Origin of the sequence: Hamadaea sp. NPDC051192 (assembly GCF_040682475.1) — a bacterium.
GTDB lineage: Bacteria > Actinomycetota > Actinomycetes > Mycobacteriales > Micromonosporaceae > Hamadaea > Hamadaea flava.
This window is the reverse complement of record NZ_JBFBAZ010000002.1, coordinates 1-56,711: the sequence shown is the minus strand read 5'-3', so window position 1 is coordinate 56,711 and position 56,711 is coordinate 1. Positions and strand designations below refer to the sequence as shown.

The window sequence follows — 56,711 nt, the reverse complement described above, 5'->3', positions numbered from 1 at the left end:
GAACGCCAGCCGGTCAGCGGGCTGGCCGGGTTGACCAGCCGGACCGCGGGCGGCGGCGGGTTCACCGCGCACACGCTGCCCACGCCGCCGGTACGGGACTAGGTACGGGAAGCGCGATGAAGGTCACGTTCCACCACCGGTCGCTAGCGTGCCCGCCATGGGCTACGCAATCGGCAAGTGGGACCTCCTGGCTTCGATGATTGTGAATCCAGAGAGATGAAGACGCCTCTCCGGCGACCGGGGCTGACCGTCGCACTCGTCATGGCACTCGCCACGACGGTGCTCACGGCGGTCGGCCCCGCCCCCGCCCAAGCGGCCGACACGATCACCTGCGCACCGCAGGCGACGGTCTTGGCCGCCGACACCGGCGGCAAACTGTGGCGGTATCCGCTCACCAATCCGGGCAACGTCAGCTCGAGCTGGTCCGCCCGCAGCCAGATCGGCAACGGCTGGCAGACCTACGGCCGCGTCCTCGGCGGACCCGGCGGACGGGTCTACGGAATCAAGTCCACCGGGCTGTTCCGCTACCGGTGGACCGGCAGCGCCTGGGAGGTCGTCAACGGCAGTCCAGCGGTGAACATCAGCACCAGCTTCACGCAGTACACCACCGCGAGCTTCCGCGACAAGATCACCGTCGATGAGCGCGGCGACTTCTTCGCCGTCGACGGCAACGGCAAGCTGCGCACCTACCGCTACAACGAGGCCGCCAGCACCTGGACCTTCGCCGGCCGGCTGCTGGACAGCGACTGGGGTAAATACAACCTCATCGTCGCCGCCGGAGCCGGGGTGCTCTACGCCCGCAACGCCACCACGGGCAGCTTCTACCGGTTCCGGTACGAGGCCGACAGCCAACGCTGGATCGAGTACAACGTCCTCGTCGGCACCGGCTGGCAGGTCTTCACCAAGGGCATCTTCTCCGTCGGCGGGGACACCCTGTTCGGCATCAAGGCCGACGGAACGCTGTCGCAGTACCGGTTCCGCGAAGACACCCACGCCTGGGTCATCTCCGGTCATCCGGCCGGCAGCGGCTGGCAGGGGTTCGCCAACGTCCTCGCGGTGACCGACACCTGCCGGCTGGCCGTCTCCCACGTGCCGGACCGGCCCGCCGTGTCCGTGACGCGCAACGCGCCGACCACGATCACGCAGGCCGCCTCGACCTCCATCGAGCTGGCCTACACCGACAACATCGGCCATCTGATGCACGGGCGGATGAGCCCGGACAACTTCAGCTCGCTGCAGCTCACCCCGATCTCCGGCAACGAGGGATTCAGCGGGCGACCGGCCCTGTCCGAGACCACCGCGAACCTCGTCCGCGTCACCGCCCGCAACCTCAACAGCGACATCTGGACGCTGACCCAGTCCGGCGCGGGCAGTCCAGGCTGGAGCGCCTGGACCGACCTCGGCGGCCGGATGGCGACCGCACCAGCGGTGGTGCGCCTGTCCAACCAGCGTGAAGTGCTCTTCGCCGTCGACGCCGCCGGCGCTCTATGGGCTCGCTGGCAGGACCCGGTGCAGGCCGATCTGCTCGCCTGGCGCAGACTCGGCGGCACCGCACTCGCGGGCACCCCGGTGGTCGTCCCGCTGGCCGACGCCGCCGCGATGGTCTTCGTCACCGACACCACCGGCGCACTCCAGGCCGCCCGCTACTCGGCCGGGACGCTGCAACCGTGGACCGACCTCGGCGGTGGCACCACCGAGCCGCCGTCGGTCGTCACACTGCCCGGCTACCACCTGCGGCTGTTCTCCCGCGACGCCACCGGCCAGGTGGTGACGACGGCGGCCGACTCCACCGGCGCCTTCAGCGGCGAATGGACTCCGGTCGGCGGCACGGCGACGACCCCGGCCGGAGCGCCGAGCGCGCTGCTGAGCCCGGTCACCGGACGGATCGGCGTGTTCGTCCGCGGCACCGACGGCTACATCCACTACGCGCCCGAGACGGCACAGGGCTCCGGCGTCTGGGGCGACTGGATTCCCGCGCAGGAGATGTTCGAGACGTACGCCACCGACCCGACCGCGTTCGGATTCCGCAACGCCAACGGCGCCAACGCGGCGTACGTGGTGCGTACCGCCGCGCAGACGGTGCGGCTCTACACGGTCCAGGAACCGCTGAACCTCACCGCGTTCGGCAAGCAGTACCCGTCCGCGAGCGCCGAACAGCCGTAGCTGCTGCGACAACGCGTTCTTCGGCCTCCGACATCCAGGTCAGGGGCCGAAGAACGCGGCGTACATGGGGGAGCCGAAACCGGTCAGGCGCTTCAGTTCCGCGTACGCCTCAGCCGCCAGCTGCTGCGCCCGCGGATCGTCACCGGAAGCGACCGCCATCGCATGCGTGGCGACCGCCCGCAGATACCGGTCGCCGATCCGCCCGGCCAGGTCGCGGGCGGCGGTGGCATCGTCGAACGCGTCGGCCCGACCGACACTCAGCCGGACCGCGCAGCGGGCCAGCGTCGCCTCACACTGCGTCGGCAGATCCCCGGTCGTCGCGGTCAGCTCGATCGTCTCGGCCAGCGTCCGCTGGGCCGCGACCGCGTCGCCGAGCCGGAACTCCAGCTGACCCAGCATCGCCAGTGCGGCGCCCTCCACCCCGGTCGCGTTGATTCGCCGGGCGATCTCCAGCGCCTCCCGGACCCCGGCCAGCGCCTGCCGCTGGCGGCCCGCGTCGAACCGCGCGTCGGCCATGTTGCTCAGGCTGGCCGCCACATGCAGCGGTGTGCCGTGCGTACGCCGCAGCCGCAGCGCCTGGTCATGGCACCGCACCGCCTGCCGCGGATCACCCCGCAGATAGAACAGGTTCCCCAACGCGTCCAGGCAGCCCGACCGCCGAAGCTGATCGCCGAGCCGCCCGGCCAGCTGCGCACCCGACCGCAGGTCGGCCTCGGCGCCAACGGCGTCCCCACCCGCCTGCCGCAGCTTGGCCCGGTAGTACAGGGTCACCGCGTGCTCGGTGGTCAGGTCCAGCGCCGCCGTCATGGCCAGGCTGCGTTCGATGAGCCGGTGCGCCTCGGCCGGCGCGCCGCCGCGCCAGAACAACGCATAGCTCAGCCACGCCAGGCGTACCGCCGGGCGGGTGGCCACGCCGCCGATCTCGCTGGCCCGGGTCACCGCAGCCGCGATGTTCGGCTGCTCGGCGTCCAGCCAGGCGGGCACCTCGGCGGCGTTGCCCGGCAACGGCGACCACGGCGGCGACCAGGGCCCGTCCGGCGCCGGCCGGGCCGGTTCCGGCAGCGAGTCCGCCGGTGTCCAACCACCGTTGAGCAGCGCCGTCGCGTGCTCCACCGCGAACGCGTACGACTCGATCAGCCGCACCAGCGCCGCCGCCCGCTCCGGCGCGCTCTCCCGTGCCCGCGCGTCCTCCCCAGCGAGGATCCGCAACAAGTCGTGCAGCTCGTAGCGGCCCGGCAGCCGCGGCTCCAGCAGCCGCTGATCGGCCAGCGTCTCCAGCACCTCATGCGCCTGCCGGGGCGCGACGCCGAGCAGCGCCGCGGTCGCCCCGACCGTCACCACCGCCAGCGGCACCTCGCCGACCAGGCGGAACGCGCGTGCGCACAACTGCTCATGCGGACCGCCCTCCGACAGCGGCTCATACCCCAGCCGCAAGGTCCGCCGGACGCCGACGTCGTCATAGGACAACTCGTCCAGCCGCCGGGCCGGGTCGTCGAGCCGCTCCACGAACGCCTGCAACGGCCACCCCGGCCGGCTCGCCAGCCGGGCCGCCGCGATCCGCAAGGCCAGCGGCAGATTTCCGCACAGCTCGGCCACCCGCCGAGCCCCGCCGGGATCGGCAGCGATCCGCTGCCCAGCCCCGGCCTGCCCCAGCAACTCGACCGCGTCGCGCTCGGCAAGTACCTCCACCGCCAGATGCCGGCCACGGGGGAGCGTGGCCAGGTGACGCCGGCTCGTGATCACCGCCGCCGCCGGACCAGCCGGCAACAGATCCGCCACCTGCGCGGCGCTGTCGGCGTTGTCCAGCACCAGCAGCAGCCGGCGGTGCGCGGTGTGCCGGCGGAACGCGGCGGCCGCCTCGGCCTCCTCGCTGGGCACAGCAGCAGCTGGTACGCCGAGCGCCCGCAGCAGCCGGGCGATCGCGTCGACCGGGCGTACGGGGATCGCACCCGTCTTGGCCCCCCGCAGGTCGAGGTAGAGCACGCCGTCGGGGAAGCGAGCCGCCAGCTGATGGGCGACGTGCACCGCCAGCGCCGACTTGCCCACCCCGCCCGGCCCGTGCAGCGCGACGACCGATCCGGCGTCGCCGTGCAGATCCCGCAGAATCGCCGCCGTCTCCGCCGCCCGCCCCACGAACGGCTCCACGGCCGGGGGCAGGTCGTGCACGGCCGGTCGGCTGGACACCGTCGTGACCGGATCACGATGGTGCAGGATGTCGTCGTGCAGCCGCTGCAACCGCGGCCCCGGATCCAGCCCGGTCTGCTCGACCAGAACCCGCCGCGCCGTCCGGTAGGCGTCCAGCGCACCGGGCACGTCGCCCAGCCGATACAGCCCGAACATCAGCTGCTCCCAGGCCCGCTGCCGCAGCGGGTCGTCGTCGAGCAGCGCACGCGACAGGCGTACCGCCTCGGCGATGGCACCGTCGCGCAGCGTCGCCTCGGCCAGATCCTCCGCCACGAGCATCCGCCGTTCCCGCAGCAAGCCGATCCGGCGCGTCAGCAGCGGTGACGGCGGCACGTCGGCCAGCGGCTCGCCGCGCCACAAGCCCGCGGCCTCGCTCAGCTCCGCCCGAGCCCGGGTCGTGTCGCCAGCCGACAGGGACGCCCGGCCGCGTTCGGCGGCGGCGTCGAACCGCTCCACATCCCGTTCGTCCGGCCGCACCCGCACCAGATATCCGCCGTTGCGGGCGGCGATGCGCGGCGGCGTACCCGGTTCCTCCAGTAGCCGCCGCAGTCGCAGCACATAGGTACGCACATTGGCGGCGGCTGACGCGGGCGGATCCGCGTCCCACAACGCCGTGATCAGGTCAGCGGCGGCCAACGCCTCGTTGGGCCACAGCAACAGCGCGGACAGGACCGTGCGCTGCTTGGCGGACGGCAGCGGCACCGGTTGTCCGGCGATGTTCTCCACCGTCAACGGACCGAGCAGGTTGAACCGCATCGAACCCAAAGCCTTTCGCCTGTGCCTTGTAGCATCAGCGGGTGCCGAGAGCGACCTGGGGAAGCTCGCCGGAGCCGTTGGCCGTGCTACTGCGGCGGTTACGCGAACAGCTCAACCTCACCCAGCAGCAGCTGGCCACAGCCGCTGTGGTCAGTGTGGCCGCGATCCGGGATCTGGAACAGGGCCGTACGCATACTCCGCGTACAAAGACGGTCCAAGTGCTGGCAGAGTACTTCCGCCAGGCCGGGGTCGACGGCGACGCCTTGCTGGACCGGGCCGCGCCGGCCATCCCCGCTGCACGCCGATCGACCGCCGAACCGGTGGACTCCGGACCGCTGACGGTCGCGGTGCTCGGCCCGCTGCGGATCGCCCGGGGTTCCGGCGAGGTGAAGCTCGGCTCGGACAAGCTGCGCTGCCTGCTGGCCCGGCTGGCGCTGGCCGCCGGGACGACGGTCGGCCGGGAAGAACTGATGGACCTGCTGTGGGGCCCGACCCGCCCGCCGTCGGCCACCAACCTACTGCACGGCTACCTCGGCCGGCTGCGGCGACTGTGGACCGGCGACGACGGGGCACCGGTCCTCGCCGCCGCCGGCCGCGGATACCGGCTCGATCTGACCGCCGACACCCTGGACCTGCTGCGGTTTCGCCAGCTCGCCGAGGCCGGTGCGGCGACCGCCGCCGCCGATCCCGCCCAGGCGCTCGGGCAGCTGCTCGCCGCCGCCCGGCTGTGGCGCGGCGAGACCGATGTCGAGCAGCTGCGCGACAGTCCGCTGATCGCCGCCCTGACCGAGCAGTACGCCACCGTGTTGTGTCAGGCCGCCGCGCTCGGCCGGCGCCTCGGCGAGACCGACCAGGTGTTGCCGCTGCTGCGCGACCTCGCCGATCGGCTGGAACTGCACGAACCGCTGTACGCCGAACTCGTCGCGACGGCGGCGGCCGCCGGACGGCAGGCCGAGGCGCTGGCGGCGTACGACCGCATCCGGCGGGCACTGTCCACACAGCTCGGCGTCGACCCCGGCGTCCACCTGCGACAGGCGCACGAGGACGCGCTTCGGCCCCGGGCCGCGACGGTCGCCGACGCGGACCAGCCCAGCCCGCCGATCCGGCAAGTCCCCGCCGGGCCGACCGACCTGGTGGGCCGCCACGCCGAGCTGGACCGCATCGACACGGTGCTCGCGCCGACCGGCGACCCGACGGTGCGGCTGGTCCTGATCAGCGGCCCGGCCGGGGTCGGCAAGACCGCCCTGGCGCTGACGGCGGCGCAGCGGCTCAGCTCGCGCTATCCCGACGGGCAGCTCTATGCCGACCTGCGCAGCGGCAGCAGCGAGCCGGTCGCGCCGATGGACGTGCTCGGCCGGTTCCTGCGCGCGCTCGGCGTACCGGCCCGGCGGGTGGGCGCGGACGAGGCTGAGGCGTCGGCCCTGCTGCGCAGTGTGCTCGCCGATCGCCGGATGCTGCTGGTCCTGGACAACGTCCGCGACGCGGCCGCGGTACGCACCCTGGCACCCGGCCCGGGCGGCTGCGATGTGCTCGTCACGAGCCGCCAACGGCTGCCCGACCTGCCCGCGACCACGGTCGTCGACCTGTCGACGCTGTCGGTCGCCGACTCCATCCAGCTCATGAACGCGACCGTGGGTGCGGGCCGGATGTCGGCCGACCCGGCCTCGGCCGACGAACTGGCCGTCGCCTGTGGACAGTGGCCGTTGGCGTTGCGCATCGCCGCCGGCCGGCTGGCCAGCCGGCCCGCCTGGACCGCTGCGGAGCTGGCCCGGCGGCTGCGCGACGCGAACCAGCGGCTGACCCAGCTGAGCGCCGGAGACTCCAGCGTGCTGGCCAGCTTCCAGCTCAGCTACCAGGATCTGAGCGAACCGGCCCGGCAGGCGTTCCGGCTGTGCGCGCTGCACCCCGGTGACGACTTCGGCACCGCCGCGGCCGCCGAACTGCTCGGCGTGGACCCCGACACCGCCGACGACGTGCTCGGCGAACTCCTCGACGCGAACATGCTCCTGCAGTACACCGCCGAACGCTTCCGCTTCCACGACCTGCTCGGCCTCTACGCCGCCCGGCTGCTCGGCGACGAGGACCCGCAGATCGTCGACGCCGCCCGCGACCGCCTGCACCGGTGGTCGCTGCGGATGGCCACCGCCGCCGTCGACCTCATCTACCCCTCCGCGATCCGGCTCGTCACCGACCGCGACGAAGGCTCCTTCCCCGATCAGGACGCCGCCGTACGCTGGATCGACGCCGACGCCGGGTCGCTGGTCGCGCTCGTCGAGCGTACGGCGGGGACCGAATGGCATCGGCTCAGCTGGCTGCTCGCCGAACAACTGCGCGGCTACTTCCTGGTACGCCGGCACGTCGACCGGTGGCTGCGTACCGCCGAAGCCGGGCTGCGGGCCGCCACGGCCGCCGGTGATCCGACCGGGCAGGCCGTCATGCTGCTGAGCCGAGGCCAGGCGCGCTGGGTGTTGGGCTGGCACGCCCAAGCGCTGGAGGACTTCCGCCGGGGAGAGCAGTTCGCGCATTCCGCCGACTGGCCGCCCGCCTCGCCCTACCTGTGGCACAACATCGGCGTGATCCACGCCGAACAGAGCCGGTTCGACGAGGCGGAGACCGCCTATCGGGAGGCGCTGCGCCGCTGCGGGGAGGATCCGCAGCTGGCCCCGGTGCGGGCGCTGGCCCTCAACGGGCTCGGCGCCATGTACGCCGACCAGGGCCGGCTCGCCGAAGCCGCCGACTGCCTGGAGGGCGCGGTGCGGATCAACGAGGCCGCCGGGCGTACGGAGTCGGTCCTGTCCACCCGGGGAAACCTGGGGATGGTGCTGCGCCAGCTGGGCCGCGAGCAGGAGGCCGAGGAACACCTGCTGGCCGCGCTCGACGGCTACCGGAAACGCGCCAACCCGCACGGCGAACTGTCCAGCCTGGACGAAATCAGTCAGCTGCACGCCCAGCGCGGCGAGGCCGAGGCCGCCGTGGCCACCGCCCAGCGCGGCTACGAACTGGCCGTGCTCGTGCGTGACCAGCGCGCCCAAGTGGCCCTGCTGTGCACCCTCGGCGAGGCCCACGGCGTCGGCGGCGCGACGACCGAGGCGCTGCGCTGCCTCGACGAGGTCCTCACGCTGGCCACCGAACACGGCTACCCCTATTTCGCCGCACGAGCACAGGTCGCCCTGGCCGGCGTACACCTTGGTGCTGGAGCGCGGGACGCGGCCGCGAGGTGCGCGCGAAGCGGCCGGGACCTCGCGGCCGCGCACGATTTCCGGGTGGTGGAGGCGACCGCGCTTGCCGCGCTGGCCCGTTGCCTGGCCGGCGGTCCCACCGGCGAGGCCGCAGCCGTGGCGGCCGTCGAGGCGTTCCGGGCCACCGGAGCCGACGAGCTGGCCGACCGGCTCCGTGACCAGCTGGCGGTGGGCGACACCGACTCGCGGTGACGCCCACCGGCTGATCAGATCCCGCAGGACGACGCGGACCAGAGCTTGACCGGGTCGTTCGCGACGTGTGCGTGGTCGCTGTGGTCGGGATATCCCGGTCCGAGGATCTCCCGGAAGCCGTGGTACCGAGCCTCCTGCGCGAGCTTGCAGAACGACGGCGTCCCCGTCAGGTCGGCCGCGTCGCCGAACAGGTGACGGCTGTTCGACGCCCCGCCGACCGCGTTGTTGCACGAGTAGCTGCGGAACCCGCTGCTGATGGTGATCGGCACACTGCCGAGCGCCTTGCGCAGCGCCTGCAACTTCCACATCGTGACCAGCGCGTTGAACTTGGCCTGCGTGGCCGAGACCGCCCCGCCGGCCCACGTCGAGTTGCACTTGTTCAACTCGGCGTAGCTGAAGTTGATCGGGGTGCAGTCGTTGTCCTGCAACGCGTAGATCTTGGCGTAGGTGTTGTCCCCGGCGACGCCGTCGGCGGCCAGACCGTACGCCTTCTGGAACCGGATGACCGCGGCCTCGGTGGCCGGGCCGAACTCCCCGTCGAGCGCGAGCGTCGCGTTGTAGCCGGGGTAGCCGGAGACGCGGATCTGCAACTGCCGAACGTCCTCGCCGCTGGTGCCTTCCTTCAGCACCCGCGACCAGGTGTAGCAGCCGTCGGCGTGCGCGGGGGCCCCGGCGGCGAAGACCGCGGTGATCGAGGCCGTGAGCGTCATGAAGGTTGCGAGGGCGAGACTGATGATCCTTCTGCGCATAGATACTCCACGGTGGTGAGTAGCTGCTGTGCCCGACCAGCGCACCTTGCGGGAGACCGCGCGAAAGCGTCAAGGACGTTCAGGCTCTTCGATGAACACCGCGCGTGTACGCCGCGTGTACGGGCGTTGTACCTGACCAGCCCGAAGATTCGTTAGCGTTCACGCGCACCGGGCAGCACCGCCGGGTGCCCGTGAAGCGGCGTCCGACAGGAGCACGAATCCATGGGGCGTATCGAGGACATGCTCGCGCGGATCGGCGACCAGATCGACTGGGTCGACGCCGAACTGCTCAGGGACGGACTGTCCCCCCGGCTGGACGGGCTCACCGCCGCCCACGTACGCCATCTCGCCGAGCTGGAGCAGGACCTGCCGCCGCTGGTGGTGCAGCGCGCCACGATGCGCGTCGTGGACGGCGCCCACCGGCTCGCCGCCGCCCGCAGCCGTGGCCTGACCCGGCTGCCGATCGTCTACTTCGACGGCGCCGACGACGAGGCGTTCGTCATCGCCGTACGCCTCAACGTCGTGCACGGCAAGGCGCTGCGGCCGAGAGACCGATCCGCCGCCGTACGCCGCATCCTCGACACCCACCCCGAATGGTCGGACCGGTGGATCGCCTCCGTCTGCGGCGTAGCACCCCGCACCGTGGCGGCGCTGCGCCGGACCTCGTCCGACGACGGTCACCGCCTGGCCACCCGGGTCGGCCGCGACGGCCGGCGTCATCCGCTGTCGGCCCAGGAGGGTCGCCAGTCGGCCGCGGAGATCATGCGCGAGGAACCCGGGATCAGCCTGCGGCAGGTCGCGCGGCGGGCCGGCGTCTCCATCGGAACCGCCCTCGACGTACGCCGGCGCCTGCTGGCCCAGGACCCTGCCCTCACCCGAGACCCCGCCCTCACCCGAGACTCTGCGGAACCCGGCGGCCGGCCCGGTGGGGCCACCCTGCGGGCGGTCCAGCGCTGGGGCAGCCCCGACGACGGCCAGCGCAGCGGACCGACCGTACGCGACCAGCTGGAATGGCTGTCGCGCGAACCGTCGCTGCGCTACACCGACCGTGGTCGTGCGCTGCTTCGCCTCGTGACGATGACGCTGGCCTTCCTCGACCCGGGCAGCCCGCTGGCGGGCGCCGTCGCCGGCCACTGCCGCCCGTCGCTGCAATCCGTCGCCCGATCCTGCGCCCGCAGCTGGCTGGATTTGGCCGACCAGCTCGACGCCGCCGAGGAACTCGACGCCGCTGCGGCCGCGGCTCCCGCGCAAGCGGCCTGAGCGGCCGGGCAGCCGACCGCCGGACAGTCCGCCGGTCGCATGCGCGAACTGTCGCAGGCGGCCTGAGCGGCCGGGCAGCTCTGCGATCACGCGGCCGAGCTGTCGTAGACGGCCTGGTACGTCCGGTCCACCGGGGCGTTCTGCAAGGTGAACGGGGTCCAGCTCGAACCGCGATCGTGAATCCGGACGCAGTAGAGCCCGGTCCGCTTGTGAATGAAGTCGCTGTGCTCCAAGCCCGGCTCACCGCCCGTGCACTCCGCCGCGTTGTACTGCAGCCGGTGGTCGGCGTCCACGTTGACCCCGGAGCTCTCCAGCGTGATGTCGTCCTCGAACGAGGACGTCACAGTCCAGTCGGTGCCCATCGCCGACACCGGCAGCACCGGCCGCCCGCCGCTGCCGGTGCCCAGGACCTCCAGCTCGCCGAAGAAGCCACTACCCGGGTACATCTGGCGGCACTGCAGATAGAGCAGGGCGCAGAACCCGGCGTCACGGGCGCCGTCATGCGGAGACGCCAGCGTGACGACATCCTCCACGTACAGGTAGGGCGGCCAGCCCGGGGTTCCGCGCTGGACGTTCAGCAACGCCGAGCGGATCACCAGGCCGCCCATCGAATGGGCCACCACATCCACCTTGCGGCCCTTGCTGGAGTAGTTGTCGTAGATGACGTCGGCGAGCTGATGCGCCACCGTGTGGATCGACGTGTTGCGGTTCCCGTCGTTCGGGAACGAGCACCGGGTGTCGCCGCCGTAGTACCCGAAGGTCATCAGCTCACCGGTCCAGCCGTTCGCGCGCAGGTGCGCGCCGACCGAGGACCACTGGCTGGTGCAGTCGTAGCCGCCGGAAGCGGCGAAGCCGTGCACGAAGATGATCGGGTTGTCCTTGGTGTCGCCGCGGGGCGGTCCGGCTTGTGCGGGCTCAGCGGCCAGGACCAGGCCGACAGTGGCGCTGAGCGTCAGGGACGCCAAGAGGGCGGCGATGCGTCGCATCCGCGTACCTTTCCGAAAGAAGACTGTCGATCCGGATCGCTCGACGATGCGACTGCCGGCGACTGCCGTCAAGGCGCGTGTTCAACCCACGCCGGGTCGAGGGCGCGTCCCTCGGGCGCTGGGTCGTCATCAGGTGAACGTTGTCCTACGCCGCCGCTAGCATTCCTCGCGTGCTGCTGGATCAGATTCGCAATGACTCCGACCTCGCGTACGCGTTGAGCTACGCGGCCGACTTCGACGTGTCGCGGACCTACGAGTTCGTGGAAGCCGTGCACCTGTCCTCCGGCGCCGCCCTGGAACGCGTCGCCGGCGACGCCGCAGGTGGTGCGTTCTTCCTGGTCGGCGAGGGTGGCGAAGACCGCCCCGTGCTGTACGCCGACTCCGAGGGCTCGGCCGGGCTCGTCGGCTGGAACCTGCGCTCGGTCGTCGAGGCGGTCGTTCTGCTGCCCTACTGGCACGACCTGCTCGGCAGTGGTGCGGCCAGCCTGGCAGAGCTGCGCCAGACGGCCGCCTCGTTGGTGGGGGAGTACGCCGAGATCACCGAGGACGATCCGGATCAGCAGGTCCAGCAGCGGATCGCGATCGAGAAGCTGGGCCTGCCCTGGAGCGAGGATCCGCTGGCCGCCCTGTCCGCGGCGATGGCCGCGACCAGCCCCGACTTCGTCCTGTTCAACAGCGAGGAGGGGAATCCCTACGAGCTGCTCTCCTGATCGTCCCGCCGCTTCCCGCCGGTTTTCATGATCAGGGTCACTTTCACGTTGCCATAGCGACAGGAAAGTGACCCTGATCAGGCAGCCTCGATGATCAACGGAGCGTCCACTTCCCGAGAGGCGTCCACCATGTCCACGGCAGCCCCCGGCCTGCACCACGACCTGCCCTTCGACCCGACCTACGGGCACACCCTCGACACCCTGCTCGCCATCGGCCCACCCCCCGACGAGCCCGCCGACTTCGACGACTTCTGGGCCGCCCGCTACCGGCGGGCCCTCGCCGTCGACGTCGCGCCGGAACTCGGGCCCGCGAGCCGCGTCGGCGGGCACCTGATCCAGCCGATCCACTACACCTCGACCGATGGCGTACGCGTCGGCGGCTGGCTGACCACGCCGGCCGACGACCCGATCGTCCGGGGAGCCGTCTACCTGCATGGATACGGTGGACGCACCGAACCCCAACCGGACCTGCTACCGCCAGGCACCGCGGCGATCTGGCCCTGCGCAAGAGGACTGGGCACCGAAAGCCGGCTGCCCGGCGTCGCCGACAACGGGGCCGGGCATGTGCTGCACGGCATCGGCACCGCCGAGACCTACATCCACGGCGGCTGCGTGGCCGACGTCTGGTGCGCCGCCACGGCGCTGACGCGGGTGCATCCGGCGGCGGCGCAGCGGCTGGCCTACCTCGGCGACAGCTTCGGCGGCGGCATCGGAGCCATGGCCGTCGCCTTCGACGACCGCTTCGACGCCGTGGTGCTCGGCGTGCCCAGCTTCGGCCACCACCCGCTGCGGCTGACCCTGCCCTGCACCGGCAGCGGAGACGCCGTACGCCGGCATCACGACCAGCATCCCGAGGTCATCGAGGTTCTGCGTTATTTCGACGCCGCCACTGCCGCCAAACGCGTACGCCATCGGTCGCACGTGGCGGCCGCGCTGTTCGATCCGCACGTCCCACCGCCGGGACAGTTCGCCGTCTACAACGCGCTAGCCGGTCCGAAGACCCTGCACGTGCTCACCGCCGGGCATTTCGACCACCCCGGCGTCGTGACGGAGCGGTCCGCCCTCGACGCCGCCCGCAAGGACTTCCTCCAATCGTGAACCGCGCCCCACTCACCCGTGGGCAAGCCCTGGACTGATGCCTTCATCGCGGTTCGCCGAACCACACGGTGAGCGCCGCACGCAACGCGAGGGCGGCCGTGTCGGCGGGTTCGTCGATGGTCGCGGCCCAGGCGATCTGAGCATCCGGGCGGATCAGGAGTGCGTCGGCGGGCCGGTTGCCGGCGTCGGCGGTACGCAGGTCGATCCGATGCCGCCAATCGTGAGCGATCTCGCGCAGTTCTGGCCGGCCGGCCAGATCGAGCAGGACCGGGCGGGCGGTGTGCATGAGTTCCGCCACGCTCGTCGTGCCGTCGCCTGTCTGCAGGGTGAGGTCGGGCGCGAATGTGCCGGTCAAGGGATCCTGGTCGCTGCCGGGCATCGGGTAGCGGATGTCGGTGCCGGCGATCATGGCCGCCACGCGGCGCCGGGCCGGCTCGTCGGCGAGCAGATCCTGGATGACCTCCCGGAGCGCTTCCGCGGCCGGGTCGTATCCGCGGCGGAGTGCCACCTGGGCGCGGGTGTGCCGCAGCGTACGCACACCGGCGAGATGCCGTTCGCGGTGATATGTGTCCAGCAGACCGGCCGGTGCCCAGCCCTGGATGTCGGCAGCCAGTTTCCAGGCGAGGTTGACGGTGTCGAGCAGGCCGGCGTTGAGCGCCACGCCGGTGGCCGGGAAGACGTGGGCGGCGTCGCCGGCCAGCAGGATCCGCCCGGCGCGATACGTCTCGGCCTGCCGGGCCTGGAACACGAAGCGTGACAACCGGCGCGGCTCGGTCAGCGGCAGCTCCCCACCGAGTATTCGGCCGACACTCTCCCTCAGCTCGCCGAGCGTCATAGGTGTGTCGTCGGTCGGGTCGAGTTCGTCTTCGACGGTCGACAGGATCATGATCTCCGGGGTGAGCCAGCCGAACGCGACCACACCACGGTCCGTACGCGTGTAGCCCGCGCTGATCCGGCCCAACTCGGCAGTCTCGATGTCACCGTTGTCGTGCCGGGTCACCGAGGCGGGGATGGCGACTTGGCCGAGCCGATTCACGTCAGGGTAGGTGATCCCGGGGAACGCGATGCCAGCCAGGTCGCGGACGCTGCTGTAGGCGCCGTCGCAGCCGACGAGATACGACGCCCGCAGCTGGGACTGCCCGTCCGGACCGCGTACGTCGACGACGACCCCGCTGTCGTCCTGGCCGACCCCGACGACTTCACAGCCCCGGCGGATGTCGGCTCCGAGTTCGCGGGCGCGGTCGTAGAGCAGACGCTCCAGTCGCGGCTGGGGCACCTGCAGGGCCTGCAACGGCGGATCGTCCAGTCCGGTGAGGTCGAGATGGACGCCGCCGAACGGGTAGCGGGGAGCCGGATGCGGATCGGTGCTGGCCGCCTCGAAGCGCTCCAGCAGACCCCGATAGCGCAGCAGCTGGAGGATCTGGCCGCTCAGCCCGTTGGCCTTCGGGACATCCCGGGGGTGTCGATGCCGTTCCAGGACCAGCGGCCGTACGCCCGCCAGGCGCAGTTCGGCCGCCAGCATCAGGCCGGTCGGGCCGGCGCCCACGACGATGACATCGGCATCCACTTCGTTGCTCCGTTCACGCGGGGTGGCTTGTCGCAGGCCAGCCTGCCGTGCGGAGCAACGGAAGATCAACAGCTGTCTTCGCACCGCCGCATAACACCGCGCTTATGGATCGGCGGCCGGATCACGTCAGGCGGCCAGGCCGCCGTCGATCATTCCGGCGGTGTTCCGGTCCAGGTCGGCGTACGCCCTGGAGCCTGCCGCGAGCAGCCCGCCGATGTGCTCCGTGCGGCCGGCGGAGGTGCCGAGATCGGTCGATGCGATCGTGACGCTGTCGGCGAGCGCCTGGGCCAGCTCGGCGGCTTCCACCAGGGCGCCGAAGATCGCCGATGGCGGCGCGGACTCGGTGTCGGTGTGGACCTGGCGGATGTCAGCCGAAGACAGGCCGAGTTCCTGGGCCGCGCCCAAGAGCAGGTCCGGCTGGACCGACACCGCGTTCGGGCGGCTGTCTGCCGTCATGGGTCACCTCGGTTTCACGGGTTTGGGTGCGGCCGGAGGGGGATTCTTCTTGCCCAGATAGCACTTGCGGACCTCTTCGGCGTACGCGATCGCGCGCTTGCTCTGGGAGAACGGGTTGCCGGCGTTGTTGGCCTTCGCGACTTGGACGACGACCTTCTCCTCGTCGGCCGGGTTGCGAGTGCGGGCCGCCGCGACGATCGGCCGGAGATAGGCGTCCGCCAGCAGCCGATGGTCGCCGTAGACCGCGACCTTGTTGATCCGTTCACCGATCGATCCGTTCCCCAGATCCAGGGCGTTGACGCCCTTGCGCTGCCACGCGGCCTTGTCCTCACCGCCGAGTACGCCGAGCGTCTTGACCGAGTCGGCGTTGACGGTGATGGGCCGTCCCGCGTCGCGGAGCTGCTTTTCGAGCGCTGCCGCCGGCTGGTCCAGCGGCAGCGCCTGCCGTTCCAGCGCTGCGGCCTGTACCTCGAGGTCCGGGTTACCGGTCTTCTTCATCTGCTGCCGTAGCCGCAAAGCCTCGGCTCGCAGGTTGTACTGCCGCACGCGTACCCCGCCGAGCAGCATGTTCTTCAGGTCGGCGTCGTCGAGACCGGTGGTGGCCTGCGGGTATTCCTTCACCAGTTTCGCGGGGTTGGCCTGCAGGTCATTGGCACGGGCGATCGCGCTGTCGAGCTTCTGGAGGTCGGCCTGCTGACGGTCGATGGACTTCTGAGTCCCGGCCGTGGGCTTGTTGTCCCGCTCGGCGATCTTCAGCTGTTCGCGCAGCGCGTCCAGCTGCCGGCTCACTTTGGTCCGCTGGGCGTCGGCTGTCCTCGCGGCGTGGGCCGCCGCGTGCGCCTTGGCGATCACGGCCATCCGTGCCTTGGCTTTGAGTAGTTCATCCCTGGTCAGGTTCGACTGCGCCGTCGCCAGCACGCCGGTCTTGTCGCTGAGCAGCGTGTCGACGGCGTTGATCATGATGGTCTGGTTGGTCGATGCCATGCTCGCCGAGATGCCGGCGGTGGTCTTCGCCGCCGATTCCCGCGGGCCGCCCTTGCCCAGTTCCCGCTCCACGATGCAGCCGTACAGCCACTTGTACATCGTTTCGTAGTCCGTCATCGCCGGGACGGGCTGAGCCGTGGTGCTCTGCCGCAACATGGCCGCCACCGCTGACAGCTCCTTCGCATACCCGTCCCGGTCGCGCAGCGCAGTGTTGTAGCAGGCGGCTCCGAGGTCATGAGCCTCTGCCACCAGCGCGTTCGCAGCGGCCGGCGCGGCAGCCCGGCTCGCTGCCAGTAATTGGTCAGCGGCCGCGGCGAACTGTTGCGCGGTCTGGGCCACCCCGGACTGAGCACGCGCCTGGGCCTGCGCGACCTGGGCGAGGCCGTCGGCCTGCCGGATCAGCGTCTGCCGCGAGTGGTCCAGCCGGCCGGCCAGGCTCCGGCTCGATCCCTGGTACGCGTCGCTCGCCGGGCCGGACCAGGTGGTCGACAGCCGTGCGGATACGACGGAGACGTCCGACGAGACCTGGTTCAGCCGGGCGGCGCCACCGCGATACCTCGCCTCGGCCTGCCAGATCGCGGCGGGCTCGCCGGCGACCTCGTCGGCCACGTGACTGATCGCCTGCGCGTACGTGCGCAGAACCTGATAGACCTGGCTGCTCGCGTCCACCGCCGGCACCTCGCTCTCGCCTCTCCTTGCCTGGACGGTAGGCGGGATCCGGCGGCCCGGAATCGGCACAAGTACCCATGCGTACCGGCTCAGACCGCAGAGTCACCGAGGCAGTCGGCCCACACGCTGTGCAGGGAGGTCGCGCAACGCTCTGCGGGCGTCGTCGGCTTCGGGCCGGTCGAGGTCGTCGAGGATCAGGACGGCCTCCGCGAACGACCCGGCCGCGCCGTCGACATCGCCGAGCGTCCGCTGGTTGTCCCCGAGGCGGATGAGCGCCTGCCCTTCGAGGTACCGGTCGCCGCTCTCCCGGTGCATCGCCAGCGCCCGACGGCAGCAGTCGATGGCCTGCTCGGTGTCGCCTGTCAGGTCGTGGATCACGCTGAGACTGTCCCAGGTCCCCGATTCGCCGTACCGGTCGCCGGTCTTCTGTTGCAGCGTCAGCGCCTCCTCGCAGCTCGCGAGGCCGGCCTGCGGGTCGCCGAGGTGGGCTTGGCACCAGCCGAGCGCGTTCAACGCCAACGCCTCACCGTTGGTGTCGCCGACCTCGCGGAACACCGGCAGCGAGCGGGTTGCCTGGACGCGCGCGGCTTCGAAGTCGCCGCGCATCTCGTAGATCTGGCCCAGCGAGAGCTGCGTGTGCGCTTCGCCGGCTCGGTCGCCCAGCTCGATGAACAGGGCCAGCGCCTGACACAGGTGCTCGAAGGCGTCGTCCAGGCGGTCCAGCTCGCGGTGAGCCCGCGCGAGGCCGCGATGCGCCCAGGCCAGTTCCCGCCGGTCACCGAGCCGTTCCACCGCGCGCAACGCGACCAGCCGGGTCTCGGCCTGCTCGCCGCGTCGGCCGCTGCGGGGCAGGAAACCGCCCAGTGCCCACGCCAACAGCACCGCGTGCCGGTCCAGCCCCGCCGCCACGGCTGCGGTCAGGGTCGCCTTCAGCACCTGGCGCTCGGTCGCCAGCCAGGCCAGCGCGGCTTCGCCCGGACTCTCCGGTGTCACTCCCGCCGCCAGGTCTGCTTCCATCATCGGCGGGTGGGCCCGATGTGGATTCAACTGGTACGCCGCTGTCAGCGCACTGTGCAGGTAATGGTCGAACATCCGCCGCGTCGCCGACTCCCGCTCGGTCGCCGCTTCCGCCTCGACCAGTTCCATCGCGTACGCCCGGAGCAGGTCGTGGAAGGCGTACCGGCCGGGGGTGTGCTCGGTGAGCAGGTGCAGCCGGGCGACCTCGGCCAGCGAAGCCCGCGCCTGCGCCACCGGGACCGCGGTGATGCTCGCGGCCGCCGCGATCGACACGTCTGGACCGGGATGCAGGCCCAGCAGCCGGAACATGCGGGCCGCCGCACTGGACAGCGTCCGGTAGGAGCAGGCGAACACCGCCCGTAGGTCGGTCACCAGGTCGCCGCCGGCCAACGCGTCCAGCCGGCGCGGTGACTGCGCCAGTTCGGCGGCGAGCGCGGCCACCGGGAAGCTCGGGCGAGCCGCCGCCCGAGCCGCGACGATGCCGAGCGCGAGGGGTAGCCGCCCGCACCGGTCGATGATCTCCGTGACGGCTTCCGGCTCGGCCTCCGCCCGAGCCCGGCCGAGCCGCCGGGCCAGCAGCCGGTACGCCTCGTCCGGCGCGAGCACGTCCAACGTGAGCAGCTGCGCGCCGTCGTACGCGATCAGCCCGGTCAGCTCGTTGCGGCTGGTGACCACGACGGCGCAGCCGGGCGTACCGGGCAGCAGGGGGCGGACCTGGTCGGCGTCGCGGGCGTTGTCCAGCACCACCAGCATCCGGCGACCGGCCAACCGGCTGCGGTACAACGCCGCCTGCGCCTGGGGATCGGCCGGAATCCGGGCCGCCGACACTCCCAACGCCGACAGGAAACCGCTCAGCACGTCGCCGGGGGTGATCGGCGGGTTCGCCGGATCGAAGCCACGCAGGTCCGCGTACAACTGCCCGTCGCCGAAGCGATCGGCGGCCTGATGCGCCCAGTGCAACGCCAGCGCGGTCTTGCCGACCCCGGCCGGACCCGCGATGGCCAGCACGATCGGGTCTGGTCCCGGGTCGGTGGCGAGGTCGGTCATGCGGGCGAGCGCGTCGGCGCGGCCGGTGAACGATCCCGCCCCGGCGGGCAGTTGCCGGGGTGTGGGCGCGGCCGGGCGGACCGGCTCGTCGGGCGGCAGCTCACCGGCGAGGATCCGGCGATGCACCGCCTGAACCTCCGGACCGGGTTGTACGCCCAGCTCGTCGGTCAGTGCCCGATACAGCCGCTGGTACGCCGCCAGCGCGTCGGCCTGCCGCCCGCTGCGGTACAGGGCGGTCATCAGATGCGCCCAGAGCCCTTCGCGGACCGGATGCCGGGTGGTCAGCTCGGTCAGTTCGGCGATCAACTCGGCGGCCGGCCGGGTGGCCAGGTCCAGTTCGAGCCGCCGTTCGACGGCCGTCCAGCGGCGCTCGGCCAGTCGCGTCGCCTCGACCTGGAGCTGCCAGGTCGACGGCAGATCCTGGAAGGGCTCGCCCCGCCACAGCGCCAGCGCTCGGCGCAGCCGGTCCTGCTCGGCGTCGGCGTCCGCCGCCACCTCGTCCAGCAGGCCCGTGAACTCCAGAGCGTCGACGTCGCCCGGCGCGATCGCCAGGACGTACCCCCACGGCTCGGTCCGGATCGCGTCCGGTCCCAGCAGCTTACGCAGCCGCGTGAGGTAGACCGTGAGCGCCCGGCGCGGATGGCTGGGCAGCTGCTCACCCCAGACCGCGTCGGCCAGCTGATCCGGTGGCACCGGTCGGCCGGCCGACAGGGCCAGCACCGCCAGCGTGGTCCGCAGCCGGCCTGCCGACACGACGATCGGCTGCCCCTCCGCCGAGACGGTCAGCGGCCCCAGCACCCCGATCCGCAACCCGCCCGTCACATGTCCACTTTGCCGTATCAGCGCAACCGCGTTTACGGCACGGTCCGGCTCAGGACGGAATGTGGATCGTGGTGATCCACGCCGGTGGCTCGCCGGTCCCGCCGCCGATGATCCCGGCGATCACCCGGGTGCGTACCAGCTGCTCCTGCGGCCACGGCGTGAAGCCGTCGGTGAGCACGATGACGAACGCGGGCGGATCAGGCACCGCCACCGCGGCGTCGATGCCGATGCGCATGTCGGTGCCGCCGCCACCGGCGAGCACCACCTCGCCGACGGTGCTGACCCGGCGGGCGACGTGCACCGCGGCGTCGCACGACAGCACCGTGACCCGGTTGCCGCCGATCCCGACCGCCCGCAGTACGCCGCCGACCTCGGCCAGCGCCGTCGCGAGCGCGTCCTCGTCCATGGAGCCGGAGGTGTCGACGACCACGGCGACGCGGGGGACCGGCTGCCGCAGCCGGGGCAGCACCACCCCGCGCAGCGCCGCCGATCGCCGGGACGGCCGCTGATAGGTGTAGTCGACCGCGCCCGCCGCCCACGCCGCCGCTTCCCGGATCGCCCCGGTCAACGCCCGCCGCCAGTCGACCACCGGCTCCAGTACGCCGTCCGCCCAGCGCAGCCAGCCGTCGGGCACCGAGCCACGGCCACGGGCGGCCTGCCGGATCGCGGCGGCCGTCGACCTGCGCAACGCCTGAGACTCGACCTCGCTGACCGATCCGGAGTCGCCGCCGCCGGGCAGATCCCATGGCCGGGCCACCCCGTGTGCGGCCGAACCGCAGTCGTGCGAATGGATGTGGGCGGGCAGCAGGGGCAGGTACTGCTCGAACAGCAGCCCGGTCGGCAAGCCCAGCCCGGCCGGGTCTACCCGGTCCTCCGGCAGCGGCAGCCCGTCCGACAGCAGGTCGTCGTTGATCTCGGCGTCCTGCGCCACGTTGACCCGATGATGATCGCGCCGCTGCCCTGGTGGCAGCAGACTCGCCCGGCCGTGATGGTCGCGCAGCAGGTGCGCCACCTCGTGCAGCCAGACCGCGGCGAGCTGCGCCACCGGCAGCCGGTCGACGAACTCCGCCGACACGTAACACCGCCAGTGCTTGTCGACGGCCATCGTCGGCACCGACGGCGACTCGACCACGGTGAGGCTGTATAGGGCGCTGGCCAGGTACGGCCGGTCGGTGGCCGCCCGGAACCGGGCCGCCAGCAGCTTCGTGCGGTCCAGCTTGCGGTCCGGCTCGGTCATCAGGCCAGGCGGCCCGACAGGCGCAGCACGTCCACGAACGCGTCCACGGTGGCGGGCACCGGCCAGTCGGTGTCTCGGATGGCGGCCAGGTCCATCGCCGCGCGGGCGGCCACGTCGGGCACGCCGGCCTTGACCGCCTGCGCCAGCACCACCCAGGCCGCTTCCCAACGCGTACGCGTGGTGTTGCCCTGCACGGCCGAGACGACGGCGGTCAGGCAGGCCAGTTGCCGGTCGCCGCGATCGGGCAGCACGAAGGCGTCCGGGTTGGCCAGGACACGTTCCGGGTCGGGAAGGTCCAGTTCGGACAGATACGTGGTGAACTCCAGCCCGGGACCGTCGCCGATCGCGCCGCAGATCGCCATCGCCAGCGCGTCGGCCGAGGCGTTCGCGCAGTGGTGCACGGCCAACAGCCGCAGCACCATCTCCCAGGTACGCGGCGACGGCCACGCGCCGCCGCGGCTCTCCGCGTCGGTCGGCAGGTGGTGCGCCAGACCGGGGCGGGCGGTCAGGAAACCGGCGACCGTGCCCCGAGCTTTGGCGATCGCGGTGCTGGAGCGGGCCGTGTCGACCGTCGGAACCTCGACGGCCGGCCAGGTCCCGGCCAGTCCCCGGGCGACGACGGCGGCGTCATGCGTCCACTGGAGATGGACGAACCGGTTGGCCAGCGGCGGGCTCAGATGCCAGCCGTCGGCGGCGCTGGCCGGCGGGTTGGCCGCGGCGACGATGCGTGTCGCGGCCGGCAGTTCCAGGCTGCCCACGTGCCGTTCCAGCACCACCCGCAGCAGCGCGGCCTGCACCGCCGGCGGCGCCGACGACAGCTCGTCGAAGAACACCAGGCCGCCGCCCCGGTGGGCGACGCGTACGGCCCAGTCCGGGGGCGCCATCGGCACACCGGTGGTCGCCGGGTCGTCGCCGACGATCGGCAGCCCGGCGAAGTCGCTCGGCTCGTGGACGCTGGCGATGACGGTTTCCAGCGGCGTACCCAGGCTGTCCGCCAACTGCCGCAGCGTCGCCGACTTGCCGATGCCCGGCTCGCCCCACAGCAGCACGGGCAGATTCGCCGTCACCGCCAGGGCGAGCGCCTCCACCTTCGGGTCGCGCACCGGCTCGGTACGCCACGCGCGGACCGCGTCGAGCAGCGCGTCGGCCGCGTCCAGCACCCCGCTCACCGGTACACGCTCGCGATCGCGCGTACATCCTCGGGAATCTCGATCGTGTCGCGACCTGGCAGCTCCGCGGCGACCTTGCGCCGCATGCGGCGGGGGACACCACCGCGCAGGCCGAGGTACGCGAGAGTCGGATGGTTCTCCGCCGCCGCGACCAGCAGGCGGGCCCCGCGCCCGCCGACCCCGGTACGCCGCAGGTCGAGCCGCCGCAGCTGCGCAGTGGGCAGCGCGTCCGCCAGCGCCGCCGCACCCGGGTCGCCGACCTCGTTCGGCACCGCCAGCAAGGCGCGTTCCGACGGTGGACGGCCCAGATCGAGCACCCGCCAGGCAGTCAGATGCTCGGCGAGCGCGGTCGTGCCGGCCGGGGTGAGCCCGTTGGCGCCCAGCCCGATCGTCATCGGCCGGCCGTCGGCCGCTTCCGCCAGCGTCTGTGCCCCGGCGTCGCCGAGGTGGTTGCAGGCCAGGTACAGCTCGTGAATCCGGGCGTCGCGGACGAGTGTGGCCAGCAGCGGTGCGGCGTCGGCCGTCAGCCCGTTGCCGCCCAGGAACAGCCGATCGAGCTTGACCGGCCGCTGCACGAGCGTCGCCGTCAGATGCCGGAGCCCGTCGACGCTCAGCCCCACGTTGACCAGGTCCAGCGTACGCAGCGTCGTGTTGACCGCCAGCGCCGAGCAGATCCGGGCCACGCCCTCGTCACCGATCGGATTGCGCTTGAGCCACAGCGCCCGCACGGTGTCGTCGGTGGCCAGCCGGTCGGCCAGCGGCGCGACCGCGTCGGCGTCGATCCGGTTGCAGCCCAGGTACAACGTGCGCAGATGATGGCCGGGCCGCAGGGCGTCGGCGACCGCCTGAGCGCCCTGCGCACCGAGATTGTTGGTCCCCAGCAGCAGATGGCGCACCGCCCCCGACTCTGCGGCGGCCTTGGCCAGCGGGGCGGTCAGGACCGGGCCGACACCCTGCTTGCACAGGTCGAGGCGGCCGTCGGGCTGAATCGTGCCGCGCGGGAACACCTCGGCCTCGGTCGCGCCCGCCGCCTGGCCGAGCCGGTCGAGCAGCGCGACGAAGTCGTCCGGATCGGCCAGCTGCCGAGTCGGGTCGGTGATGACCGGGCAGCGCACCGGTGTCGGTGTGCCATCGGCTTGCATGCACGAACCCCTTCGCTGCCGGGAGGCTCCGATTCGGCGCGAGCCCTGGTCGGGGAGGCGGAGCCGGCCGGATTTGCACCGGCGTCTTCACCCTGAGCAAGGGCGCGCGACGACTTCTGCGCTACAGCCCCGCCTCGCGCGAGAGTGTAGATCACCGGTCCGACGCTATGGATGCGAGCGCCGCAAAAGCCGATGGACCATGGATTGCTTCGGCGGCTCAGCGTCTTGGCGCAGCAGCTTGGCGTACCGGTCGTGGAGTTTGGGCGTCCGAGCCTTCGGGAGCAAGCCCTCGTCGTCGGCGATCGACGGGTTCGCCCCCGCGCCTAGCAACGCCTCGACCACGTCCGGACGGGCTGCGGCGTACGCCCAATGCAGTGGCGTCCGGCCGCGCTTGTCCCGCCGATCCGGCGACAACCCGGCGCTGAGCAGCTCCGGCAGCAGGTCCCCGCCGAGCCAGGCCGCGTAGTGCAGGAACCCGGCGCCCTCGCCGTCGACTGCGGTCCGATCGAAGCCCGCCGCCAGGGCCGCGGCGACCTCGTCTCCGTGCCCCCGGGCAGCGACCTCGAAGAGGTCCGCCCGTTGCCACCGCAACCGTTTCGGCAGCCCCCCCGTCCCGGTACGCCACGCGTGGACGACGCTCGCGCAGCGCACCATCGGCCCCGAGAGCCCGCCGAGAGCCAGCTCCCGATCGATCTCGGCGGACGAATGTCCACTAGAGACGAGCCGGCCGTCCGTCAGCCGCAGCTCGTGCCAGGCCGATCCACACCGGACCGGCGTCGGCTCCCACGACCACGCGTACGCCGAACGCCGCTGAACACGGTCCGGATAGAGCGCGTCGTGGAGCAGCGGATGCAGGTCGTCGGGGGACAGCGCACCCTCGGCGAGTCCGTCGGACTCCAGCTGCGCCTCGCTGTACCGGCTGACGTGCGCGGCACGTCGTTGCTCGACCGCATCGGCTCGCCAGCACCACACCGGCAGTTCGCGATACCACCGCAGCCAGCTCGGCCGGATGACCGCCAGACGCAGCGCCGGTCCTGGCGGCTCGGGGAACAACACCAGTGCCGGCAGGTCCGACGTGCCGGCCCGGTCCGCCTGCGTCCAGGAGAGGGTCGTCAGCTGATCCGACAGCACGACGGGGCCGTTTCCCGGCGTCCAGGCCCGGTACGGCGAAAGGTACTGCCGCAGCAAGTCGGGAGCCGCTGCGTGAAGCTGGTCGGCGATCGCCGCCGCCTCAGCCGGCGGGTAGGTGCGCATGACGTCGTCGAGGTCGACGTCCACCGTCACGCCGGCGGCCGCGTACGCCGCCCGCCAGCCACCGGACCGGCGATGCGCCGCGCATTCGTCGCTCATCGACCACGGCACCCGGCGTACGCGCGCCAGCGGCGACGGCGGCCGATCCCGATGTGCCATGGGTGCATCTCCCGATCGCTGCGCCGACGAGGGGCGGAGCCGGCCGGATTCGCACCGGCGTCCTCTCCTCCTGATAAGAAAAGCGCGACGACTTCTGCGCTACGACTCCGCCCGCGCAGGAGTGTAGATCAACCGCGGTTCTGCTTGGGGAGCATGTCGCGGACCCAGCCGCTGCCCCGCCACGTCGCGGTGTAGGAATCCGCGCCGTGCACGGTCTCGATCGCCGGGTCCGCCCCCCGATCGAGCAGCGCCTGGATCAGCTCCCGGCGCGCGCCGCCCATGATCGCCAGGTAGAGCGGCGTACGCCCGGTCCGGTCCTGCACGTCGACCGGCAGCCCGGCCGCGTCGAGCAGCGGCAGCAGCCGCTCGTGGTCGACCATCATCGCCATGTGCATCAGCGACCAGCCGGCCGGGTCGCGCATCAGCGGATCGATCGCCCCGGTACGCAGCCCGTCGACGAGCCAGTCCGTGTCGCCGACCAGCGCCCGTTCGCGTACCTCGCGAGCCTGCCGGGCCAGCGCCTTCGGCAGCCTGCCCTCGCCGTGCAGCCAGGTTTGGCGTACCGCGAAGCACCCCGCGGACGCCCCGCCGAGTGACCGCAGCACCGACTCGCGCTGCACCTCCTCGTCGGAGTGGTCGTGCAACCGCAGCGCTCCACTCTCGATAGACAACGTGTGCCACACACCTCGGCAGCGCACCCGGACCGGCTCCGGCCCGTCGAGCGTGGCCGTCATGACGTTCGCCGGGGCGGTGAGGCCCGGCAGGGCCTGGCGTACCAGCGGATGCAGTTCGTCCGGCGTCAGCAGGCCCGCTTCCAGCAGCGCCAGGTCGGCCGGAACCGGCTGCACGACGACGCTCGGCACCTCGTAGAGGTCGTAGAACTCGGCCGCCGTGCCCGAGACGCCGTCGCCGGAGACGGTGAACATCAGCGGCGAGGAGTGCAGCGCGCCGACCTTCTCCACGCCGAACGCTCGGGCGACCTCGCGTACCTCGCGGGCCACCCCGACCGGGCAGGTCGGCAGCGCCGTACGCGGCTGCAGGCCTTCGTCGGACTCCAGCTCGATCCCGCATCGCCGCCACGCCTCGACGAAATCGCCGACCGCGAGCAGCCGATAGATCTCGGCGGTGGCCGGGTCGCCGACCCCCCACGCTTCGGCCAGCTCACCGGTGCGCCGCACATCCCAGGTGTGCCGGGGCATCACGACCCAGCGCTCGTACTCCAGATCCTCGAACGACCCGACGGACAACCGCAGCCGCTGCGGGCCGAACGGCGCGAGCGGTGTCTGCAGGCGCAGATGCGGCCCCCGCGCCGCGTTCTGCTCTGGCGGCAGGATCAGCGTCTGCCGCGCCAGCACGGTCGTCATCCCGGCCCGATGCCGGGGCAGGTGCCACCACAGCAGGTCCGGCGCCAGGTGATGCAGATCGGCCTCGAATGCGGCCGCCGCCTCCGCGCCGAACTTCTGGCGTACCGCGTCCACGTCGATGTCGACGTCCACCCGGGCTGCCTCGGCGGCGGCCCGCCAGTCTCCGGCCTCCCGGGCCGCGGTCGCCGCCGCGACGAGGTCCGGCGACACCGTGAGCGACCGGATGCGGCGCCACTGCGGCAGATCGTCACGCAGGGACGCGATCACGGCGAGCCCACCTTTCCGGCTTGAGGCGGCAGACCGGCCGGATTCGAACCGGCGTCCTCCAATTTCGCGAAGTGGCGCGACGACCTCTGCGCTACGGCCTGCCGGGCGGGAGCATACCCGAAGCCTTGTGGGGAAGGAGAATCGAGCCCGCTCAGCCGATGCGCGGAAGGCGCTGGGTGAACAGATTGTCGTAGCCGCCGTCCTCGTCGTCTTCATCGTCCTCATCGGACGGACGCCGGAACACCATCCACAGCAGCACCCCGCCGACCGCCACGAGCAGGCCCGCTCCGCCGAGGATCACCACCGGCAGCAGGTTCGAACCGCCGTCGTCGCTGGTCGAGGCGTCGACTGCGGCGATCGCCGGGTCCGTCACGGTCGGCCCGGGTGAGGGCTCCTCCGTCGCCGGCACCTCATCCGTCGCCTCCGGCTCGGCGCTGGGCGAAGAGCTGCGCTTGACCGGCTTCGGCGAGGAGGTCGGCGACGCCGCCGACGGCGTGGCCGACGGGGATGGCGATGGTGACGAGCCGGCGGTCCGTTTGACCGTGATCGACGCGATGTTGTTGGCCGGCTTCGGATCGACGTACCCGCTCGCGGTAAGCGTCAACCGGAAACTGCCGGTGGCGGACTTCACGTCCGGGACGACGAGGCGGAACGGAAGCTCCTGGGAGCCCGACTGCACCCGGTTGAGGGTGCACCGGATGGTGGTGGTGCCGAAGTGTTTGCACGCCGGCGAGCTGAAGGACCAGCTCAGCTCGACGCCGAGCGGCGGGGTGATGTCCAGGCGGGCGCCCTGGGTCGACGAGATGTCGGCCGACGCCTCGTAGCCGATCGGCAGCAGCACGGACTGCCCAGCCGTTCCGGATGCCGTGGCAGCGATCGCGCGCAGATCCACATCGGCCGCGTACGCCGGTGTCACGCCGGCCCACAAGCCGAGCAGCGCACCCGCGCCCACCGCCGCGACGGCCCGACGAATATTCACCAGAGTATTCACCAGAGCCTCCCGTCCGAGCGACGACGGACGCTACCACGTATCGGCCCCCTTCGCTCCCCGGTGAAGCGGACTTCATGATCAGGGTCAATTCCCTGTTGCCATGGCGACGTGAAAATGACCCTGATCAAGCACACCCCGGCACCAGCAGGCAGAGGTTTCGAGTTGATCAACTAGCGGGTCGCGGGGGAGAGTAGCGGGGTACGCGTAGATCTTGGGAGGTTCCATGCCCGTCGGCTACATGTTCACCGTGTTCTGCGTCGCGGTGGGCACGCTCTTCGCGCTCGCCCCGGTACGCCGCCCGCAGCCGATCTCCACGGTGAGCTACTTCCTCGGCCTCGCCGTGAACGAGCTGCCGTTCTTCGCCGGCATCTACTGGCTGGGCATCTCGACGGCGCTGGCGTTCGCCGAGGGCGACATCGACTCGCCGATCGCCTGGGCGACGGTCGCGTTGGCCGCCACCGCCGCGCTCGGGCTGACCGTCGTCGCGTACCAGGGCTGGCGCGACCGTAGTGCGATCCAGCGCGCGGTGGTCGACGGGCTGGGCGCCGACTGGCGTACGACGATCGACGCCGACCTGGCCGCCGGTCTGCAGCACCGCCTCCCGTGGGCCCGCATCCTGTTCTTGCCCTTCTTCCGCCGCCGGCCGGACGTGCGCCGGGTGGCCAACCTCTCCTACGGCGACGCGGGCCGCCGCAACCTGCTCGACGTCTACCACCACCGCTCGACGCCGGCCGGCGCGCCGATCCTGATCCACATGCACGGCGGCCACTACGACAGCGGTCACAAGAACAGTCAGTCGCTGCCGCTGCTCTACCGGCTCGCCGGCCACGGGTGGGTGTGCATCAGCGCGAACTACCGGCTTCGTCCCCAGTACCAGCACCCGGATCACCTGATCGACGTCAAGAAGGTCATCGCCTGGGCCCGCGAGCACGCCCACGAGTACGGGGCGGATCCGTCGACGGTGTTCGTCGCGGGCAGCTCGGCCGGCGGGCACATGGCGGCGCTGGCCGCGCTCACCCAGAACGATCCCGCCTACCAGCCCGGCTTCGAGGACGCCGACACCTCCGTCAGCGCCGCCGTCGTGCTCAACGGCTGGTACCGCACCTATTTCGACGATTCGCCGGAGTCCGCGCCGGCGTACCACATCACCGCCGACGCGCCGCCGTTCTTCGTGGCGCACGGCGGCAAGGACACCCTGGTGCCGCTGAGCCACGCCCGCGAACTCACCGACCACCTGCGCCGGGTGTCGACCGCACCCGTCGTGTACGCCGAGATGAACGGCGCCCACCACGCGTTCGACCTGTACCACTCGCTGCGGTTCGAAGCCGTCGTCGACGCGATCGAGGCGTTCGCCGCCCGGGTCCGCTCACGGGAGCGGGCCGGCCAGCGCCAAGCCCGCTGAGACGGCGTACCTGGGCGGCGTGCGCTCAGGCCGATCAGGAGTCGGCCGGCTCCCAGAGCAGGAGCTGCCGATGGTGGCTGAAACCGTTACGCAGGTAGAAGTCGACCGCGCGGCGGCCGGAGTGGACGGTCACGTGCAGCAGCCCCCGCGTTCGGGCCTCGGTCAGGATCGCGGACATCAGCGCAGCGCCGATGCCGCGGTTGCGGTGTTCCTCGCGAACCATGACCGACTGGATGTCGCCGTACCACCGCTCCGGCGATCCGTTGCCGGGTATCCGTTCGGCGATGAGCAGCCAGGCGGCGCCGACCACGGTCCCGTCGATCTCGGCGACGAACGGCAGGTGCGTCTCCGCATGGGCGGCCACCCAGTCGGCGAACGTCCCGATTCCATCCCCGTCGATGCTGCGCAGTTCAGCGAGCACCGCTACATCCGCCACGCCGGCTCGCCGCACCATCACCCGGCGGAGTCTAGTTGCATCGGCTCGGTGCTCAGTCGCCGCGCAACTCCAGAACGATCTCGGCCGACCTCGCCAGGTCATGGTCGATCCACGACAGATAGGCGAGCGCCGCCTGGTCCACCCGGGCCTTGTCCGGGCACAGCAGCGTGAACAGCCAGATGTGGGCCGATCGATGCCGCTCCGACAACGCCGCCCAGTCGGTGGCGCACGCGTCCGCCAAGGCGTTCACGCTGTACGCCAAGGCCAGCGCCTCGTCGCCGGCGAAGTCCAGCTGGACCCACCGCTCGAAGTTAGCCTGCACCAGGCTGAGGTCCTCGGCCGTCGCCTGGCCCTTCAAGGCACGATCGACGATGGCGAATTGGGACTCCGGCATCCGGACATTGTCATGGTCGATTGGGCCGCACATCAATGTCGGAGATGCGACTGAAGCTCGCGTTCGTGGTCGCTGAGCTGCGCACCGTCCTCAGTGAGGAATCCGATGAGGAACGGCAGAGTCCGCTCCAGCGGGCCGGGATCATCGGCCGACGCCAGCTCGCCGAGATAGTCGCCGTGATTGCCGGGCACGATGAGTAGCCGCGCGTGGGGGATGAGCGAGGCGAGCAGCGCGGCGTGCGCCGGCCGGACCACGTCCCGATCGGCCGCCACGACCAGCGTCGGCGCGGTGATCGAGGCGACCACGCTGATCGGGACGTCGGTGAACCCGGTCAGCATCAGCTCCCGATCCAGGTGGAACATGCGCTCGGCGTGCCCGGGATCGCCGCTGACGGCGAGATCTGCCGCGCGATAGGGCTCGGGCAGGTCGGCGTAGGTCGCGTTGGCCAGGCCCTCCCAGAAGCCGTCGATCATCCCGTCCCGCCGGAACGGCGCCGACGCCACGACCAGTCGCCGCACCAGTTTCGGATGCCGGGCCGCCAACTGGACGGCGACCTGGCCGCCGTTGCTGAACCCGAGCACGTCGACGGGCCCGGCGGCCAGCTCGGTCAGCAGCTCGGCGAGGCCCTCCGCCGATCCCTCGAACGACGCCGGTCCCACCCCCGACCCGGTACGCCCGTGCCCCTGCAACTCGACGGCCAGCAGACGCCGGGACGGCGCCAGCGCTGGGATGAGGCGGCCCCAGTTGGACTCGATCGTCGACCCGCCGCCGTGGATGAGCAGCAGCGGCGGCTCCGAACCGGAGGACTCCCCGTGCCACTCGTAATAGAGCGGAAGGCTGGACGAGGAATACCCTCGCTCGTCACCCATCTTCGGAGCATAACCGCTCGCCTCGCGGCCGTATGATGACGAAACCCCGACGATGATCATGGAGTGTGCCCGATGAAGCGACTGGCCGTGTTCATCGGCGTCTTCTTCGTGTCGATGTTCGTCATCGTGTTCCTCGGCGGGGAGAACGTCGACAAGTACGAGATCGTCGTGGGCGGCCTGCTCATCGCAGCGCTCGCCTCGACCTTCGTGCGTACCTCGCGGCTGTGAGGCGGGTCCCGCAGCAGCAGAACCGTGGAACTTCCCCGCGGCCGCGGCCGTCCGGAGGAACCCGACCGGCTTGCCCACGCGCGTAATCCTTGCGCCCCGGCACATTCGGCGAAGGATGGGCGTCGATGGTGGACATGGTGAACATGGCAGACGACGCGGGCGACCCGGAGGCGACCGAGGCGTACCACCTGCCTGACGAGCGGTGGGACTGCGCGGCCTGCGGCACGGCCTGGCCGTGCGAGGTCACCCGTACCGACCTCGTCCGCGACCTCGGCGGGACGCCCGCCGCGATCGACAAGGTCATGCGCGGTTACCTGCTGGACGCGCTGACCGTCCGCCCCGACCTGCCCTCCCGCGATCTCGCCGACCGCCACCTGGGCTGGATCGGGGCCGCGGACTCGTCGTAGGCTCTCGCGCCATGGATCTCGTCGGCACCGTCGCGGTGGCCGCCGGCACGTTCGCCGGCACCAACGTCGACGACCTCGTCGTGCTGACGGTGCTGTTCCTGTCCACCCGCGCCGCTGGCCGACCCCGGCCGTGGCAGATCTGGACCGGCCAGTATCTCGGCGTCGGGGCGCTGGTCGCGATCTCGGCCGTGGCCGCGCTCGGGCTCACCGTCGTCCCCGACCGCTGGATCGGCCTGGCCGGGCTCGTGCCGTTCGCGATGGGCGTACGCGGCCTGGTCCAGGCGATCCGTGGCGGTGGCGAGGATGGTCCCGTGATCGCGGGCAGTCTGACCGCGATCGTCGGCGTGACCGTCGCCAACGGCGCCGACAACATCTCCGTCTACACGCCGCTGTTCCGCACGATCGGGCTCGCGGCCAGCCTTGTGACGGTGGCGGTGTTCGCAGCCGGGATCGCACTCTGGTGCGTGGCCGCCCGGTGGCTCGGCTCGCATCGGCGGATCATCGCGGTGGTGGAGCGCTGGGGCCACTGGCTCGTGCCGGTGGTGTTCATGGCGATCGGCGCCGTGATCGTGATCGAGTCCGGCCTCCTCAGCTGACGCGTCAGCCGGACGACGCCGGCCGAGGGCTCAGCCGGACGACGCCGGCCGAGGAGTCAGCGGGATGCCGACTTGAGCAGAGCCGCCGCCTCACCCGTACGCTGCATGCGCTGCCAGCGCAGCCGGTTACCGAGCAGCGCCGTCACGGTGGACTGCACCACCACGAGGTACATCAGCTGCCGGTACACGATCTGCTGGAACGCGATGCTCCACAGCGGCCCATACCGTTCCCGGTCCAGGCGTAGGGCGTACCAGGCGGTGAAGACCTGGATGGCCAGCAGGCCGCACCAGGCCGCCAGCATCTGGACCCACGGCAGGAAGATGAACCCGTAGATCGCGAAGATGTCGACGGCGGGTGCCGCGAGCGGCAGCGCGATCTGGAAGACGAGCAGGTAGGGCAGCCCGCGGCGGCCGAGTCGCCCGCCACCGCCGCCCTCCGCGAGGGCGTGGCGGTGCTTCCACATCGCCTGCATCGTGCCGTAGCACCAGCGGTATCGCTGCCGCCACAGCTGGCGCAGCGACGAGGGGGCTTCGGTCCACGCGATCGCGTGCTCCGCGTAGACGACCTTCCAGCCGGCCCGCAGCACGGCCATGGTCAGGTCGGTGTCCTCCGCGAGGGTGTCGGGGGAGACGATCCCGGCGCTGGTGGCGACGTCCTGCAGGACTTCGCGGCGGAACGCGCCGATCGCGCCGGGGATGGTCGGCATGCATCCGGCCAGGTCGAACAGGCGGCGGTCGAGGTTGAAGCCGATCACGTACTCCAGGTGCTGCCACCGGCCGAGCAGGCGCTTGCGGTTGGCGACCTTGGTGTTGCCCGCGATCGCGCCGACCTGGGGGTCGACGAAGTCCTGCACGAGGTTGTAGACGGTGTCGCGCTGGAAGACTGTGTCGCCGTCGACGAGGATCAGCAGGTCGGCGCGGGCGGCCCGGATGCCGGTGGTGAGCGCGGCGGGCTTGCCCGCGTTCGCCTGACGCAGCACGCGTACGCCCCGCAGCCGCAGCCCCTCGACGATGTCGGCGGTGTGGTCGGTGGAACCGTCGTCGACCACGATGACCTCGAGGTACGGGTAGTCGCTGGCGACGAGCGAGCGCACGGTCGCGGCGATGTTCGCGGCCTCGTTGTACGCCGGGACGATGATCGACACCGGATCGAGCACCTCGAACGGCCGTTCCCGCCAGCGCCGCCGGGCGACCTTGACGTGCCGCCGGGCGGCGACGATCTGGACGAGCAACCGGACGACGGCCAGTACCAGCGCCACGGCCATAAGCACGCCCATGGCCTCGGTCGCGAAGCCGGCCGCGGCCTGCACCGTACGCAGCACGTCACCCCGGACCTGCACCGCTCGCGGGGCCGGTGCCGCGGCCGGCAGCCCCAGCGCCTCGGAGACGGTGGCGAACTTGTAGCCCTTGGCCTGCAACGCCGGGATGAGCTTGGCCAGTGCTTGCACGGTCTGGCTGCGGTCGCCGCCGCTGTCGTGCATCAGCACGATCGCCCCGGCCGTGCCCTTCGGCTGGGCGGCCCGCACGATCGCGTCCACGCCTGGCCGCTGCCAGTCCTCGGTGTCGAGATCGTTGAGGACCGTCAACGCGTCAGCGGGCAGGACGGCGACCTCGTACACGTGCAGCGCGTCGGCGGTCGACGAGAACGGCGGCCGGAACAGCGTCACCTCGCGCCCGGTCGCGCCCGCGATCGCGTTGCGGGTCATCCCCAGCTCCAGGTCGCGCCGCCAGCCCGGGACGCGCGCGATCTCCACGTGCGTGAAGGTGTGCGAACCGACCTCGTGGCCTTCCGCCGTCATGCGGCGTACCAGGTCGGGGTATTCGTTCACGCGTGAGCCGATCGGGAAGAACGTCCCATGCGCCTGATACTTCGCCAGCACGTCGAGGACCTTCGGCGTCCACTCCGGGTCCGGACCGTCGTCGAAGGTCAACGCGATCGTCTTGGCCGGCATCCGCCGCGACTCCACCTGGCCGGCGTTCGCCCGGATCACCGGCCCGCCGGTCAGCACCTGCTCCGGGGCGGCCGCCGCCCCGGCGATCGGCCGCGGCACCTCGGCCCCGCCGGCGATGCCGTGGGCGTACCCGTTGAACGCCAGCGCCGCCAACAGCAGCACGAGCGACAACAGCAGCAGGATCCAATGCGCCCGGGCCTCGCGGGCAGGCGCGCGACGATTGCCGCTCATGGCTTGCGCGACCGGCTCGGCTTCGCCGTGGGCCGGTGCGTGTTGGTCTGCCCCGGTGGGAGCGAGGTCGCCGACGTCCCCGGGCTCGCGCTCGGCGACGTGCTCACCGACGGATCGCTGGTCCGGGTGGTCACGGTCGTGCTCCGGCTCGGCGACACACTCGGCTCGGCCACCGCCGACGGCTTGGGCTCCGCGGCGCCGCCATGCCCCGGCCACCCCGGCAGTTGCGCCGGTCCGCCGCCGATCAGACTCGCGCCCAGCCCGATCAAACCCAGCAACAGGGATACGCCGAGAGCAGCGCCCAGGACGGTGATCAGCCGACGGCGGCGACCCGACCGATCGACGAAGACGGGCCGGGTGCTGCGGTCGGGGTGCTCCAGGCCGGGCTCGCCGGACGGGCGCAGACTGTGCGAGGGCATCGGCTGCGAGGCTACCCAGGGCTATAAGCGCTGGTCGAGTCGAGTCACCCCTGTCACCATCCGTGACATGGCATCGGCCGAACGGTCATCGGCCGCTCGGTGTCGCGGTGCCCGGCCAGGATGAGCCTGCCGGGCCGGGCACCTCTGTGCGATCGGGGAAAGGTGCGGTCAGAGGATGGTCACGCCGTACTTGTTGGCCGCCTCGCGTACCGGCTGGAAGAAGGTAGTGCCACCGGACGTGCAGTCGCCGCTGCCGCCGGAGGTCAGGCCGAGCGCCTTGTTGCCGTCGTACAGCGGGCCGCCCGAGTCGCCGCCCTCGGCGCAGACGGTGGTCTGGATCAGGCCGCCGACCTTGCCGCCGGGGTGGCCGGAGTATCGGACCGAGACGTTGAGCGCGGTGACCTTGCCCGAGTGCACGCCGGTGGTGGAGCCGTCGCGGGTGACCGTCTCGCCGACGACCGCGTCCGCCAGGGTGTAGCCGCCTGAATGCGACAGCGAGGTGTTGTCGTAACGGACCAGGGCGTAGTCGTCACCGGGGAAGCTGTATCCGACGTTGCCGCCGATCAGCGTGGTGTGCGCCGAGTTGGTGTACCAGGTGCTGGCCAGGGACGCGCAGTGCCCGGCGGTGAGGAAGTAGTAGGTGCTGCCGCTGACGACGTTGAACCCGAGCGAGCAGCGGTAGCTGCCGCCGTAGATCGCGTCGCCGGCCGACAGCAGCGGGCTGAAGACGCCCGAGGTGCGCTCGATCTTCAGCGCTCCGGCGGTGACGCCGGCCGCGCGCTTGAGAGTGGCCAGTTCGGCGGCGTCGACGGACTTGTCGGCGGTGACGACGACTCGGCCGGATGTCGCATCGACATACCAGGAGATTCCGTCGACGCCCGAGGCGTCGACTGCGGCGTACGCCGCAGCGAGCTGGGCCGGGCTGTAATGCGGCGCTGCCGAGGCAGCCGACGGCACCGCGACCACGCCGAGCGTGAGCGCGCCGACGATCGCGGCCAGCCGGCGAGCGGCCTGGTCGAGCTGAACTCTCATGATTCCTCCCCACGAGGCGATCGGATCTGTAGACCCGCTCCGGTCAGTATTTAGATCAATCGATCGCTGCTCAAGAGAGGGGGTTCGTCCGAAAGGCCGCTTCTGTACGCGGGTGGAGACGGCCGCGGCGTGTCAGCCCCGCCGTCGCTGCGTCAGCCGGGCAGGTTCGCGCGCCAGGCCCGCGCGAGCAGGTCGGACCAGCGGCGTCAGCCGGGTAGGTTCGCGTGGCAGGCGCGGGCGAGCAGGTCGGACCAGTGGCGTCAGCCGGGTAGGTTCGCGTGGCAGGCGCGGGCGAGCGGGTCGGACCAGGCGGTGCCGGTGAGCGGCAGCACCACGGCAGTCAGGTGGCGACGCCCGTCCGACGGGATGACGACAAGTTCGGCCGTCATGCTCACAGGCGCCGTCGAGTCCACACACGAGACGGTGGCGCGCACCGGGAACCACGCCGTCGCGTGCGGAATGATCCGCTGGCTGCCCTGCAGGACCAGGGCGGCGTCCTCCCCGACTCCGGTGATGTGAACCGGCAGCGGACCACCGTTCATGACGGCGACCGTGCCCTCGATCACCACCCCGCCCGACTCGCCGTACGCCGAATTGATGCCGGCCACCGTGGCGAACACCGAGACCAAAGCCGACTGCGTACGCACCCACTGCCGGGCGGCCCACAGCCCCATCCCGGCCATGCCTGCCAGCACACCCCCGAGAACGAGGACGACGACCAGCCCCATCGGCAGCCGGCGCGACCGGAACCGCGCCCACCGCCCTGGAGCCACCGGCTGACGAGCCCGGTCAAGATCGATGGCGATGGAGGCGTCCGGGGTCGGATCGAGCACGCGCACAATGTAGCCGCCGCCGTCGATCGACAATGGCCACGGCCGCCGCTGCGCGGCGACCTGCGACTCCGGCCGTCCTGGGAGATGATCGCCGGCAAGGCATCATTCTTCGGGAAAGGATCGATCATGACGGACGACAAGCAGCCGTCAGCGGCGCAGAAGCTGCTGGGCGACTTCGCGCCCGCGCTCGCGCACTTCACCGATCAACTCTTCGACGACGTGTGGGGCCGCCCCGACCTCGCGCCCCGCGACCGCAGCCTGATCACCGTCGCCGCGCTCGTAGCCGGTGGCAACACCGAGCAGTTGACCTTCCACCTCAGCTTCGCCAAGCAGAACGGCCTGACCGAGGCCGAACTCGTCGAGGCGATCACCCATCTCGCCTTCTACGCCGGCTGGCCGAGAGCGATGTCGGCCATGGCCGTCGCCAAGCGGGTCTTCGCCGACGCGAGCTGAGCCCGGCTCAGATGAGCCGGCCCTGGAAGAACACGAAGGTCAGCAGGCTGCCGACGCCGGCCAGGCCCACCAGCATCAGCAGGCGCAACCGCTCCGGGATCGTCGTGAGCAGCACAACGGCTGGAGCCGCCAACGCATACGACCGGTACGCGGACACCCGGGGACCGGCCACGAGCGGCACCAGGACCAGACCGACCATGAGCCCGATCAGCAGGATGAGTTCGGCGTCGAAACCGCGCGCCATCCCTCGGCGTACGGCGACCACCAGAGCGGGGCCGATGAAGATCAGCATCGCCAGCAGGCTCCAGGCCAGGGCGCCGGCCTCGCCGCCTGCCACGATCTGCGCCGCCGTGGTGAACGGATTGTGCACTCCGTTGCCATAGTTCCGCTGGATCAGCTGGTACGCGTCCCAGTGGCCGGTCTGCGCGAAGAAGATCCAACCGACCACGACCAGGCCCAGCCCGCCGGCCACCGCCACGCCGAGCCCTTTCGCCGCCCGGATCCACCATGGATCCGGGCGTCCACCGAGCACGATCGCCACCGGGACCACCAGGCACATCACCGCAGCGCTCGGATACGCGGCCACCCCGACGCCGACGCTGAGGGCAGCCCACGCCCACGATCCGTTGCGGACGGCGAGGACGGCGCCCGCTACACAGAGCAGCGCCAGCGAGATCGGGAACACCAACTGGTAGTAGACGCTCCCCGGCAGGAGCACCACCATGAGCAGACTCTGCGCGGCCGGCTCGGTGAACCGTGCCCCGAGCAGGCGCCAGACGACCGACAGCGCGGCTCCGAGCGCGACTTGGGAGAGCAGTACGCCCGAGGCGGCGTACCCCAAACCGGTGACGTGGATGAGCTTGATCAGCATCGGGTAGAGCGGGAACCACCCGGCGTTGCCGCACCAGGCGTCCGCCGGCGGAGCTGGGAAGTCGATGGGGCCGTCGCCGCAGGGATACAGCTCATAGCCGCGGCGTGCGATGTCGACATACCGCAGGGCGTCCCACTTGAGCCCGGACGAGAGCCGGAACGGATCAGCTCCGGCCGCCGCCGCGAGCAGCCACATCCAGAGCTGACAGCCGACGGCGACCGCCACGGGCGGCAGCCACCGCTGCCAGGCACCGCTCCGATCGAGCTTGCCGGCGTCCTGCACTTGCGCCTCGGACATGCGCGTCAGCCTGCCGGGCGGCCCGGTCCTCGCGCAGCGGACCGTTCGGGCGGAGCGAACTGTCCGGCGGGCCGGTGCGCGGGCGCGGGCGGATTGGCACGGTGCAGGGGTGGCGACTGGACCCCGATGGCACTGGGCTTTGCTGCCGATCGCGTTCCTGCCGTTGGCGATCTTCCGGGCCGGGCTGCTCGCCGAGTCGGACACGTTCTGGCAGATCCGGGTCGGCCTGGACACCCTGACGACCGGGCACATCCCGCAGTCCGACACCTATTCGTGGCCCCTGGCCGGTACGCCGTGGCAGCCGAACTCGTGGGCGTTCGACGTGCTGCTGGCGCTGGCCTATCGCGGCGGCGGACTGCCGGCCGTGGCGTTCGCCGGAGCCTTGGTCATCCCGCTCATCGCACTCACCGTCGGAATGGCCGCGCGACGGCTGGGCGCCCAGCCGAAGATCACCCTGCTCGTCCTGGTGTACGCCGTCATCCCGCTGACGGCGTTCCTGTCCGTCCGCCCGCAGATCGTCGACTACGCGGTCGTGCCGCTGCTGATTCTGCTGGTCGACGTGCTGATGCGGGGGAGTGCGACCAAAGCGCGCTGGTGGGCTGTCGCCGGCCTGGGACTCACCCAAGCGGCCTGGGTGAACCTTCATCTGGCCGCTCCGCTCGGGGTGGCCGTCGTCGCCGCGGCCGGAATCGGCCACCTGATCCAGGAGCGGTCCGTCGCCACGGTTCGGGCGTTGGCGGCCGGGTTCCTGATCACCGCAGTGTGTTCCCTGGCCAGCCCGTACGGGTGGCACGTCGTGCAGATCGCCGGCGCCGTCCGGGCTTCGTCGGCGTACGTCGTGGAATGGGCGCCGTTCGATCCGACCGTGGCCACCTCCGACCTGCTGCTGCTCCTGGCCCTCGGCGCGGCGTACGCGGCCTGGCGGTTGCGTGCGTACGCGTACCTGCTCGTCCTGGTGCTACTCATCCCGGCCGGCCTGTACGCCCTGCGGATGCTGCCGATCGCCGTCGTCGCCGGGCTGCCGGTCCTGGCCCGCATCGCCGACGCGTCGCCGCGAAGGGCGGCGTACCTGCGATCGCGGTCACCGCTGGTGTGGCTGGCGGTGTCCGGCCTGCTCGCGGCGGAAGTCGTCCTGGCGGCCGTCAAACTGCCGACCCTGGGCACCCCGGATTACCCCGTCGCCGCGATTCAGGCGATACCGTCCGGCTGTCGCCTGTTCAACGGCTACCAACTCGGCGGGCCGGTGATCCTGCTCCGCCCGGACGTGCCGGTCAGCCAGGACTCCCGCAGCGACCTCTACGGCCGCACGCTGCTCGCCGCCGCCAACGACACCGAGTTCGGCCCGGACGGCCTGCGCCGGTTGGACGCCGACGGCATCACCTGCGTCCTCGTCACCCCGAGTACGCCGCTCGGCCGGAGCCTGCGTGCCGCCGACGGCTGGACCACTTTCGGCGGCGACGACAGAGGCATGCTCTTCATCCGCAGCGGATCAGCGTAGATCGGCATCCTTACGAGCCCATCCCTTCGCACGAGGGGCCAGCTGCGTCGCTAGTGTGGCAAATCGGGCGAATTTCGCGTCTCCGGCAGAATTGACCGACCGGCGTCTGGCCTGGAACTCTTGCTGCATGAGCCAGAAGTCCACGACGCCGATCCGCTTCGAGGCCAGCCTCGAAACCGTCGTCACCACGACCATCGTGCGCATGCCGGGCGAAGCGAGCCAGCTGCTGCCATCGCGAGGGCAGGTCGCGGTGAACGGATTCCTCAACGGCCACGCCTTCCAGTCGGTGATCGAACCGGACGGGCGGCGGGGCCACTGGATCAAGGTCGACGACGACCTCCGGCGCGCCGCAGGCCTCTCGGTGGGCGACGCGGTCGACATCACCGTCGAGCCGGCTCAGGAGTGGCCGGAACCAGAAGTACCGGCCGACTTCGCCGACGCGCTGGCGTCCGCGCCGCAGCGGATCCAGGTCATCTGGGAGGACATCACGCCGATGGCCCGCTGGGAATGGGTGCGCTGGATCAACGCCACGGCGAACCCGTCGACCCGGCAGACCCGGGTGGAGGCGAGCCTGTCGAAGATGGACGACGGCAAGCGGCGGCCCTGCTGCTTCGACCTCAGCTCGTGCACGGATACGACCGTGTCCCGAAGCGGCAAACTCCGCGACACCGGCCGCTGACGACGGCGGACCTCCACACCCGCGACGAGAGCTGAACTTTCGCCCTTGTGGTGTTGTCAGAGACCGGTGACAACACCAGGAGGGCGAAAGACGGTGCGTCATGGCCGGTGGATCACCCAGGTCGTCAACGAAACGTCAAGAAGCCGGCGGCGGGCGTCAAGAACGCGTAAGGGCCTCTATGCGCCTGCCACCCTCGGTTGTTGACTCGATGGGAGGGGCCGAAAAGCGGCCGCTGACAAGCCATCGGAGCGAGTCGTGAACACCACCCGGGCGGGGGTGTACCCGCCACTTCTCAGCGAGGCGGACCCAGGCCTTCCGCAGGGATTCCTCGTCGGACTCGGGGCGCTCGTCGTCATCGTCGCGGCCTTCGTCGCCTCAGCAATCCCACCGGCGGACGCCATGCTCCGGTACGCCGTCCTGGTGCTGGCGGTGTTCGGCTTCGCCGCGGCCACCGCCGTGTGGACGGCACCGATCGTGACCGCCGTCATCGGGTTCCTCGTGTTCGACGGGTTCCTGGTGAACCAGCTGGGCCAGCTGACCTGGCACGGCAGTTCCGACGGAATCCGGCTCGTCGCGTTGGCCGCAGCGGTGATCTTCGGCCGCCTGGCGGGCGATGTCTTCCGGATGCCCAGACAAACCCAGGCCCGACGGCCGGTGGCGTCATCGTCGGTCCGGCACAGATAAGGCGCCGCGGCGGGCCGACGGGGCCAAGCGACGTTCACTTGAGCACCCGTCCGGATCAGGCCGCGAACGCGCCGACCACCCAGGTGACGGCGATGATCAGGGCGGCGGCCAGTTCGATCAGCATGGACAGGCCGACGGCTTTGACCGCGTGCCAGGTCGCGGACCAGGCTGGTTTGAACTGCCGTTGGCGGAGCAGTTCGGCGAGCAGGATGCCGACCACGAAGCCGAGCGGCAGGCCGACGACGGGGACGACGAAGAAGCCGACGATGCCCAGCAGGCCGCCCGCGATCAGCGACCAGTTCGGCACCCCGCTCTGCTTGAGGCGGCGGCCGGGCCAGGCGTACTTGGCGGCGGTGCCGGCCAGCGCGACGAAGGTCGCGATGAACAGCACCAGCCAGCGGCCCCAGCCCGCGTCGGAGAACAACGCCCAGACCAGCACCGCGCCCCAGCTCAGGATCAGGCCGGGAATCACGGGGACGACCACGCCGACCGTCCCGGCCAGGATCGCCAGCGCGCAGACGACGACGAGGGTGCTCTGCGTGTCGGTCAGGTCCACGCCGTCCAGGTTCTCACGCGGACGCCAGCTCGGCATCCGCGTGAGACCGTGGGTCAGCGCCGTACCCGCTCCGGGATCGCCATGCAGGACGGCAAGGTCCGGACTACTGCGGGCACGACCGTGGTGGTACGCCCATCGGGATCGGCCCAGGTGGCGTACCCGAAGGCGAGGGTGTCGGCCGCCGGGATCTTCTCCGGGCGGACGGTGATGACGACGTCGCCATCGGCCACTCGGTAGGCGACCGGAGCTCGCTCCAGATCCTCCGGCGTGGCCGTGGTGAGGAACGGGAACGCCGGATCCATGTCGAGCGCCTCCGTGCAGCGGTCTGCCGTGACCATCCGCATCACGACGGTATTCGCACCGGCCCGAGCCAGTTCTTTGTTGAGCCGGGCGGTGTCCTTCAAGCGTTCGGCGCGAAATGAGAAATGCACCGAGCCATCGGCTCGTTTGTCCACCGTGTACGCCGCCGCCGGGGTGGCGATGAAGAACCCGCCGACGGCCGCGGCGACTGCCGCACCGGTGACGGCGGCGATGAGGCGACGACGGTTGCGCTTCGGCAGTGGATCGGCTGGGGTGTCGAGGACCCGTTCGAGCAGGGCGAGCGCCTGCGAGCCGCGCGGGTCGGGGTCGGTGTGCGTACGGGCGGGATCGGCGGCACGCAGCCGGTCCAGGGGATCGGTCATGTTGTGGTGCTCCTTCCGGGAACGATGGTCGGCCGGGTGCGCCGGATCGGCGAAGCGTCCTGTTCCTCGCTGGCGAGCAGCCGCTGAGCGAACCGTTTCCGGGCTCGATGCAGCCGCACCTTCAGCGCGGTACGCGTACAGCGCAGGACGAGCGCCGCCTCGGCCACGTCCAGCCCGTCCCACTCGACGAGCCGCAGGACTTCCTGGTCGGCGGGGGACAGCTCGGCGAGGACGGCGCGTACGCGCAGCTGCTCGTCGACCTGTCCGGAAGGGTCCGCCACCTCGACGTCGCCACCGGCAGCCGCCTTGGCGGCCAGCCTTTCCCGGCGCGTACGCCCCCGCAGCTCGTTGGCGATGACCTGCCTCGCCGTCGAGTAGAGCCAGGCTCGGGTGTGCTCGGGCGGCAGTTCGGCGAACCGGCGCCAGGCGATCAGGAACGTGTGGGCGACGATGTCGCCCGCCGCGTCGGCGCCTACCCGACGGGCCGCGAAACGCGTCAACTCCGCATAGTGGGCGTCGAATAGTCCTTCGAAGCGCCTTCGAGCGGCCGCGTCATTGAGTTCCATACCTGGAGATGTCCGCCTGAGGCGCTGTGGTTACCGGGTGGGCGAGCATATCGGCCGGGGAGACCCCCACATGCCGGACGAAGTGCCGGTTCAGGTGCGCCTGGTCGAAGAAGCCGGCCTCGATCGCCACCTCCGCCGGGCGACGGCCGTCCAGCAGCAGCGTCCGGGCCAACGCGATCCGCCGCCCCATCAGGTACGCGTGCGGCGGCAGGCCGAACGCGCGCGTGAAACTGCGTACCAAATGGGTGGGATGCGCGAAAAGTGACTCCGACGCCTCCTGGAGCGTCACCCCGGCCTGGACCCGGTCGTCGATCAGATCGCGCAGGTCGGCCGCGAGCCGGGGCGGCGCGGAGCCGGCCCGGGGCGGTGCGCCCAGATGGGTGAGCAGGCGTTCGGCGACGAACGCGAGCCGGCTCTCGGCCTCCAGCGTCTCGGGCCCGGACACCGCGTGGTGCAACTGGTCCAGCCGGGTACGCAGCAGCGGATCGCGGAACTCCGGCTGCCCGACGGCCGCGCCGATCAGCGCGTCGCCGAGCACCGCACGATCGAGGTAGAGCACGCGCTTGCGGAACCCGCCCTCGGTCGCGGACTGCCCGTCGTGCGGCACGTCCGGCGGCAGCAGCGTCACCGTCGAACCGACCGCGCCGTGCTCGCTGCGATCCAGGTCGTAGCGGATCGCGCCGTCGTCGACGATCAGCAGCGTCCAGGTCTCATGGGTGTGCATCGGGTACGCGTGCCGGTCGAACCGGGCGTGGAACACCTCCGCGATGCCCGGCACCGGTGGACGCCATGCCGACACGGCCTGCATGCCAAGAACGTACAAGACCCGGCGGGTGCGGACGGACAGCCTTGAGTCATGAAGTTCGACACGAAGATCGCGGTCCTGCTGCGGGACGACCTGGCCACCTGGCAACGGCTGAACGTGACGGCATTCCTCGTCAGCGGCGTCGCCGCGCAGGAGCCCGAACTGATCGGCAAGCCGTACGCCGACGCCGACGGGACGGCGTACCTGCCGATGTTCCGTCAGCCGGTGATGGTCTTCGTCGGCGACGCGGCGCTGCTCACCCAGGCGCACGGCCGGGCGCTGGAACGCGGCCTGACGATCGGGGTCTTCACCGAAGAACTGTTCAAGACCGGCAACGACGACGACAACCGGGCAGCCGTCGCGGCCGTGCCCCGAGACGAACTACGGCTGGTGGGCATCGCCATGCACGGTCCGCGCTCCGTTGTGGACAAGGTGCTGAAGGGGGCGGCGCTGCACCCATGACCTGCGGTCGGGTAGGTTTCGCCCATGGCCGAGGTGAATGCGCGCATCGTCGAGATCTACACCGACGGCGCCTGCAGCGGCAATCCCGGGCCGGGCGGCTGGGGAGCGATCCTGCGCTGGGGCGACCGCGAGAAGGAGATCTGGGGCGGCGACGGCGGCCAGACCACCAACAACCGGATGGAGCTGATGGCCGCCATCCAGGCGCTGGAACTGCTCTCCCGGCCGGTGACCGTACGCCTCCACACCGACAGCTCCTACCTGCGCAACGGCATCCTGTCCTGGCTGCCCAACTGGAAGCGCAACGGCTGGAAGACCTCGGACAAGAAGCCGGTCAAGAACGCCGACCTGTGGCAACGCCTCGAAGCGGCGGTCAAGGCCCACCAGATCGAGTGGGTCTGGGTGAAGGGGCACGCGGGCGATCCTGGGAACGAACGCGCGGACGCCCTCGCGAATCGGGGTATGGCCGAGTCCCGCGCCGCCCTCTGATGATCAGCGGAGCGTTCGTGGGGTTATGGCACCGCGAAATTTCCGCTGATCATGGAGCGATCATGCCGCCCAGTGGGTCGGGTGGCGGAGAGCGGCGGGGACTCGCGTACGAGAGTCGCCGCGAGCGGCGTCGAGCTGCGCCTGAGTGAGGTAGAGCGCCCCGGTCAGGTCGGCTCCCCGCAGGTCGGCACCCCGGAAGTCGGCGCCGATGACGTCGGCCTCACGGAGGTCGGCCTGCCGCAGATCCGCCCCGATCAGCATCGCCCCACGCAGCGAAGCACGCCGGAGCGAAGCACCTCGCAGCGAAGCGCCGAACAGTGAAGCGCCCCGGTGGTCCGGCCCGGCCGGGCGGCGTACCAGCGAACTGGCTTCGAGGAGTAGCGGATTCGCCTCCGCCCGCAGCAAACCTGGGTCCACCGACGGGTCAAGCGAAGCGGCCAGCTCGTCGATCTTGTCGTACATCGCGGTGAGCTGGGCGTGGAGGGGCGCGGCGGCCGGCATACTCCGCGCCTCGGCGAGGTAGTAGAGCAGCTCGTGCAGGTCCCGCATGATCGGGAACGCGGCCAGCATCCCGGGCTCGTCGCGCCAGCTTCGCCCGTCGAAGGCCGCGGTGATCCGCTGGCCCGCGCCGAAGCAGTCGAACACGGTGCAGCCGGGGAAGCCGGATTCGCGCAGCCGGGAGTGGATGCCGCAGCGGTAGTCGTCGCGCAGGTTCGGGCACGCTTTGCCCGCCGGCTTGGTGATCGCGAAGTCCGCCGACTTGGCGAAGGCAGGCGCGACACAGCAGAGCCCGACGCACGAGGCGCAGTCGGCGTGCAGAAGCTCCCGGAAAGTCATCCCGACCAGCGTACCGGCACCTGATCATGGCCGGGCTAGGGTGGGGGCGTGACTGCGCTTGACGGCCCCTGGACGTTGCACGGAGACGCACTCGACGGGCCGGTTCCGGCGACCGTTCCCGGGTGCGTGCACACCGATCTGCTCGCCGCCGGGCTCATCGACGATCCGTTCCTCGGCGAGAACGAGCCGAAGACCGCCTGGATCGGCCGCAGCACTTGGGCGTACCAGCTGGATTTCGACTGGAGCGACGCCGGGGACCAGCGCGCGGACCTGGTGTGCGCGGGTCTGGACACGATCGCGACCGTGACCCTCAACGGCGTCACGCTGGGTGACACCCGCAACATGCACCGGTCGTATCGGTTCGACGCGCGCGAGGCGCTGCGCGAGGGCGGCAACCGGCTGGAGGTGCGCTTCGCCGACGTCTACCAGTACACCGATGAGCTGCGTGAACAGCTCGGAGACCGGCCCAATTCGTATCCGGAGCCGTTCAACTTCGTCCGCAAGATGGCCTGCAACTTCGGCTGGGACTGGGGTCCCACGCTGGTCACCGCCGGGATCTGGCGGCCGATCGGGCTGGAGACGTGGTCGGTCGCGCGGTTGGCCGAAGTCCGCCCGCTCGTCACGCTGCGTGACGGCATGGGCGTCGTCGAGGTGCACGTCCGCGCCGAACGCGCGTCATCCGCGCCACTGACGGTGACCGCCGCGGTGGGCGAGCACCGCGCCGAGGTCCAGCTGATCGATTCCGATCAAGGACTTGTACGCCTAGAGGTGCCGGACCCGGCCCGGTGGTGGCCCCGCGGCTACGGCGAGCCGACCCTGCACGACCTCACGGTGACGCTCACCGACGGTGACCGAGAGTTGGATGTCTGGCAGCGTCGCATCGGCTTCCGCGACATCCGCCTGGACACGGCGCCGGACGAGGCGGGCAGCGCGTTCACGCTGGTCGTGAACGATGTGCCGGTCTTCGTCCGGGGCGTCAACTGGATCCCGGAAGACGCGTTCATCACCCGCGTCGACCGCTCCCGGTACGCCGACCGCCTGGCCGACGCCTGCGCGGCGAACGTCAACCTCATCCGGGTGTGGGGCGGCGGGATCTACGAGTCGGAGGACTTCTACGACCTGTGCGACGAACTCGGTCTGCTGGTCGAGCAGGACTTCCTGTTCGCGTGCGCGGCGTACCCGGAGGAGCAGCCGCTGTGGAGTGAGGTCGAGGCGGAGGCCCGGGAGCAGGTCGCCCGACTGACTCCGCATCCGAGTCTGGTGATGTGGGTCGGCAACAACGAGAACGTGTGGGGTTGGCGGGACTGGGGCTGGCAGGCTGACCTCGGCGATCGGACGTGGGGGAGCGGCTACTACTTCGAGCTGCTGCCGTCGATCGTCGCCGAGCTGGATCCGACTCGGCCGTATTGGCCGGCGAGCCCGTATTCGGGTGGCCCGTTCACCGGGGCCGCCGATCGGCATCCCAACGATCCGGCGTACGGGTCGACGCATATCTGGGACGTGTGGAACACCCACGACTACACCCATTACCGGTCGTACAAGCCGCGGTTCGTGGCCGAGTTCGGCTTCCAGGCTCCGGCCGCCTATTCCACGTTGGACCGGGCGCAGGCGCTGGACGGACCGGCGCTGGCGGCGCATCAGAAGGCCGGCGGCGGCGACGGCAAGCTCCAGCGCGCCCTGGACGAGCACTTCGGCGACGTCGAGGGATTCGACGACTGGCACTACCTGACGCAGGTGAACCAGGCGCGGGCGATCCAGCTCGGCGTGGAATGGTTCCGGTCGCTGCGCCCGCACTGCATGGGAGCCATCGTCTGGCAGCTCAACGACTGCTGGCCGGTGATCTCCTGGTCCGCCGTCGACGGCGACGGCCAGCGGAAGCCGCTCTGGCACGCGCTGCGGCGGGCGTACGCCGATCGGCTGCTGACCTTCCAGCCAGGCGTGCTCGCCGCCGTCAACGAGTCGGCCGAGGACTGGGCCGTGCAGCTGCCGGTACGCCGCATGTCGCTGGCGGGTGAGGAGCTGGCGGCGGCCGAGGTGGACGTCGTGGTGCCCGCCCGGGGTGCGGTGACGATCCCGCTCGCGGACTCGGTGGGCGAACCGGGGCTGGACGAGTGCCTGGTCGCGGGGAACGCCTGGTGGTTCTCCGGGCGCGACAAGGACCTGGCCTACCCGGCGGCCGCGTACGAGGCGACGGCGTCGCGGGTCGAGGACGACGTGCTCGTCACCGTGATCGCCGAGACGTTCCTGCGCGACCTGTGCCTGTTCGCCGACCGGGTCCACCCGGCGGCCACCGTGGACGAACAGCTCGTCACGCTGCTGCCGGGGGACAGCTTCACCTTCCGGGTCAGCGGGCTGCCGTTGGACGCCCCGGTGGACGAGCTGACCGCAGCGCCGGTGTTGCGCTGCGTCAACGACCGGGTGGGCTGACGCCTCAGGCGACCGCCTGCCACCAGCCGTCGACCGGCGGCGGGAGGTCGACGTCGACCCGTTCGCCGGGGCGGGGCACCGCGAGGCGTACGCCTCGGGCCTTGGCCTCGCGCCAGACCCGGTCCACCGGCTCGGACCAGTCGTGGAAGGCGAGGTTGAAGGTCGCCCAGTGGACGGGGATCATCAGCCCGCCCTTGACGTCGAGGTGGGCGGCCACGCCCTCCTCCGGGAACATGTGGATGTGCGGCCAGGCGTCGCCGTACGCCCCGATCTGGATCAGCGTCACGTCGAACGGGCCGAGCCGCTCGCCGATCTCGGCGTACCCGTCGAAGTAGCCGGAGTCGCCGGTGTAGAACACCTTGCGCTCGCCCACCTGGACCACCCAGGACGACCACAGCGTGCCGTCGCGCTTGAGCCCGCGGCCGGAGAAGTGCCGCGCCGCCGTGCACACCAGATGCACGCGGCCGATCTCGACGTCCTCGTTCCAGTCCAGCTCGATGATCCGGTCGGCCGGCACGCGCCAGGCCTCCAGGTGCGCGCCGACCCCGAGCGGGACCACGAACGGCGCGTCCTGCGACCGCGTCAGCTCCTGCACGGTGGCCATGTCGAGGTGGTCGTAGTGGTCGTGCGAGATGAGGATCGCGTCCACCTCGGGCAGCATGTCCACGGCGATCGGCGTACGGTGCAGGCGCTTGGGCCCGACCTCCTGCGACGGCGAGCAGCGGTCGCTCCAGATCGGATCGATCAGCACCCGGGCGCCTTCGATCTCCACGAGCGTCGAAGCGTGCCCGTACCAGGTGATGTGCAGCCCGGTCGCGTCGGCCGACGGGGCGGCGTCGACGATCGGGATGTCTCGCTTCGGGCGGCGTACCTGGCCGCCGAAGAACGCGTCGTGCGCCAGCTTCGCCGTGTTCGACGGCATGGTCAGGGTCGGGATCGTGTTCTGGAACCGGCCGTCCCGCCACTGCGGCGACCGGCGTACGCGGTCGGCCCGCTCGCCCGAGACCCTGCCGCCCATCGCCCGGGGCACCTCCCGGCCGAACCAGGCGACCGCCGCCCCACCGGCCAAGGCGGCCAACCCGACGAGCCCCCAGCCCTTACGCGTACCACTCATGCCTCGACCCTACCCAGGCTGGGCCAGGCGCAGTCGCGGAAGTCCGGGACTCGGCGCTCGCCGAACGCGGCGACGCCCTCGGCGTACTCGGGACTGTGGTAGGAGGCGGCGTACAGCTCGCGGGTCCACGCGTCGTCGGACTCCTGCCCGGCCAGCACCCGGTCGATCAGCGCCTTCGCCCCGGCGACCGAGATCGGCGCCCGCCCGGCCAGCATCGTGGCCAGCGCGTACGCCCGGCGCCGCACGGCGTGCGGGGAGCACACCTCGTCGACCAGACCCATCCGCAGCGCCCGCTGGGCGTCCACCACTTCGCCGGTCATCAGCAGGAACCGGGCGGTGGCGTGGCCGACGGTGTGCACCAGGCGCGCCGTCGAGGTCAGCGGGTAGACGATGCCCAGCTTCGCCGGCGTGATCCCGAACGACGCCCCGTCGGCGGCGACCCGCACGTCACAGGCGAGCGCCAGCTGACAGCCGCCGCCGACGCACCAGCCCTCGATCAACGCCACGACCGGTTTGGACAGCCCCGACACGGCCGCCTCGGCCCGCTGCACCACCTCGGTGTACGCCTGCGCGTCGGCCGGCTCCCGGCGTACGGTGGTGAACTCGTCGATGTCCGCGCCGGTGGAGAACGGGCCGCCCGACGGGCCCCGGATCACCAGTACGCGTACCTCCGGGTCCGCTTCGACGGCCGCGGCAGCCTCGGGCAGCGCGGCCCACATCTGCAGGGTGAAGGCGTTGAGCCGGTCCGGCCGGTCCACGACCAGGGTCGCTACCGGCCCGTCGGCGCTCAGGCGCAACTGCGGCGGGAGCGCGGGAATCCTCATGGGATCACGCTAGCGGACCGGGGTTGACCCGGCGCCGATCTTGGTGGCATGCTGAGCCCCGATCGGCGTACGGGCCGGTCCCGAATTCTCCAAGGGAATGAAGTCCATGATCTCGGCGAGCCACAGCGGCCGCCGCGCGCACCTCGCCTGATCTGCTCAGGCGCGCGCCTTCATCTGCGGCGGTCCAACGCTCTCTTCGCGCATTCACGCGCGCCCTTTCCCGCAGAGCTTCTCATCAGATGAGGTCTTGAAGTTGATCATGGACATGAACGTCCAGCGTTCCGTCGTCGCCCAGCTCTCCGCCCGGCCGCAGGTCGTCGAAGCGGGCCCGTTCGTCCTCGGCTGGGATCCCGCCAGCCCGAGCAAGTACATCAACTACGCCACCCCCGTCCCGGGAGCGGCGATCACGCCGGCCGACGTCACCGCCCTGGTCGCGGCGTTCCGGGAGATCGACCGCATCCCGCGCCTGGAGTACGTGGTGAACATCGCCCCGGACCTGGAGAGCCAGCTGCTCGCTGCCGGGTTCACCGTGGAGGCCCGGCACGAGTACCTGGTCTGCACCGCGGACACGTTCGCCGACGTGCCCGACCCCGACGGCGTCGAGGTCACCGAACCGGACACCGACGCCGACTACTGGGGCATGATCACGGCCCAGGCCGCCGCCTTCGGGGACGCCTTCGAGGTCGGCCCGGCCGACATCGACCGCTCTCGGCGTACCAAAGAGCGGGGAGGCGTGGTCCGGATGGCCCGCAGCCGCCCCGACGGCCTGATCGTCGGCGGCGGCCAGGCCTCACCTCCGAGCGAGGGTGTGGCCGAGGTCGCGGGCATCGCCGTGACCGAGCCGTTCCGGCGACGGGGCATCGCCGGGGCGATCACCGCGGCGATCACGCGCGAGGCCTTCGCGCGAGGCGTCGAGGGCGCGTGGCTGGAGGCGTCCGGCGACGACTCCTGGCGCGTCTACGAGCGCGTCGGCTTCATCCCCACCGGCAAACGCCTCTACATCGCCCTCGACTCCTAACCCCCACCCCCACCCACCCACCCCCACCCCCCCGCCCCCCACCCCCCGCGCTTTTGACGCGTTGATCATGGAGTTAACCGTGGTGTCGACGGTGTGTCGACACCGGAAACTCCATGATCAACGCGTCGAGCGGGGGGCCGAGCGTTAGTAGCGGAGGAGTTCGAAGGCGGTGGCGCGCCGGCCGCCGAAGGCCGGGGCGACCTGGTCGGCGAGGAACTCCAGGAAGCCGCGCGCCGAGGCCATCGGATGGTCGCCCAGCCCCGCCAGGTACGCCCGATGCGCCTCCAGCGACGCCACGGCCCGATCGAACGTGCCCGTGATGTCGACCGCATGGGTCGGCTGAGGCGACCCGCCGACGGCGACATAGCGCACGCCGTTCCACGGCTGGAGGCCTTCCTCGGCCAGCTCGGGGAAGATCCAGCGGTTCCCGGCGTCGGCCACCGCGTCCAGCACGGCGCGGCCGGTGTGCCGGTGATCCGGGGTGTTCCAGCCACCGCCGGGCCAGCTGTCGTGGTAGTTCCCGGTGATCACCAGCTCCGGCTGGTGGCGGCGGATCGCGGCGGCCAGGTCCCGGCGCAGCGGCAACCCGTACTCGATGATCCCGTCGCGGTGATCGAGGAACTCGACGATCTCGACGCCCACCAGGTCGGCGCCCGCCCGTTCCTCGGCCTCACGCAGGGGAGCGCACTCGGCGGGCGCGATCCCGTCGATGCCCGCCTCGCCCCGGGTCACCATCAGATAGCGGACGTCCTTGCCGACGGCGGTCCACCGCGCGACCGCCCCGGCTGCGCCGTACTCCAGGTCGTCGGGGTGCGCCGCGATGGCCAGCGCCCGGGTCCAGTCCTCGGGCAGCGCCTCCAGTTGCTCCACAGCGCGAGCCTAGCGTGACCTGCGCCACCGTGAAGTGAGGCGACGCGGACCGGCCAGGCATCCTTGACGGCGTGACCTTGGCCGCGGTGCTCTTCGACATGGACGGAACGCTCATCGACTCGGAGCAGCTCTGGGCGATCTCGCTCCAGCAGCTCGCGGGGGAGTACGGCGGGCAGCTGTCGGAGGACGCCCGGCTGCGCATGGTCGGCACCGACATGCCCACCTCGATGGGGATCTTCCACTCCGACCTCGGCCAGGAGCACCGCGATTACGCGTACAGCGCCGAGCGTCTCGTCTCACTGACCGGGGAGCTGTTCGCGCAGGGGTTGCCGTGGCGGCCGGGCGCGCTGGAACTCCTCACCGAGGTACGCGCGGCGGGCGTACCGGCGGCCCTGGTGACCTCGACCGAGCGGCGGCTGGTCAAGATCGCCCTGGACACGCTCGGCCCGTTCGACGTGGTCGTCTGCGGTGACGAGGTCGGCAACTCCAAGCCGCACCCGGAGCCGTACCTGACGGCGGCCCGCCTGCTCGGCGTACCGATCGAGCGGTGCGTCGCCATCGAGGACTCCTCCTCCGGCGTACGCAGCGCGATCGCGGCCGGCGCGCGGGTGATCGGCGTACCGTGCGAGGTGGCGCTGCCCGGCGATCTCGGCGCGCACCTGCTGCCGACGTTGTCCGGTGTGGACTTGGCGTACCTGCGCGCGTTCTAGACCGGCTGCCGTTCGTTCAGCTCCGAGCGCAGCGCCCCCAACTCGGCCCGCAGCTCGCGCAGCTCCGCCAGGACCGCCCGGTCCTGGGCCGGGATCGGCTTGGCCTCCTCCTCGGCCCGATGCTCGGCCTCCATCGCGCTGACCGCCACCGCGATGAACAGGTTGAGCACGGTGAACGCCGAGACCACCAGGAACCCGATGAAGAAGATCCAGGCGAGCGGCTGTTTGGCCATGACTTCGCGGGCGACCTCGGACCAGCTGTCGCCGGTCATGATCTGGAACAGCGTGAAGATCGACTGACCGAGCGAGCCGAACCACTCCGGCGCGGTGTGTGCGAACAGCTTGGTCGCCATCACGCCCGCGACGTAGAGCACCAGGACCAGCAGTCCGGCGATGGAGACCATGCCCGGCATCGCGGTCAGCAGCGCCGACACGACGCGCCGCATGCTCGGCACCACTGAGACCAGGCGGAGCACCCGCAGGATCCGCATCGCCCGCAGCACGGTGAACGCCGACGACGCCGGGGCCAGCGCGACCGAGACGATCGCGAGGTCGAACACGTTCCACGGGTCGCGGAAGAAGCGCAGCCGGTGCACGAACAGGCGCAGGATCAGCTCGATCACGAAGATCGACAGTGCCGTCACGTCGATGACGTGCAGCTGAACGCCGTACCGGTCGTGCAGGGTGGACGAGGTCTCCAGGCCGAGGGTCGCCGCGTTGCCGAGGATGACGGCGGTGATGAAGTACTGGAAGGCCCGGGACTCGACCAGCTGACGTGATCTCTCCCGCAAACTCACCCGCGGAAAATACCAAACCGGTCCCCGGTGACTCGTGATCAACACGACACCGGGGACCGGACCCTCCCGTGCAGAGGGGTCTACTGCGGACCTACTCGTACGCCTTACTCGTAGGCGATCGCCTTGAGCACGTCCGTGCGGGCCGCCTTGATCGAGGGCAGGACCGCCGCGAACACGCCGACCAGAGCCCCGGCCACCAGGTACGCGGTTAGCTGCGACCACGGCACCGCGAAGTCGGTGATGCCCTCGCCCTTGAGCGACCGGACGACCGCCGCGCCCATCCCGACGCCGGTGGCGAGGCCGAGCAGCGTCCCGAACAGCGTGATGACGACGGCCTCCACTGTGATCATCCGCATGGTGGCCGCCCGGCCGAGCCCGATCGCCCGGAGCAGACCGAGTTCCCGCGTACGCTCCAGGACCGACAGCCACAGGGTGATGATCACGCCGAGGACGGCGATCAGGATGGCTAGCGCCAGCAGGATCGTGACCATCGTCAGCAGCGTGCCGATCTGGCCCGACGCCTGGTCGAGGTACTCGGCCTTGTTCATCACCGTGACCTCGGGGTTGCCGGCGAGCAGCGCGGTGATCCGGTCGCGGACCGCTTGCTCCGAGGCCCCGTCGGCCAGCGTGATCGTCGCGATCGCCGGGTCCGGGTTGTAGCTGTGCTCGAGTGCGGCCGAGCCCAGCATGTAGCCGCCCATGAAGTCGTTCTGGGTGTAGATCGCGGCGATCCGGAACTCCACGGGATCACCCTTGGGCAGCACCACCCGGACGGTGTCGCCGAGGCGTACGCCGTCCTCGACCGCGGTCTCGGTGTCCACGACGGCGTCGGTGGGCCCGAGCGTGGACAGCGATCCGCCGACCGCCTTCAGGCTGAACTGGGTGGCCAGCGCGGGCAGGTCGTCGACGATCTCGACGCCGTGGCCCTGCTTGCCGACCAGGGCCCGCTCGTAGACCTCGCTGGCGGCGCTGGCCACTCCCGGGATCTTGCGGATGTCGTCCATCGTGGAACGCGCGAATGTCGGGACGATGTCGGTGCTTTCCTGGCCGCTGACCAGCAGGTCGGCGTGGACCTCCCGGTTGGCCGCGCCCCGCAGGCTCTGGTCGCCCGAGGTGAGCACCGTGCTCGCCGCCGTGATCAGCGCGATGCCGATCATGAGCGCCGCCGCCGTGATCGCGGTACGCCGCGGGTTGCGGCCGGAGTTGAGCCGGCCGAGTTTGCCCGCGATCGACCAGGAGAAGAGCCGGCCGAGGGCGGCCACCAGCGGCTTGCCGACCATCGGGCTGAGCAGCGCCACCCCGATGAAGGCGAACATCACGCCGCCCAGCATCGGCCACAGGTGACCGTCGCCGGTCAACCCGTACCCCATGAGGGCCACGCCGGCCGCCGTCACCAGGCCGCCGCCGACCGTCAGCTTCGTCAGCGGCCGGTCCGGCGTCGCGACCTCCTGCAGCGCCGCGATCGGCGGCACCCGGCTGGCCCGCAGCGCCGGCAGCAACGCCGCCAGCACGGTGATCACGATGCCGACCGAGAACGCCGCGATCACGGCCGAGGCCGGCAACGCGATCGGGGCCAGGACCAGCCCGGAGACGTTGGCCGCGAGCATCGCCAGCACCCAGCCGACGCCGAGCCCGGCGAGCAGGCCGAGCACCGAGCCGGCCAGGCCGACGACGAGCGCCTCGGCCAGCACCGAGCCGATCATCTGGCGGCGGCTCGCGCCCAGCGCCCGGGTCAGCGCCAGCTCCTTGGTCCGCTGGGCGACCGTGATCGAGAAGATGTTGAGGATCAGGAACGTGCCGACGAACAGCGCCACGCCGCCGAACCCCAGCAGCACCTTGTTCAGCCCGTCCAGGACCGACTTGAACTGGTCGGCGATGGACTTGGCCAGCTCGGCTCCGGTCTTGACCTCGTACGCGCCGCCGGTCTTGGCGGCGATCGCGTCGCGGACCGCCTCGACGCTCTGGCCGGGCGCGGCGTCCACGTCGAACGAGGTGTACGCCCCCGGCTGGCCCAGCATCAGCTCCTGGGCGACCTTCTCGGTGAACCGGACCTCCAGTACGCCGCCGCGCCCGTCGAGGCCACCGGCGTACCCGAAGGTGCCGGCCAGCTCGAAGGCGCGCTTGCCGCCCGGGGTCAGCACGGTCACCTGGTCGCCGACCTTCAGCCCGGCCTTCGTGGCCTGCTCGACGTTCAGCACGACCTGGTTGTCGTTCTGCGGGGCGTGCCCGTCGCGGATCTCCGCGCCGCCGACGCCGTCGAGCCAGTTGCTGCCGAGGCGGGGCGGGCCGACCGTCGTGACGACCTTGCCGTCGCTGCCGATGACGCGGGCGCCTTCGGCCTCGGCGATGGCGTGCACGGCGGCGACCCCGGTGACGGCCTCGACGGCCTTCTTGTCGTCGGCGGTCAGCAGCCCGGGCACCGGCGAGTCGCCGCCGGCGATCTGGCCGTCCACCTTCGGCTTCGGCTGCACGACCACATCGGTGTGCGCGTACGCCGAGTCGAACATGCTCTCGAACGAGCGCCCGAGCGTGTCGGTGAGCACGAAGGACCCGGCGACGAACATGACGCCGAGGATGACCGCCATCGCGGACAAGGCGAGCCGCAGCTTGCGGGCCAGCAGGCTCTTCAGGGTGGCGCGCAGCATCAGGACTCAGCCCCGGCGGTGTCGGCCGCGACGCGGTCCAGCGACTGCATGGCGTCGAGCACCTTCTGCGGCGTCGGCTCGGTCAGCTCGTTGACGATGCGCCCGTCGGCGAGGAACACGACCCGGTCGGCATAGGACGCGGCGGTCGGGTCGTGCGTGACCATCACGATCGTCTGCCCGTGTTCGCGTACCGACGAGCGGAGGAAGGACAGCACCTCCGCACCGGAGCGCGAGTCGAGATTGCCCGTGGGCTCGTCGGCGAAGACCACCTCGGGCCGCGACACGAGCGCGCGGGCGCAGGCCACGCGCTGCTGCTGGCCGCCGGAGAGCTGGCTCGGGCGGTGACCGAGCCGGTCACCCAGCCCGACCGTGTCGATCACCGTGCGGAACCACTCGCGGTCCGGCTTGCGCCCGGCGATGGCCAGCGGCAGCAGGATGTTCTCCTCGGCGGTGAGCGTGGGCAGCAGGTTGAACTGCTGGAAGATGAACCCGACCTGCTCGCGGCGCAGCTTGGTGAGCCCGGCGTCGCCGAGGCCGGTCAGCTTCGTATCGCCGATGTGCACCTCGCCGCGAGTGACCGAGTCCAACCCGGCCAGGCAGTGCATCAGCGTCGACTTGCCGGAGCCGGACGGCCCCATGATCGCGGTGAAGCGGCCGGCGGCCACCTCCATGCTGACCCCCCGCAGCGCCACGACCTGGGCCTCGCCCGAGCCGTACACCTTCCAGACGTCCACGGCCCGCGCGGCGACGGCCACGCGGACGGGCGGGTGTGCGGTGATTGTCATCGAAGTCCCCCTGCACGGAATTGAAAGCTTGGTCCGGCCGGGCAAGGCGGTGCCCGGCCGGCGACTCTCATCGTTCCGGCTGGTGACGCGGGAGACGTCAGACCGTGGGTGGAAAGAAGCCCGAGATCCGCGCCAGGGGCCGCCCCCGAGACGATCTCGGGGAAGCCCCTGAGTCACGCCTGGCCGCACCCTCCGTTCGCGCGTCAGCTGCACCCTGGCGCCGGCGTTGGCGCTGGATCACGGTTCTGGGTCGAATCTTGGCCCAAGATTCGGCTCTCCGGCTGCTTGTGTGGGTCACGAGCGGTCGGGGAGCTTGATTTGGTATCCGCCTAGGTTGAGCTTGGCGAGGGCTATCAAGGCTTCGGC

At 71.3% G+C, this 56,711-nt stretch carries 51 protein-coding genes and 3 tRNA genes (1 of these 54 running past the window's edge); 19 read left to right on the top strand and 35 right to left on the bottom strand.

The genetic code is table 11. The features are described 5' to 3' along the window. Positions 1-102 carry the final stretch of a hypothetical protein gene (locus tag AB0M47_RS01550; RefSeq protein ID WP_363406565.1) on the top strand. 2,220 nt of this gene lie to the left of the window's left edge, so the window shows 102 of its 2,322 coding nt (coding positions 2,221-2,322); its start codon lies beyond the left edge, outside the window; it ends in the stop codon at positions 100-102. A 114-nt stretch (positions 103-216) separates the two neighbouring features. Further along, positions 217-2,163 carry a tachylectin-related carbohydrate-binding protein gene (locus AB0M47_RS01545; RefSeq protein ID WP_363406562.1) on the top strand — a complete coding sequence of 649 codons (1,947 nt, stop codon included), beginning with the start codon at positions 217-219 and terminating at the stop codon, positions 2,161-2,163. A 39-nt stretch (positions 2,164-2,202) separates the two neighbouring features. Here the strand turns inward: AB0M47_RS01545 and AB0M47_RS01540 are convergent, their stop codons facing one another. After that, on the bottom strand, positions 2,203-5,103 hold the full coding sequence (locus AB0M47_RS01540) for a BTAD domain-containing putative transcriptional regulator (protein ID WP_363406559.1): 2,901 nt from the start codon (positions 5,101-5,103) through the stop codon (positions 2,203-2,205). 41 nt (positions 5,104-5,144) lie between these two features. Here AB0M47_RS01540 and AB0M47_RS01535 point away from each other — a divergent pair, with 41 nt between their 5' ends. Beyond that, positions 5,145-8,534, top strand: coding sequence for a BTAD domain-containing putative transcriptional regulator (locus tag AB0M47_RS01535; RefSeq protein WP_363406556.1), 3,390 nt, complete (start codon positions 5,145-5,147; stop codon positions 8,532-8,534). A 14-nt stretch (positions 8,535-8,548) separates the two neighbouring features. Here AB0M47_RS01535 and AB0M47_RS01530 read toward each other — a convergent pair whose 3' ends face one another. Continuing rightward, complete coding sequence (locus tag AB0M47_RS01530) at positions 8,549-9,283, bottom strand: D-Ala-D-Ala carboxypeptidase family metallohydrolase (RefSeq protein ID WP_363406553.1); 735 nt, start codon at positions 9,281-9,283, stop codon at positions 8,549-8,551. 222 nt (positions 9,284-9,505) lie between these two features. Between AB0M47_RS01530 and AB0M47_RS01525 the strand changes: the two genes are divergently transcribed. After that, complete coding sequence (locus tag AB0M47_RS01525) at positions 9,506-10,543, top strand: ParB/RepB/Spo0J family partition protein (protein ID WP_363406550.1); 1,038 nt, start codon at positions 9,506-9,508, stop codon at positions 10,541-10,543. Between the two features lie 86 nt (positions 10,544-10,629). Here AB0M47_RS01525 and AB0M47_RS01520 read toward each other — a convergent pair whose 3' ends face one another. Further along, positions 10,630-11,529, bottom strand: coding sequence for a hypothetical protein (locus AB0M47_RS01520; protein ID WP_363406547.1), 900 nt, complete (start codon positions 11,527-11,529; stop codon positions 10,630-10,632). A 170-nt stretch (positions 11,530-11,699) separates the two neighbouring features. Here AB0M47_RS01520 and AB0M47_RS01515 point away from each other — a divergent pair, with 170 nt between their 5' ends. Together AB0M47_RS01515 and AB0M47_RS01510 are read left to right on the top strand one after the other, a co-directional pair. Then, the gene (locus tag AB0M47_RS01515; RefSeq protein WP_363406544.1) at positions 11,700-12,239 is read left to right on the top strand and encodes a hypothetical protein; all 540 of its coding nucleotides are present in this window, start codon (positions 11,700-11,702) and stop codon (positions 12,237-12,239) included. Positions 12,240-12,329: 90 nt separating this feature from the next. Beyond that, the gene (locus AB0M47_RS01510) at positions 12,330-13,337 is read left to right on the top strand and encodes an acetylxylan esterase (RefSeq protein ID WP_363406541.1); all 1,008 of its coding nucleotides are present in this window, start codon (positions 12,330-12,332) and stop codon (positions 13,335-13,337) included. Positions 13,338-13,380: 43 nt separating this feature from the next. Here AB0M47_RS01510 and AB0M47_RS01505 read toward each other — a convergent pair whose 3' ends face one another. The 13 genes from AB0M47_RS01505 to AB0M47_RS01445 form a co-directional block, all read right to left on the bottom strand. Then, positions 13,381-14,904, bottom strand: a complete 1,524-nt coding sequence (locus AB0M47_RS01505) for an FAD-dependent monooxygenase (protein ID WP_363406538.1) — start codon at positions 14,902-14,904, stop codon at positions 13,381-13,383. A gap of 126 nt (positions 14,905-15,030) precedes the next feature. Continuing rightward, positions 15,031-15,360, bottom strand: coding sequence for a hypothetical protein (locus tag AB0M47_RS01500; protein ID WP_363406535.1), 330 nt, complete (start codon positions 15,358-15,360; stop codon positions 15,031-15,033). A 3-nt stretch (positions 15,361-15,363) separates the two neighbouring features. After that, positions 15,364-17,013 carry a hypothetical protein gene (locus tag AB0M47_RS01495; protein WP_363406532.1) on the bottom strand — a complete coding sequence of 550 codons (1,650 nt, stop codon included), beginning with the start codon at positions 17,011-17,013 and terminating at the stop codon, positions 15,364-15,366. 102 nt (positions 17,014-17,115) lie between these two features. Beyond that, positions 17,116-19,899 carry a BTAD domain-containing putative transcriptional regulator gene (locus AB0M47_RS01490; RefSeq protein WP_363406529.1) on the bottom strand — a complete coding sequence of 928 codons (2,784 nt, stop codon included), beginning with the start codon at positions 19,897-19,899 and terminating at the stop codon, positions 17,116-17,118. 49 nt (positions 19,900-19,948) lie between these two features. Further along, positions 19,949-21,136, bottom strand: a complete 1,188-nt coding sequence (locus tag AB0M47_RS01485; RefSeq protein ID WP_363406526.1) for a VWA-like domain-containing protein — start codon at positions 21,134-21,136, stop codon at positions 19,949-19,951. After that, positions 21,136-22,293, bottom strand: a complete 1,158-nt coding sequence (locus AB0M47_RS01480) for an AAA family ATPase (RefSeq protein ID WP_363406928.1) — start codon at positions 22,291-22,293, stop codon at positions 21,136-21,138. Before AB0M47_RS01480 ends, AB0M47_RS01485 begins: the two co-directional genes overlap by 1 nt. A gap of 8 nt (positions 22,294-22,301) precedes the next feature. Next, a complete protein-coding gene (locus AB0M47_RS01475) occupies positions 22,302-23,447 on the bottom strand; it encodes a gala protein (RefSeq protein ID WP_363406523.1) in 1,146 nt (381 codons plus the stop codon). A gap of 58 nt (positions 23,448-23,505) precedes the next feature. Then, positions 23,506-23,578, bottom strand: a tRNA-Ser gene (locus tag AB0M47_RS01470). 34 nt (positions 23,579-23,612) lie between these two features. Next, positions 23,613-24,857, bottom strand: a complete 1,245-nt coding sequence (locus AB0M47_RS01465) for an ankyrin repeat domain-containing protein (protein ID WP_363406520.1) — start codon at positions 24,855-24,857, stop codon at positions 23,613-23,615. Positions 24,858-24,891: 34 nt separating this feature from the next. Next, positions 24,892-24,966 (bottom strand) — tRNA-Asp (locus tag AB0M47_RS01460). Positions 24,967-24,985: 19 nt separating this feature from the next. Beyond that, on the bottom strand, positions 24,986-26,488 hold the full coding sequence (locus AB0M47_RS01455; RefSeq protein ID WP_363406517.1) for an ankyrin repeat domain-containing protein: 1,503 nt from the start codon (positions 26,486-26,488) through the stop codon (positions 24,986-24,988). 27 nt (positions 26,489-26,515) lie between these two features. Next, positions 26,516-26,590: transfer RNA gene (locus tag AB0M47_RS01450), tRNA-Arg, on the bottom strand. Positions 26,591-26,639: 49 nt separating this feature from the next. Then, on the bottom strand, positions 26,640-27,479 hold the full coding sequence (locus AB0M47_RS01445) for a hypothetical protein (protein WP_363406514.1): 840 nt from the start codon (positions 27,477-27,479) through the stop codon (positions 26,640-26,642). 223 nt (positions 27,480-27,702) lie between these two features. Between AB0M47_RS01445 and AB0M47_RS01440 the strand changes: the two genes are divergently transcribed. Continuing rightward, positions 27,703-28,881, top strand: a complete 1,179-nt coding sequence (locus tag AB0M47_RS01440; protein WP_363406511.1) for an alpha/beta hydrolase — start codon at positions 27,703-27,705, stop codon at positions 28,879-28,881. A gap of 34 nt (positions 28,882-28,915) precedes the next feature. Here AB0M47_RS01440 and AB0M47_RS01435 read toward each other — a convergent pair whose 3' ends face one another. Genes AB0M47_RS01435 through AB0M47_RS01425 form a run of 3 tightly spaced genes read right to left on the bottom strand, consistent with a single transcriptional unit; the run spans position 28,916 to position 30,580 of the window. Then, on the bottom strand, positions 28,916-29,335 hold the full coding sequence (locus AB0M47_RS01435; RefSeq protein ID WP_363406925.1) for a GNAT family N-acetyltransferase: 420 nt from the start codon (positions 29,333-29,335) through the stop codon (positions 28,916-28,918). Between the two features lie 34 nt (positions 29,336-29,369). Beyond that, a complete protein-coding gene (locus AB0M47_RS01430) occupies positions 29,370-29,711 on the bottom strand; it encodes a hypothetical protein (RefSeq protein ID WP_363406508.1) in 342 nt (113 codons plus the stop codon). 32 nt (positions 29,712-29,743) lie between these two features. Continuing rightward, on the bottom strand, positions 29,744-30,580 hold the full coding sequence (locus AB0M47_RS01425; protein ID WP_363406505.1) for an alpha/beta fold hydrolase: 837 nt from the start codon (positions 30,578-30,580) through the stop codon (positions 29,744-29,746). A gap of 72 nt (positions 30,581-30,652) precedes the next feature. On the opposite strand from AB0M47_RS01425, the gene AB0M47_RS01420 reads away from it, so the two are divergent. The 3 genes from AB0M47_RS01420 to AB0M47_RS01410 all read left to right on the top strand — a co-directional run bounded on the left by AB0M47_RS01420 (position 30,653) and on the right by AB0M47_RS01410 (position 31,811). Next, positions 30,653-30,808, top strand: coding sequence for a hypothetical protein (locus AB0M47_RS01420; RefSeq protein WP_363406502.1), 156 nt, complete (start codon positions 30,653-30,655; stop codon positions 30,806-30,808). A gap of 125 nt (positions 30,809-30,933) precedes the next feature. After that, positions 30,934-31,215, top strand: a complete 282-nt coding sequence (locus AB0M47_RS01415) for a hypothetical protein (RefSeq protein WP_363406499.1) — start codon at positions 30,934-30,936, stop codon at positions 31,213-31,215. Positions 31,216-31,226: 11 nt separating this feature from the next. Beyond that, positions 31,227-31,811, top strand: a complete 585-nt coding sequence (locus AB0M47_RS01410) for a cadmium resistance transporter (RefSeq protein ID WP_363406496.1) — start codon at positions 31,227-31,229, stop codon at positions 31,809-31,811. A 56-nt stretch (positions 31,812-31,867) separates the two neighbouring features. Here the strand turns inward: AB0M47_RS01410 and AB0M47_RS01405 are convergent, their stop codons facing one another. From AB0M47_RS01405 to AB0M47_RS01390, 4 genes are all read right to left on the bottom strand, one after another. Further along, complete coding sequence (locus AB0M47_RS01405) at positions 31,868-33,994, bottom strand: bifunctional polysaccharide deacetylase/glycosyltransferase family 2 protein (protein ID WP_363406493.1); 2,127 nt, start codon at positions 33,992-33,994, stop codon at positions 31,868-31,870. Then, positions 33,991-34,413, bottom strand: coding sequence for a hypothetical protein (locus AB0M47_RS01400; RefSeq protein ID WP_363406490.1), 423 nt, complete (start codon positions 34,411-34,413; stop codon positions 33,991-33,993). The genes AB0M47_RS01405 and AB0M47_RS01400 overlap by 4 nt, the downstream gene beginning before the upstream one ends. 168 nt (positions 34,414-34,581) lie before the next feature. Further along, positions 34,582-35,445: a S1 family peptidase gene (locus tag AB0M47_RS01395; RefSeq protein WP_363406487.1), complete on the bottom strand. Its 864-nt coding sequence runs from the start codon at positions 35,443-35,445 to the stop codon at positions 34,582-34,584. A 260-nt stretch (positions 35,446-35,705) separates the two neighbouring features. After that, positions 35,706-36,278 carry a hypothetical protein gene (locus tag AB0M47_RS01390; protein ID WP_363406484.1) on the bottom strand — a complete coding sequence of 191 codons (573 nt, stop codon included), beginning with the start codon at positions 36,276-36,278 and terminating at the stop codon, positions 35,706-35,708. 126 nt (positions 36,279-36,404) lie between these two features. On the opposite strand from AB0M47_RS01390, the gene AB0M47_RS01385 reads away from it, so the two are divergent. After that, on the top strand, positions 36,405-36,731 hold the full coding sequence (locus AB0M47_RS01385; RefSeq protein ID WP_363406481.1) for a carboxymuconolactone decarboxylase family protein: 327 nt from the start codon (positions 36,405-36,407) through the stop codon (positions 36,729-36,731). Positions 36,732-36,738: 7 nt separating this feature from the next. Here the strand turns inward: AB0M47_RS01385 and AB0M47_RS01380 are convergent, their stop codons facing one another. After that, on the bottom strand, positions 36,739-37,899 hold the full coding sequence (locus AB0M47_RS01380) for a hypothetical protein (RefSeq protein ID WP_363406478.1): 1,161 nt from the start codon (positions 37,897-37,899) through the stop codon (positions 36,739-36,741). Between the two features lie 109 nt (positions 37,900-38,008). Here AB0M47_RS01380 and AB0M47_RS01375 point away from each other — a divergent pair, with 109 nt between their 5' ends. From AB0M47_RS01375 to AB0M47_RS01365, 3 genes are all read left to right on the top strand, one after another. Further along, positions 38,009-39,397 carry a hypothetical protein gene (locus AB0M47_RS01375; protein WP_363406475.1) on the top strand — a complete coding sequence of 463 codons (1,389 nt, stop codon included), beginning with the start codon at positions 38,009-38,011 and terminating at the stop codon, positions 39,395-39,397. Positions 39,398-39,524: 127 nt separating this feature from the next. Continuing rightward, a complete protein-coding gene (locus AB0M47_RS01370) occupies positions 39,525-40,076 on the top strand; it encodes a YdeI/OmpD-associated family protein (protein WP_363406472.1) in 552 nt (183 codons plus the stop codon). A 255-nt stretch (positions 40,077-40,331) separates the two neighbouring features. Then, entirely contained in the window at positions 40,332-40,760 is a 429-nt protein-coding gene (locus AB0M47_RS01365; protein ID WP_363406470.1) for a hypothetical protein, read from the top strand. 55 nt (positions 40,761-40,815) lie between these two features. On the opposite strand, the gene AB0M47_RS01360 is transcribed toward AB0M47_RS01365, so the two are convergent. The 4 genes from AB0M47_RS01360 to AB0M47_RS01345 are packed head-to-tail and all read right to left on the bottom strand — an operon-like array spanning position 40,816 to position 43,373. Continuing rightward, positions 40,816-41,316, bottom strand: a complete 501-nt coding sequence (locus tag AB0M47_RS01360; protein ID WP_363406922.1) for a DUF456 domain-containing protein — start codon at positions 41,314-41,316, stop codon at positions 40,816-40,818. Positions 41,317-41,369: 53 nt separating this feature from the next. After that, on the bottom strand, positions 41,370-41,999 hold the full coding sequence (locus AB0M47_RS01355; RefSeq protein ID WP_363406467.1) for a hypothetical protein: 630 nt from the start codon (positions 41,997-41,999) through the stop codon (positions 41,370-41,372). Beyond that, positions 41,996-42,565, bottom strand: coding sequence for a sigma-70 family RNA polymerase sigma factor (locus AB0M47_RS01350; protein ID WP_363406464.1), 570 nt, complete (start codon positions 42,563-42,565; stop codon positions 41,996-41,998). Before AB0M47_RS01350 ends, AB0M47_RS01355 begins: the two co-directional genes overlap by 4 nt. After that, positions 42,552-43,373 (bottom strand): AraC family transcriptional regulator, encoded by an 822-nt coding sequence (locus AB0M47_RS01345; protein ID WP_363406461.1) that lies wholly within the window; start codon positions 43,371-43,373, stop codon positions 42,552-42,554. Before AB0M47_RS01345 ends, AB0M47_RS01350 begins: the two co-directional genes overlap by 14 nt. A 48-nt stretch (positions 43,374-43,421) precedes the next feature. Here AB0M47_RS01345 and AB0M47_RS01340 point away from each other — a divergent pair, with 48 nt between their 5' ends. After that, a complete protein-coding gene (locus AB0M47_RS01340; protein WP_363406458.1) occupies positions 43,422-43,832 on the top strand; it encodes a DUF2000 domain-containing protein in 411 nt (136 codons plus the stop codon). A 24-nt stretch (positions 43,833-43,856) separates the two neighbouring features. After that, entirely contained in the window at positions 43,857-44,318 is a 462-nt protein-coding gene (rnhA, locus tag AB0M47_RS01335; protein ID WP_253762090.1) for a ribonuclease HI, read from the top strand. 60 nt (positions 44,319-44,378) lie between these two features. Here the strand turns inward: rnhA and AB0M47_RS01330 are convergent, their stop codons facing one another. Then, positions 44,379-45,155, bottom strand: a complete 777-nt coding sequence (locus AB0M47_RS01330; protein ID WP_363406455.1) for a pentapeptide repeat-containing protein — start codon at positions 45,153-45,155, stop codon at positions 44,379-44,381. Positions 45,156-45,203: 48 nt separating this feature from the next. Here AB0M47_RS01330 and AB0M47_RS01325 point away from each other — a divergent pair, with 48 nt between their 5' ends. Then, on the top strand, positions 45,204-47,582 hold the full coding sequence (locus AB0M47_RS01325) for a glycoside hydrolase family 2 TIM barrel-domain containing protein (protein WP_363406452.1): 2,379 nt from the start codon (positions 45,204-45,206) through the stop codon (positions 47,580-47,582). 4 nt (positions 47,583-47,586) lie between these two features. Here the strand turns inward: AB0M47_RS01325 and AB0M47_RS01320 are convergent, their stop codons facing one another. After that, positions 47,587-48,696 carry an MBL fold metallo-hydrolase gene (locus AB0M47_RS01320; RefSeq protein ID WP_363406449.1) on the bottom strand — a complete coding sequence of 370 codons (1,110 nt, stop codon included), beginning with the start codon at positions 48,694-48,696 and terminating at the stop codon, positions 47,587-47,589. Further along, entirely contained in the window at positions 48,693-49,520 is an 828-nt protein-coding gene (locus tag AB0M47_RS01315) for an enoyl-CoA hydratase/isomerase family protein (RefSeq protein ID WP_363406446.1), read from the bottom strand. The genes AB0M47_RS01320 and AB0M47_RS01315 overlap by 4 nt, the downstream gene beginning before the upstream one ends. Positions 49,521-49,767: 247 nt before the next feature. On the opposite strand from AB0M47_RS01315, the gene AB0M47_RS01310 reads away from it, so the two are divergent. Continuing rightward, on the top strand, positions 49,768-50,538 hold the full coding sequence (locus AB0M47_RS01310) for a GNAT family N-acetyltransferase (RefSeq protein ID WP_363406443.1): 771 nt from the start codon (positions 49,768-49,770) through the stop codon (positions 50,536-50,538). A gap of 144 nt (positions 50,539-50,682) precedes the next feature. Here the strand turns inward: AB0M47_RS01310 and AB0M47_RS01305 are convergent, their stop codons facing one another. Continuing rightward, positions 50,683-51,408: a PIG-L deacetylase family protein gene (locus tag AB0M47_RS01305; protein WP_363406440.1), complete on the bottom strand. Its 726-nt coding sequence runs from the start codon at positions 51,406-51,408 to the stop codon at positions 50,683-50,685. A gap of 77 nt (positions 51,409-51,485) precedes the next feature. On the opposite strand from AB0M47_RS01305, the gene AB0M47_RS01300 reads away from it, so the two are divergent. Beyond that, positions 51,486-52,118 (top strand): HAD family phosphatase, encoded by a 633-nt coding sequence (locus AB0M47_RS01300; RefSeq protein WP_363406919.1) that lies wholly within the window; start codon positions 51,486-51,488, stop codon positions 52,116-52,118. Here the strand turns inward: AB0M47_RS01300 and AB0M47_RS01295 are convergent. From AB0M47_RS01295 to AB0M47_RS01285, 3 genes are all read right to left on the bottom strand, one after another. Beyond that, positions 52,115-52,915, bottom strand: coding sequence for an ion transporter (locus tag AB0M47_RS01295; RefSeq protein WP_363406437.1), 801 nt, complete (start codon positions 52,913-52,915; stop codon positions 52,115-52,117). The genes AB0M47_RS01300 and AB0M47_RS01295 overlap by 4 nt on opposite strands. A gap of 104 nt (positions 52,916-53,019) precedes the next feature. Next, on the bottom strand, positions 53,020-55,560 hold the full coding sequence (locus AB0M47_RS01290; RefSeq protein ID WP_363406434.1) for an ABC transporter permease: 2,541 nt from the start codon (positions 55,558-55,560) through the stop codon (positions 53,020-53,022). Further along, entirely contained in the window at positions 55,560-56,345 is a 786-nt protein-coding gene (locus AB0M47_RS01285; protein WP_363406431.1) for an ABC transporter ATP-binding protein, read from the bottom strand. The genes AB0M47_RS01290 and AB0M47_RS01285 overlap by 1 nt, the downstream gene beginning before the upstream one ends. Positions 56,346-56,711 lie beyond the last annotated feature (366 nt).

Bases quoted from the DNA above. Each gene is read 5' to 3' on its own strand.
- AB0M47_RS01440 (WP_363406511.1), top strand. From the start codon at position 27,703: ATGCCCGTCGGCTACATGTTCACCGTGTTCTGCGTCGCGGTGGGCACG.
- AB0M47_RS01315 (WP_363406446.1), bottom strand. From the start codon at position 49,520: ATGAGGATTCCCGCGCTCCCGCCGCAGTTGCGCCTGAGCGCCGACGGG.
- AB0M47_RS01320 (WP_363406449.1), bottom strand. From the start codon at position 48,696: ATGAGTGGTACGCGTAAGGGCTGGGGGCTCGTCGGGTTGGCCGCCTTG.
- AB0M47_RS01545 (WP_363406562.1), top strand. From the start codon at position 217: ATGAAGACGCCTCTCCGGCGACCGGGGCTGACCGTCGCACTCGTCATG.
- AB0M47_RS01420 (WP_363406502.1), top strand. From the start codon at position 30,653: ATGAAGCGACTGGCCGTGTTCATCGGCGTCTTCTTCGTGTCGATGTTC.
- AB0M47_RS01340 (WP_363406458.1), top strand. From the start codon at position 43,422: ATGAAGTTCGACACGAAGATCGCGGTCCTGCTGCGGGACGACCTGGCC.
- AB0M47_RS01350 (WP_363406464.1), bottom strand. From the start codon at position 42,565: ATGGAACTCAATGACGCGGCCGCTCGAAGGCGCTTCGAAGGACTATTC.
- AB0M47_RS01400 (WP_363406490.1), bottom strand. From the start codon at position 34,413: ATGCCCTCGCACAGTCTGCGCCCGTCCGGCGAGCCCGGCCTGGAGCAC.
- AB0M47_RS01405 (WP_363406493.1), bottom strand. From the start codon at position 33,994: ATGAGCGGCAATCGTCGCGCGCCTGCCCGCGAGGCCCGGGCGCATTGG.
- AB0M47_RS01410 (WP_363406496.1), top strand. From the start codon at position 31,227: ATGGATCTCGTCGGCACCGTCGCGGTGGCCGCCGGCACGTTCGCCGGC.
- AB0M47_RS01380 (WP_363406478.1), bottom strand. From the start codon at position 37,899: ATGTCCGAGGCGCAAGTGCAGGACGCCGGCAAGCTCGATCGGAGCGGT.
- AB0M47_RS01430 (WP_363406508.1), bottom strand. From the start codon at position 29,711: ATGCCGGAGTCCCAATTCGCCATCGTCGATCGTGCCTTGAAGGGCCAG.
- AB0M47_RS01435 (WP_363406925.1), bottom strand. From the start codon at position 29,335: ATGGTGCGGCGAGCCGGCGTGGCGGATGTAGCGGTGCTCGCTGAACTG.
- AB0M47_RS01525 (WP_363406550.1), top strand. From the start codon at position 9,506: ATGGGGCGTATCGAGGACATGCTCGCGCGGATCGGCGACCAGATCGAC.
- AB0M47_RS01540 (WP_363406559.1), bottom strand. From the start codon at position 5,103: ATGCGGTTCAACCTGCTCGGTCCGTTGACGGTGGAGAACATCGCCGGA.
- rnhA (WP_253762090.1), top strand. From the start codon at position 43,857: ATGGCCGAGGTGAATGCGCGCATCGTCGAGATCTACACCGACGGCGCC.
- AB0M47_RS01530 (WP_363406553.1), bottom strand. From the start codon at position 9,283: ATGCGCAGAAGGATCATCAGTCTCGCCCTCGCAACCTTCATGACGCTC.
- AB0M47_RS01425 (WP_363406505.1), bottom strand. From the start codon at position 30,580: ATGGGTGACGAGCGAGGGTATTCCTCGTCCAGCCTTCCGCTCTATTAC.
- AB0M47_RS01415 (WP_363406499.1), top strand. From the start codon at position 30,934: ATGGTGGACATGGTGAACATGGCAGACGACGCGGGCGACCCGGAGGCG.
- AB0M47_RS01355 (WP_363406467.1), bottom strand. From the start codon at position 41,999: ATGACCGATCCCCTGGACCGGCTGCGTGCCGCCGATCCCGCCCGTACG.
- AB0M47_RS01475 (WP_363406523.1), bottom strand. From the start codon at position 23,447: ATGCAAGCCGATGGCACACCGACACCGGTGCGCTGCCCGGTCATCACC.
- AB0M47_RS01330 (WP_363406455.1), bottom strand. From the start codon at position 45,155: ATGACTTTCCGGGAGCTTCTGCACGCCGACTGCGCCTCGTGCGTCGGG.
- AB0M47_RS01285 (WP_363406431.1), bottom strand. From the start codon at position 56,345: ATGACAATCACCGCACACCCGCCCGTCCGCGTGGCCGTCGCCGCGCGG.
- AB0M47_RS01395 (WP_363406487.1), bottom strand. From the start codon at position 35,445: ATGAGAGTTCAGCTCGACCAGGCCGCTCGCCGGCTGGCCGCGATCGTC.
- AB0M47_RS01385 (WP_363406481.1), top strand. From the start codon at position 36,405: ATGACGGACGACAAGCAGCCGTCAGCGGCGCAGAAGCTGCTGGGCGAC.
- AB0M47_RS01500 (WP_363406535.1), bottom strand. From the start codon at position 15,360: ATGACGGCAGACAGCCGCCCGAACGCGGTGTCGGTCCAGCCGGACCTG.
- AB0M47_RS01485 (WP_363406526.1), bottom strand. From the start codon at position 21,136: ATGACCGAGCCGGACCGCAAGCTGGACCGCACGAAGCTGCTGGCGGCC.
- AB0M47_RS01520 (WP_363406547.1), bottom strand. From the start codon at position 11,529: ATGCGACGCATCGCCGCCCTCTTGGCGTCCCTGACGCTCAGCGCCACT.
- AB0M47_RS01510 (WP_363406541.1), top strand. From the start codon at position 12,330: ATGATCAACGGAGCGTCCACTTCCCGAGAGGCGTCCACCATGTCCACG.
- AB0M47_RS01290 (WP_363406434.1), bottom strand. From the start codon at position 55,560: ATGCTGCGCGCCACCCTGAAGAGCCTGCTGGCCCGCAAGCTGCGGCTC.
- AB0M47_RS01345 (WP_363406461.1), bottom strand. From the start codon at position 43,373: ATGCAGGCCGTGTCGGCATGGCGTCCACCGGTGCCGGGCATCGCGGAG.
- AB0M47_RS01465 (WP_363406520.1), bottom strand. From the start codon at position 24,857: ATGGCACATCGGGATCGGCCGCCGTCGCCGCTGGCGCGCGTACGCCGG.
- AB0M47_RS01370 (WP_363406472.1), top strand. From the start codon at position 39,525: ATGAGCCAGAAGTCCACGACGCCGATCCGCTTCGAGGCCAGCCTCGAA.